The sequence below is a fragment of the Hydrogenophaga sp. YM1 genome (genome assembly GCF_016903055.1).
Classification (GTDB): domain Bacteria; phylum Pseudomonadota; class Gammaproteobacteria; order Burkholderiales; family Burkholderiaceae_C; genus Hydrogenophaga; species Hydrogenophaga borbori.
Map to the genome: position 1 here is coordinate 4238156 of NZ_CP070223.1, position 54881 is coordinate 4293036.

Genomic DNA, 54881 nt, shown 5'->3' on the forward strand with positions numbered 1-54881 from the left:
CCGCCCCCGCCGGCGAGGCGCCGCGCAGGCGCGGCGCGAGCGCGCGGTCCAGCGAGAGCTGCTCGCCGAGCTGCGCGAACACCTCGGCCGCCAGGCTTTGCGAGGTCTCGCGCATCACCTTGGCGCGGTTGGGTGGCATCACGTCACCGCGCGCCGACAGCAGCTTGGTGTCGTTGCCCGCGCCCTGGGCCGAGAACGCGGCCTTGATCTCGTAAGTCCGCGTGTCGATGAGCGAGAAGTCGGCCAGCAGGTCCAGGCCGTACTGGTGCGTGGCGCTGCTGGTGCCCTGCAGCGGCGAGAACGCGTCGCGGAACTCGATGCTGGAGAGCTGCCCGAACAGCACGTAGTCGGCGCCGGCGAATTCGCCCTTGCGGATGCGCGCGATGATGTCGTTCACGTCGGGCTGGCGCACCGGCTTGGCGATCTTGCCGGTCTTGACCTGCTGCAGGGCGCGCTCGGCCGCCGTGGGCTGCGGGTCGCCGGCGTCGAAGCCCTTGCCCTGCACCAGGCGAAAGGACGTGCCCTTGAGCAGGGCGCCGCGGATGTCGTTGCTGAAAGCGCGCAGCTCGCGGTGCTCCATGTAGGAATGCGTGCCGGCCACGTAGGTCATGCTGGCGCTGCCGCTCGCGCTGAGCGAGGTCGGCGTGGCCTTCATGGCGCTTTGCTGGCTGGCCGTGGCGGCCTCGAAGTACTCGGCCACGCGCTGGGTGTAGCCCAGGTCGGTGACCGCGATCCGCGGCGCGGCCTGCGCGAAGGCGGCGCCGGCGAACAGGGCGGCACCGGCCGCGAGCGTGGCGGCGAAGGCGCGGCGGGAAGGTTTGAGGGGGGTCATGGTGTGCCTCCGGATCAGCGCTTGCTGGTCTTGCGGATTTCCTTCTCGTCGGCCCATTCGAGCGAGCCCTCCTCGTTGTCGAACAGGTTGAGCGTGAACTTGTAGTACACGTCCTTGGTGGAGCTGTTCTGCTTCACGATGCTGGTCAGTTCGCCCTCGAAGCGGTACTTGGCCGCCGTCATCTTGCCGAGCTTGGCCGTGGTGTTGGTCTTGTAGAGCCCGCTCTGGTTCTGGCGGTTGAGCTCGTCGACCTGGTTCTGCATCTCGTTGATGTTGGCGACGAAGCGCACCTTGCCCGACTTGGTCAGCGCGGTGCGGATCGAGTTCATCACGTTGGTGGTGTCGATGTACTCGCTGGTCTTGTTGCGCACGGTGGCGATGGTCACCGTGGGGCGGCCCTGCAGCACCTCGGTCTCGAGCAGGCTGCCGACCATGGACTCGGCGATCAGCTGCAGGTCGGAGGAGCCGAACTCATTGGTCACGAGCTCCACGGCCTTGGCGTCGCCGTAGTTGACCTGGCGGTCGAAGCGCACCACCGGCTGGCTGCGCTTGGTGGCGCAGCCGGCAAGCACGCCGACGAGCACCAGGGCAAGGAGGATTCGGGTTTTCATGGGAAGAAGGTCCGTTGGTCGTGAAAGGGGATCAGGGCGTCTCGAAGCTGAGTTCGAGCCGGAAGTCGGCCACGCTCAGGTGCGGGGCCGTGCCCTTGAGGGTCTGCTGCGCCTTGGCGAACAGGTTCAGCTGTTTCCAGGCGTCGCCGTCGCCGACCTGGTTGCCGTGCTGGTCGAGCCAGCGGTAGCGGTAGTACAGGGCCTGGTCCTTCTCGCCGCCGTTGCGCAGGTCGGACTGCACGGAGAGAAAGCCGCCCTTGCGCGCGACACGGATCTCGGGCACGGCCATGTCGGGCGCTTCGCCGCGCCAGGCCAGCTTGGCCGCCACGGCGGGCGACACCGAGGCCGGCACGGCGTCGGCGAGCGCCAGCGGCGCCGCCAGCAGACAAGCGCCGGCCAGCGAGGCCCGGGCGCACCAGTTCAGGATAGGGTTCATGCTTGGATGGGGTTGGGGTTCACAGGGCGGCGGCCGCGGCCTTGGCGGACGTCGTCGGGCGGGGCTTGCGGGCCGGCTTGGCCGCGGGTTTCACGGCCACGGGCTTGGCGGCCGGCGCCACGGCCGGCGTGGCCACCGCCTCCACCAGGGGCAGCTGGCCGAACTGGCCGACCGCGCCCGCCAGCGGGCGACCTTCGTACAGGCGCAGCGGCACCACGGCGTACTGGCCGTCAACGCGGGCCTTGCCGAAGCTCACGCCGTGCAAGCTGATGTCGTGCTCGCCGGGCGGCAGGTGCGCGCGCGCCAGGTAGACACGCCCGGGCAGCATGCGCCACATGCGGTCGTCGGCCTGTTCGGTGGCGGCCGACGCCACGATGCCGATCAGGCCGCCCAGCAGGCCGCCCTGCTTCTGCAGCTGGTCCTGCACCACGCCCTTGGCGATGGCGCGCGAGAAGCCGCGCATCACCATGCCCGGCATCTCGTCGCGCAGGGCGCGGCGCGCCATCACGTTGAGGTCGACCACCTTGCTCAGGGGCAGCGCGCGCTCGCCGACCTGCAGGCTCTCCAGCGGGGCGTCGCGCGAGGGATCGATCACCGGGTAGGAGATGCTCACCGTGCGGATGCTGGAGCCCACCGGCACCGGCAGCGTGAAGGCCTTGGGCACGCGCGCCGGGGCCACCCCGGCCTCGACGACGAACAGCACGTCGGTCATGCGCTGCTTGCGCTTCCAGGTGAAGCCGGTGCGCTCGTCCAGGCCGCGCAGGCCCTCTTCCAGCGCGGGCGCGCCCGGGCGCAGCTCGATGGCCTTGCGGTAGCCCGGCGCGGCCAGGCCCGGCTCGTTGAGCGATTCGTAGACGAAGCCCGCCAGGTAGTGGCTCAGCGCGTTCTGGTAGCCGTTCTGCAGCGCCAGCACCTCGGGGTCGTCCAGCAGTTCGACCGGGTAGCCGTTGATCTCGCGGCCTTGGGCCTGCACGCCGCGGCCCTTGGCCTCGTCGACCGTGCTCTGCGTTTCCTTGCTGCGGAACTCGGCGATCACGGCCTCGCGCTCATGGGTGCGCTTGATGTCCACGCGCGCCTCGTCGATGCGGCCCTGACCCAGCCGGTTGAGGGCGAGGCGGGTGGTGAGCCAGACCTTCTCATAGTCCTGGCCCTCGTACACCTTGAGGCGCTCGCTCACCAGCGCCGCGCCCACGGTGCCCATGAGCTTCTGCGGGTCGGTCTTGGCCGCCTGCTCCCATTCCTGCACCTTGGCGTCGGCGGCCAGGAAGGCCTCGGTGCTGGGCTCGATCTGGCCGTCCAGGCGCAGCAGCTCGCCCTTCTCCAGGTTGTAGAGCAGTTCCTTGCGCGCCTCGGGCGAGGCGTGGCGCTCGTCCAGGCGCGTCAGTGCGGTCTTGAAGTCCCCTTGTTGTCCTGCCGCCTGCATCTGCGTGGCGGTCTCGTGGTGGCTTTGCATGCTGGCGCAACCCGCCAGCCACACCGTGGCCAGCACCGCCAGCCAGGTCACCCCTCTTTTTGCTTTCATCTCACTCCTCCGATTGAGTTGGTCCTCTGGGCCCGCCCAATCTCGACAGATGTGAACAAAAGTTAAGGGGCGACCAACGGCAAGGCGTGGGAAAGTGCACAGGTGAGTGCACGGCCGACGCCGCGCGGTGGCTTCAGCGCGCCGAACGGGCGCGACGGCCGGGGGCAGCGGCGACGCGCTCGACCAGCCAGGCCAGGCCCGGGTCCTCGCCCGCGCGCCGGCTCATGGCGAGCTGGTGGCGAAACGGCTCCAGGGCAAACGGCAGGGCGCGCCGCACCAGGCCGCGGGCCGCGGCGTCCGGCGCCAGGTCGTCGGGCACCGTCAGCACCAGCTCGCTGCGCGGCAGCAAGCCCAAGGCGGCGCCGAAGTGGGCGGCCACCAAGCGGATGTCGCGCGCATGCCCCAGGCGCGCCAGCGTCTGGTCGATGCCGCCGAAAGCGCCCGGCTGCACCAGCACCTGCAGGTGCTGGGCCGAGAGGTAGCGCGCCAACGTCAAGCGCCCGGTGGCCAGCGGGTGGCCGGCGCGCATCAGGCACACATAGGGCGACTCGCGCACCGTGCGCACGGCGATGGTGTCGTCGGCGCTGTTGAACACGCCCAGGGCCAGGTCCAGCGCGCCGGCGCGGATCATGTCGGCGGCGTTGCTGCGGCCCGCGTGCAGCAGCTGCAGGCGCACGCCGGGCGCGTCGCGCAGCAGGTCCTCGAGCACCGGCCCCAGCAGGGCCTGGGCCGCGTGATCCGAGCAGCCGAGGTGGAACTGGCGCTGCGACTGGCGCGGATCGAAGGCACTGGACAGCGAGAACACGCGCTGCGCGCGCGCCAGCAGGGCGCGCACCTCCGGGTGCAGGGCCACGGCCCGCGGCGTGGGCACCATGCCATGTCCCTGGCGCACCACGATGGGATCGCCGCAGGCCGCGCGCAGGCGCGACAGCGCGTGGCTGACCGCCGGCTGCGTGAGCGCCAGCCGCTCGGCCGCGCGCGTGACGCTGCGCTCGCTGAGCACGGCGTCGAACACCACCAGCAGGTTCAGGTCGAGGCGGCGAAAGTCCATGTCCCATTATCAATCTGCTTCATGAACGGGAATGGAAACAAATCATTTGATGCCAACGGGACCCTTTCCTAGAGTGCGAAGCGGAGCGCATGAACCCCTTGCATCCAGAACAACGACCGGAGACACGCCATGCCCTTTTCTTTCCACCCCGTCCGCTGGCTGCGCGCCGGCGGACTCGCCCTGCTGGCCGCGCTGCTCGCGCCCGCCCACGCCCAGTCCCCCGCCTGGCCAGACCGTCCGCTGCGCATCGTCGTGCCCTTCGGCGCCGGTGGCAGCACCGACGCCCTGGCGCGCATCGTGGGCGAGAAGCTCTCGGCCGCGCTCAAGCAGCCGGTGGTGATCGACAACCGCGCGGGTGCGGCGGGCGCCATCGGCGCCCAGGCCGTGGCCAAGGCCGCGCCCGACGGCTACACCTTCCTGCTGGCCACCAGCAGCACGCACGCGGTGCTGCCGCACCTGCGCCCCCTGCCCTACGACGCCCAGCGCGACTTCACGCCCATCGCGCGCCTGGCCACGGCGCCCAACGTGCTGGTGGTGAGCCCGGCGCTGAAGGTCGCCACGGTGGCGGAGTTCCTGCAGGCGGCGCGCGCGCGTTCGGGCACGCTGAACTACTCGTCCAGCGGCAATGGCTCGGTCACGCACCTCATCGGCGCCGACTTCGCGCAGCGCGCCAAGCTGCCCACCACGCACGTCCCATACAAGACCGGCATCCAGGCCCTGCCCGACCTGAACGGCGGCCAGATCGACTTCGCTTTCGACAGCATCGTGTGGACGCTGCCCCAGGCGCAGGCCGGCAAGGTGAAAGCCCTGGCCATCGGCAGCGCCCAGCGCTCGCCGCTGGCGCCGGACCTGCCCACGCTGCGCGAGGCCGGCTTCGAGGGCTTCGACGGCACCACCTGGTTCGCCCTAATGGGCCCCGCCGGGCTGGACCCCAAGGTGGTGAGCGAGCTCAACCGCCACGTCAACACCGTGCTGCGCGACCCCGACCTGCGCGCGCAGTTTCAGCGCCAGGGCGCCGAGCCCCTGGGCGGCAGCCCGCGCGAGCTGGAGCGGCTCGTTCAGGAGGACGGCCAGCGCTGGGCCGCGGTCATCAAGGCAGGCAACATCAAGATCGATCAGTGAGTCCCATGTCCCAAGACCCGACGGCGTCAGCGCCCCACCCCCACTTCCGCGAGCTCGTCGCCAGCGAGCGCCCGCTGGTGTTGCCCGGCGCGCACGACGCCATCTCCGCCCTGCTCATCCAGCAGGCCGGCTTCAAGGCCTATTTCATCGGCGGCTTTCCGGTGGTGGGCGCGCGCCACGGCCTGCCCGACATCGGCTTGGCGACGCTGGGCGAGCTCAGCGCGGCCTACCGCGACATCATGGCCGTGTCCGACCTGCCCGTGCTGGTGGACGTGGACAACGGCTACGGCGACGTGAAGAACGTGGTGCACGCGGTGCACACCTATGAACGGATGGGCGCGCAAGCCCTGTTCTTCGAGGACCAGGTCTCGCCCAAGCGCTGCGGCCACATCAAGGGCAAGGAACTGCTGCCCTGCGAGGAGATGGAGCGGCGCATCCGCGCCGCGGCCGAGCAGCGGCGCGACCCGCGCACCTTCATCATCGCGCGCACCGACGCGCGCGAGGTGGTCGGCATGGACGAGGCGCTGCGGCGCGGCGAACGCTACGCGCGCGCGGGCGCCGACGGCCTCTTCATCGAGGCGCCCGAATCGGTGGCCGAGCTGGAGCAGGTGGGCCGCGCGCTCCAGGGCGTGCCGCTGATGGCCAACATGCTGGAAGGCGGGCGCACGCCCATCCTCAAGCCCGCCGAGCTGGAGGACCTGGGCTTTCGCATCGTCATCTACGGCATCTCGCTGCTGATGCGTTCGGTGAAGACCATGATGGCCAGCCTGGAGGACCTGCGCAGCGGCGAGCTGCGCCTGGTGGGCTCCGGCGTGGGCTTCGAGGACTACAAGCGCATCGTGGGCTTCGATCGCTGGGCCGCGCTGGAGCGCCGCTACGGCGGCTGATCAGCCCGCCAGCCGCGCGCGCACCTCGTCCGCGCGCGGGATCGGCGCCACCGCGCCATAGCCTTGCGTGGACAAGGCGGCCACCGCCGCCGCGTAGCGGCCGGCTTCCAGCAGGCCGTCGCCGGCCAGGCGGCGCGCGACGAAGGCGCCGCCGAAGGCATCGCCCGCGCCGGTGGCGTCCACCGGCTGGCAGGGAAAAGGCTCGATGCGGTGGCGCTCATTCGCGTCCGCCACCAGCGCGCCCTTCTCGCCGAGCTTGAGCGCCACCACCTTCGCGCCCAGGCGCAGGCAGTGGTCCACCAGGGCGTCGGGCTCGCTCAGGCCGGTGATGGCCACCACATCGTCGTAGCTGGGCAGGCAAATGTCGCAGCGCGCGATCACGTCGCTCATGACGGCGCGCGCGCGGTCCACCGGCCATAGCTTCAGGCGCAGGTTGGTGTCGAAGGACACCAGCGTGCCGGCCTCGCGCGCCATGGCCATGGCCGCGTAGGCGGTGTCGCAGGCCGTCGGCGAGATGGCCAGCGAGATGCCCGAGAGGTGCAGCACCCTCGCGGCGGCGATGCGCTCGCGCGGCAGCTGCGCCGCCGTGTAGCGGCTCGCGGCCGAGCCGGTGCGAAAGAAGCTGAAGTGGTGGCCGCGCTCGTCGTGCGTGACGAAATAGATCGCGGTGAAGGCCTCGGGATCGGCCCGCACGCTCGCGTGGTCCACGCCCTCCTCGTCCCACAGGCGGCGCAGCATCGCGCCGTACGGGTCGTCGCCGAGCGCGCCGAGGTAGCCCACGCGCGCGCCCTGGCGGGCGGCGGCCACGGCGAAGTTGGAGGTGTCGCCGCCAAAGCCCTGCAGGTACAGGCGGCCCTGGCCCTCGCCGGTCTGGTTGAACTCGACCATGGCCTCGCCCAAGGCGAGGATGTCGAGTGCTTCTCCCGCCACGACTGCTCCCTTCGCCATCTCAGATCCGGCCGTACTTCGCCAGGCCCTTGCGCAGCGATTTCTCCGCGATGATGAGCTTGGCCTGCTCCAGCTCGCGCTCGTCGATCTCGCGCGCCACCTTCAGCACCTCTTCGGCCTGGGCGCGCGGCACCACCACCACGCCGTCCACGTCGCCCACCAGGATGTCGCCCGGGTGCACCAGGACGTCGCCCACGCGCACCGGCACCTGAGAGGCCACCGTGCGGTAGCGGCCCAGCGTGGTGCCGGGGCTCACGTCGCGCGCATAAACCGGGAAGCCGTAGTCGCGGCGGATCTCGGTGAGGTCGCGCACGCCGCCGTCCAGCACGGCGCCCACGTGGCCATTGGCCACGGCGCCCGCGGTCATCAGGCCGCCCCACACCGCCACGTCGGGCTCGCCGCCCTCGATGCTGATGACGATGACGCTGCCCGCCGGGGCCTCGTCGATCAGGTCCAGCGCATGCTGCGGCGGCACGAATTCGTCGGTGGCCGCCTCCAGCACGGTGGCGGCGGGGCCGCAGATGCGCTTGTCGTTGATGCGCGGCTTGATGCAGGCGGCCATGTAGCCGCGCTTGCCGCAGACCTTGTCCACCGCGTCGGCCACGGAGGCCACGGCAACCTGGTTGAATCCGTCGATCAGTTCTTTCATGTCCTGCTTTCTTGCAATGTTTGCTGGTGTCGTTGGTGGTGTCGTTGGTGGCCTCACCACCGGTTGAGCCAATTCAGGGGCGCCTCGCCGCGCAGCACGCGCGCGGCCTCTTCGGCTGTCTTGCGCTGCAGGTCGCGCATCGCTTCCTCGCTGTACCAGCCCATGTGGTTGCTCACCACCACGTTGTCCAGGCTGAACAGCTTGTGGATGCCGGGCGGCTCCTGCTCGAACACGTCGAGCCCGGCGCCCAGGATGCGGCGCGCGGCCAGGGCCTCGTGCAGCGCATCGGTGTGCACCAGGCCGCCGCGCGCGGTGTTCACCAGGATGGCCGTCGGCCGCATGCGCGCGATGCGCTCGGCGTTGATCAGGTGCCGCGTCTGCTCGTTCAGCGGCGCGTGCAGCGAGATCACGTCGGACTCGGCGCACAGGGTGTCGATGTCGGCGCGCTCCACGCCATCGGGCAGCTCGGCGCGCGGGTCGTTCACCAGCACGCGGGCAAAGCCGAAGCCGGCGAACTTCTCCAGCGTCATGCGCGCGATGCGGCCAAAGCCCACCAGGCCCAGGGTGCGCCCGCGCAGGCGGAACATGGGCTGCAGCACGCCCGTGGACCAGCGGCCCTCGCGCACCTCGCGGTCGTGCAGCCACAGGCGGCGCGACACCGCCAGGGCCAGGGCCACGGCCTGCGAGCTCACCTCGTCGGTGCCGTAGTCGGGCACGTTGGCCACCGCGATGCGGCGTTCGCTGGCCGCCACCTGGTCGATGTTGTCCACGCCGATGCCGTAGCGAACGATGGCCTTGCATTTCGCCAGGCCCTGGATCACCTCGCGTGGCAGCGGCGACTCGCGCACCAGCACCACGTCGGCCTCGCGCGCGGCGTCCAGCGCGCGCTTCGGGTCGCGCCGGCAGGGGCGGACCTCGAAACGCGCCCCCTCGGCGCCCAGCAGGGCCTCTTCCTGGTCGTAGCTCGCGTACCCGTCGTCGATGGCGACGACGAGCCGCTCGAGCCCGCCTCCCTGGTTCAGTCCATTCACTTGCGGGTTGCCTCCACGGCCTTGAACAGCGCATCGACGTAGTTCTTGCCGATCTCACCCTCGGCCCACTGGCGCACCGGCGGCTGGGCCAGCTTGCGGAACTCGGCGATCTGCGCGGCGGTGGGTTCATAGACCTGCATGCCCACGCCTTCGAGGATCTTCTTGGCGTTCTTGTCCTGCTCGGCGGTCATCTTGCGGTGGATGGCCATCGCCTTCTTCACACCCTCGTCCACGGCCTTGCGCTCGACGTCGGTGAGCCGGGTGTAGAAGCGGTCGTTGACGAGGTAGCCGTGCACCGACCACACGTGGCCGTCCAGCGTGGCGTACTTCTGGTGCTGGTACAGGCTGGCGGCCAGGATGTTGGTCACACCGTTTTCCTGGCCGTCCACCACCTTCTGCTGCAGCGCGGTGGGCAGCTCGCCCCAGGGGATGGCCGAGGCCGAGGCGCCCAGCGACTCGACCAGGGCCTTGAACACCGGCGAGGGCTGGATGCGGATCTTCATGCCCTTCATGTCGGCCGGCGTCTGGATCGGGCGCAGGCTGTTGGTGAAGTGGCGCACGCCGTTGTCGGCGAAGCCCAGCGCGCGGATGCCGGTCTTCTTGACCATGTCGTCCGAGAAGCCCTTGAGCCACTCGGAGTCGTACACGCGCCAGGCGTGCTCATGGTTGTCGTACAGGAAGGGAATGCCCAGAACGCCGATGGGCTTGTGCACGGTGCCGATGGCGCCGTCGTGCGCCACGGCCATCTCCAGCGTGCCCAGGCGAAGCGCTTCCATGGTGGGCTGGTCCTTGCCGAACTGGCCGGCCGGGAAGATCTCGACCTTGATCGAGCCGTTGGTGGCTTTCTCCACGTGCTCCTTGAAGGCCAGGGCCGCCACGTGCTTGGGCTGGTCGTCCTTGGCGGGCTGGAAGTGCGCGTACTTCAGCGTCTTCTGCGCGTGCGCGGCCAGGGGCAGCGCGAGGGCCAGGCCCATCACGGCGACGAGGGTCTTGAACTTCATGGCGGGTGTCTCCTTGTGGTTGGGGAACGGAAGAGCAGGGGCTCAGCGCGCGTAGCCGAACAGGCCGGGCACGAAGGTGCTGAGCGAGGGGATGAGCACCACCGCCAGCAGCACCACCAGCAGGGCGGCGAGCAGCGGCAGGATGGCGCGCGTGAGCTCTTCGAGCCGCAGGCGCGCGACCGAGCTCATGACGAACAGCACCCCGCCCACGGGTGGCGTGGCCAGGCCGATGGTGAGGTTGAGCACGATGGCCATGGCGAAGTGCAGCGGGTGGATGCCGAACTGGTCCGACAGCGGCGCCAGTACGGGCACCAGGATGATCACGGCCGGCAGGGTGTCGATGAACAGGCCGCAGATCAGCACGAAGACCATCACGATCAGCATGATGGCCACCGGGTCGGTGGTCATGCCGCCGATGGCCGCGCCGATGGCCTGCGGGATCTGCAGCAGCGTGAGCAGCCAGGCGAACAGCGAGGCCATGGACACGATGATGAGCGCCGCCGAGGTGACCAGGCCGCTTTGCAGCAGCACGCGGCAGATCAGGCGCGCGTTGAGCGTGCGCGTGACGAACAGGCCGATGAAGAGCGCGTAGAACACCGCCACGGCCGAGGCCTCGGTGGGTGTGAACAGGCCGGTGAGGATGCCCGCGATGATGATGGCCGGCATCAGCAGCACCGGCGTGGCCCTCCACAGCGCGCGCAGGCGAACGCCCCAGCCGGGCGCCGTGCCCACCGTGCCATAGCCCCGCTTGACCGAGAGGTAGTGGTTCATGGCCATCAGCGCCAGGCCCATCAGCAGGCCCGGCACCACGCCGGCCAGGAACAGGCCGGCCACGGTGACGCGGCTATCGGTCAGCGCGTAGATCACCATCACGATGGACGGCGGAATGATGGGGCCGATGACCGAGGTGGCCGCCGACAGTGCCGCGGAGTAGGCCTTGTCGTAGCCGCTCTTGGCCATCATGCGGGTCTCGATCGCGCCCGGGCCGGCCGCGTCGGCCAGGGCCGATCCGCTGATGCCCGCGAACATCACCGAGGTGACCACGTTCACATGCCCCATGCCGCCGCGCACGTGGCCCACCATGGCGCCGGCGAAGCGCAGCAGCGCGGTGGTGATGCCGCTGGCCGTCATCAGGTCGGCCGCCAGGATGAAGAAGGGCACGGCCATCAGCGGGAAGCTGTTGATGCCGTCGAAGAAGCGCTGCGGCACCGACAGCAGCGAGAGGTTGCCGTCGATGGCCAGGGCCAGCAGGCCCGCGCCGCCCATGGCCAGGGCGATGGGCACGCCGATGGCCAGGCCGACCACGAAGACGATGAAGAGGACCGCGCTCATTCGGCAACCTCCGCGCGGTGCATTGCGTTGCGAGCCCCTTCGGGCGGCCGTGCGGGGCTCATGCGTGCGCCTCCTCGGCGTGGTCGTCGCCGATCTCTTCCACCTGCACGAAGTCGCGCGCGATGAACTGGCGCCAGAACAGCAGCAGGTGCAGCAGCATGGCCGCCGCGCCCAGCGGAATGCCCAGGTAGGGCAGGCCGGCGGGCAGGCCCATGGCCGGTGTTTCCTGGTTCCAGGTGAACTCGGCGATCTGCACGCCCAGCACCAACAGGGTCAGCAGGAACAGCGCCATGGCCAGGGCGATGAACCAGCGGAGGGCGTGGCGCAGGCGCGCGGGCAGCACGTCCTGCAGCATGTCCACGGCCACGTGGCGGCCTTCGCGCAGCGCCAGGCCGGCACCCAGGTAGGCGACCCAGATCATCTGGATCTGGGTGAACTCCTCGACCCAGAAGATGGACTGGTTGAACACGTAGCGCATGACCACGTTGGCGAACACGAGGATCGCCATCGAGGCCATGAGCAGCACGATAAGGGCCTGGTTGAGGCGCACGAAACCGTGCTCCAGGCGGCCCGCGAGCGAGGGGCGGGCCGGTGATTCGCTGAACGCCATGGGTGCGCTGTCTCCGGTGGTTCGACTCAGGGTTTTGCCGCAATCGTATCTGATATCTCAGATATAGGATTTGGGGAAAGCCCTTACACTGCCCACCCACGATCCGAAACCACCATGACCCGACAACTTGAGCTTGAACGCCCTCGCCTGCTCACCGACGTGGTGGGCGAGCGCATTCGCGAGGCCATCGTCAGCGGCGACCTGAAGCTGGGCGAGCAGGTGTCGGAGGCGCAGCTGGCGGCCCTGATGGGCGTGAGCAAGACACCGGTGCGCGAGGCGTTGGTGCGCCTGCAGTCGCAGGGCCTGGTGCAGGTGCACCCGCAGCGCGGCACCTTCGTCTTTCGGCTCACGCCCGAGCAGGTGGGCCAGCTCTGCCGCTTCCGCGCGCTGGTGGAGACCGAGGCCCTGCGCGAGGCCATGGCGGCCAACCGCGCCGCGCTGCTCAAGGGCATGAAGCAGTGCGTGAAGGAGATGAAGGCGGCCGAGGCCGCGCGCGACCTGCCCGCGCTGGCGCGCATCGACATGGCGTTCCACTGGCAGCTCTTCGAGCACTGCCCCAGTCCCTACGTGCGCGCCGGCTACGAGGTGCTGCGCTCGCAGCTCACCGCGCTGCGGCACCGCTCGCCCATCGACAACGCGGTCAGCAGCCACCAGGTGCTGGTGGACGCCGTGGGCGACGGCGACGTGGACGCGGCCGGCGCGCTGCTGCGAGAGCACGTGCTGGACAACGAGCCGCGCTACCGGGCGGCCTGCGGCGGGGCTTGAGCGCCCCCGGCCACGGGCGCTCAGACCTCGTGCCCGATCACCTCGAAGAACGCCCGCACCATCCGCGTGTCGCGCCGCTCGGCCAGGCATGCCACGTGCGCGTAGGTGCGCACCTGCGCGTCGCTGATGCGCACCGCGTGCAGGCCCGGGCCGGGTACGAACTCCACGTCGGACACCGCGGCCACGCCCACGCCCTGGGCCACGGCCTCGCGGATGATTTCGCGGCTGGCCACCTCCATCACCACCTCGGGCTGCACGCGCGCGGCGCGCAGCGCGGATTCGATGGCCTTGCGCGTGGTCGAGCCCTCCTCGCGCAGGATCAGCTTCTCGCCCTGCAGCTCGGCGGTGCGGATGCTGCGCCGGCGCGCGAAGGGGTGGGCCGCGTTGCAGAAGATCACCACCGGGTGCTCGCTGTAGGGCACCGAGACGAAGCGCTTGTCCAGCGAGACCTGCGCCAGCACCCCCACGTCGGCGCTGTAGTCGGCCAGCCGGTCCAGCACCTCCTGTGAGTTGCCCGTGGCGACCGAGATCTTCACGCCCGGGTAGCGCTGGTTGAAGGCCACCAGCATCCGGGTGGCGTGCGAGGGCCCCACCGCGGCCACGCGCAGGTGGCCCGAGCGCAGCTCGCCGGTTTCGCGCAGCAGCTGCACCGCCTCGGCCTCCAGGTCGAACATCTGGCGCGACAGCTGCAGCAGCCGTTCGCCGATCTCGGTGGGCCGCACGCGCCGGCCCGAGCGGTGGAACAGCTCCACCTTGTAGAGCGCCTCCAGCTGGCCCACCTGCGTGGTGACGGTGGGCTGGCTCACGTGCAGCCGTTCGGCCGCGCGCGTGAAGCTGCCCGTGGTGGCCACCGCGTGGAAGGAACGCAGCTGTGTCAGTCGCATGGAAGGGTCTCCGTGTTATCCCTGCTCAACTATAGATTCTCTCAATACATCGGTGTAAAAACTTGAATTGGATGAATGTCGTCCTCGCACCGACAGTGCGACACAGCGTCACGGATCGGACATGTGACGCCCAAAAACTGACGGACAGCTTCAAGTACCGCAACCGGAGACACCCCATGCCGCTTTCCCGCCGTTCCCTTCTTGCCAGTGCGCCGGCCCTGCTCGGCGCGCCCCTGCTCGGCCTGTCGCCGAGCGCCCGCGCCAATAGCGTGCTCACCGTCGGGCTGATCCCGTCGGAGGACTCGCGCGCCATGATCGCCAACAGCCAGGCCATGATGGACATGCTGTCCAAGGCCTTGGGCATGCCGGTCAAGCCCTTCGTGGCGGCCGACTACAACGGCGTCATCGAGGCGCTGCGCTCCAAGCGGCTCGACGTCGCCTACCTCGGCCCCTTCTCGTATGTGCTGGGCACCACGGTGGCCGACATCGAGGCCTTCGCCGTGGCCGAGACCAAGAAGGCCGGGCGCACCTTCTACCACTCGCTGGTCGTCGCGCGCAAAGACAGCGGCATCCAGACCGTGGCCGACCTCAAGGGCAAGACCTTCGCCTTCGTGGACCCCAGCTCCACCTCGGGCCACCTGTTCCCGAAAGCCGGCCTGATCAAGGCCGGCTTCAACCCCGACAAGGACTTCGGCCGCGTCATCTTCTCGGGCTCGCACGATTCGAACGCGGTCGCGGTGCAGAACGGCAAGGTCGACGCGGTGGCCATCGCCGACCGCATCCTCGACGCCGCCATCAACAAGGGCCTGGCCAAGCGCGAGGACCTGGTGACGGTGTGGAAGTCCGACCCCATCCCCGAGTCGCCCACGGTCTGGCGCAAGGACCTCGACCCCGAGCTGAAGAAGCGCGTGCAGGCCGCCTTCCTGCAGGTCAAGAACATCCCCTGGTCCGACCAGGGCGAGCTCAACGGCTTTCACCCCACCAACGACGCGGCCTACAACATCATCCGGGACACGGCCAAGGCCCTCAACCTCGACCTGAGGAAGATGAAGTGATCAAGATCCGCGGCCTGACCAAGCGCTACGGCGACTTCGACGCCCTCAAGGGCATCGACCTCGACGTGGCCCCCGGCGAGTTCCTCGTCGTGCTCGGCCCCTCGGGCGCCGGCAAATCCACCCTGCTGCGTTGCATCAACCGCCTGTGCGAACCCACGCAGGGCGACATCCACGTCGACGGCCAGCGGGTCACCGCCGAGCGCGCCAGCCTGCGCCGCGCGCGGCGCCAGGTGGCGATGATTTTCCAGCACTACAACGTGGTGCCGCGCCTGTCGGTGCTCAAGAACGTGCTCACCGGCCGGCTCGGCGCCATGCCCTCGGTGGCCTCGTGGCTGCAGCTTTTCCCGCGCCGCGACATCGAGATCGCCCGCGAGTGCCTGCGCCGCGTGGAGCTCGAAGAGAAGGCCGAGCTGCGCACCGACACCCTGTCGGGCGGGCAGAAGCAGCGCGTGGGCATCGCGCGCGCCCTGGCCCAGCAGCCCAAGATCATCCTGGCCGACGAGCCGGTCGCCAGCCTGGACCCCAAGACCTCGCGCACGGTGCTGCAGTACCTCAAGCAGGCCAGCCGCGAGCTGGGCATCTCGGTGGTGTGCAACCTGCACCAGATCGAATACGCACGCGAGTTCGGCGAGCGCATCGTGGGCGTGTCGGCCGGCCGCATCGTGTTCGAAGGCGGGCCCGACCAGCTCACCGACGAGGTGCTGCACCGCATCTACCCGGGCCTGGACGACGGCAGCGCGAGAGCCGCCAGTCCCGCGCGCGCCGCCCAGGCCGCGCCGCGGCCCAATCTGGCCCTGGAGGAGGCGTGATGAACATCGGTTCCTACTCCCTGCTCGTCGCACGCCCCACCGGTTCGGCCGGCTGGTGGCCGCGCCTGGGCCTCGGCGCGCTGGCGCTGGTGACGCTCTGGTGGGCCGCGCGCGGCGCCCAGGTCAGCTTCGGCGAGCTCGGCAAGGGCCTGCCCTGGATCGGCGACTTCCTGGCGCGCATGGTGCCGCCCAACTGGGCCTTCCTCGACAAGCTCTGGGTGCCCGCCATCGAGACCGTGCAGATCGCCCTGTGGGGCACGCTGCTCGCGGTCGTCATGGCCGTGCCGGTGTGCTTCTTCGCGGCGCGCAACCTCACGCCCAACCTGGCGGTGTTCCACTTCACGCGCCAGGTGTTCAACGTCACGCGCGGCATCAACGAGATCATCCTCGCGCTGGTGTTCGTGGCGGCGGTGGGCCTGGGACCCTTCCCCGGCGTGCTGGCCCTGGCCGTGCACGGCGCGGGCATGCTGGGCAAGTTCTTCTCCGAGTCGATCGAGGAGATCGACCAGGGCCCCATCGAGGCTCTGCGCGCCACTGGCGCGGGCCCGGTGCAGACCGTCATCTTCGGTGTCATCCCGCAGGTCATCACCGCGTGGATCGCCGTCGTTCTCTACCGCTTCGAGACCAATCTGCGCCAGGCCACGGTGCTGGGCATGGTGGGCGCGGGCGGCATCGGCTTCGAGCTGGTCGGCAGCATGAAGCTCTTTCAATACCAGGACACCGCCACCTGCATCGTGGTGATCATCGTGATGGTGATGGCGGCCGACTACGTGTCCACCAGGCTGCGCGCCTGGATCCAGAAGGGAGCGCGTTGATGGACGCCCGCGTCGATTCGGTGACGGTGAATGGCCGTCGGTATGCCCGGCCGCTGCAGCCGGTGGTGGTGGTCTGCGTGGACGGCTGCGAGCCCGACTACGTGACCCAGGCCATCCAGGCCGGCGTGGCGCCCTACCTCAAGCGCATGGTCGAGAAGGGCGCGTCGGTGGTCGGGGACTGCGTGGTGCCCAGCTTCACCAACCCCAACAACGTGTCCATCGTGACCGGCGTGCCGCCCTCGGTGCACGGCATCTGCGGCAACTACTTCTACGACGTGGACAGTGGCCGCGAGGTCATGATGAACGACCCGGCCTGGCTGCGCGTGCCCACGCTGCTGGCGGCCTTCGCCGACAGCGGCGCCAAGGTGGCCGCCGTCACCGCCAAGGACAAGCTGCGCACGCTGCTGGGCCACGGCCTGCAGGGCATCTGCTTCTCGGCCGAGAAGGCCGACAAGGCGACGGTGGCCGAGTGCGGCATCGACGGCGTGCTGGACCTCGTGGGCAAGCCCGTGCCCTCGGTCTACAGCGCCGAGCTCAGCGAGTTCGTCTTCGCCGCCGGTGTGCGCCTGCTGGAGACGCGGCCGCTGGACCTGATGTACCTGTCGACCACCGACTACGTGCAGCACAAGTGCGCGCCCGGCACGCCCGAGGCCAACGCCTTCTACCGGATGATGGACGGCTACCTGGCCAGGCTCGACGCCCTGGGCGCCGTGATCGGCCTCACCGCCGACCACGGCATGAGCGCCAAGACCGATGCCGCCGGCCGCCCGCGCGTGCTCTACCTGCAGCAGGTGCTCGACGGCCTGCTCGGCGAAGGCCAGGCGCGCGTGATCCTGCCCATCACCGACCCCTACGTGGTGCACCACGGCGCGCTGGGCTCCTACGCCACCGTGCACCTGCCCGGCGGCGAGGCCATCGCGCGCGCGCGCGCCGCCATCGAGGCCCTGCCGGGCATCGAGGTGGTGCTCAGCCGCGAGCAGGCCGCCAGCCGCTTCGAACTGCCGCCTGAGCGCATCGGCGACCTGGTCATCGTGAGCGACCACCTCACGGTGCTGGGCACCAGCGAGCACAAGCACGACCTCTCCGGCCTCACGGTGCCGCTGCGCTCGCACGGCGGCATCTCCGAGCAGAAGGTGCCGCTGCTGTTCAACCGCCCGCTGCAGGGCGTGCCCGCCACCCGCCGGCTGCGCAACTTCGACGTCTTCGACCTCGCGCTCAACCACGTGGCCGTCAACCGCTAGAGGTCCCCATGCCGCATGACTACTACAACCCCGTGCGCAGCGTCTACGGGGCCGGGGCCCTGTGTGCCCTGCCCGGGCTGCTCGCCGGCCGCAAGGCCCTGCTGGTGACCTTTCCGGAGGCGCGCGCGCTGGGCCTGGTGGCCCGGGTCGAGGCCCTGCTCGGCGATGGCCTGGTGGGCGTCGTCGAGGACGTGCGCCCCAATCCCGACGTGGCCGAGCTCGCCGCGCCCTACGAGGCCTTCTGGCGCGACGACCGCGGCGCCGAGGCCATCGTCGCGCTCGGCGGCGGCAGTGCCATCGACACCGCCAAGGCGTTGATGGTGGGCACGCCCGACGGCGCCTTCGCCACCCTGGTGGCCGCGCTGGCCTCGGGCCAGCCGTTCGCGCCGTCCGGCGTGAAGGCGCTCATCGCCGTGCCCACCACCGCCGGCACCGGCAGCGAAGTCACGCCCTGGGCCACCATCTGGGACCGTGGCCGCCAGGTGAAGCACTCGCTGCACCTGAAGGAGACCTGGCCCACGGCCGCGATCATCGACCCCGAGCTGATGCTCTCGCTGCCCGCGTCGGTGACGCTGCAGAGCGGGCTGGACGCGCTGTCGCACGCGCTGGAGTCGATCTGGAACGTCAACGCCAACCCGGTGTCGGACACCTTCGCCGTGGCGGCGGTGCACGACATCCTGGACGCCCTGCCGCGACTGATGCACCGCCTGGACGACCGCGAGCTGCGCGCGCGCATGGCGCTGGCCGCGCTCAAGGCCGGCATGGCCTTCTCGAACACGCGCACCGCGCTGGCGCACTCCATTTCCTACGAGATGACGCTGCGCTACGGCCTGCCGCACGGCATCGCCTGCTCCTTCCCGCTGCCCCTGGTGCTGGCGCGCGCCATCGGCCGCCGGGCCGACCGCGACGCCGTGCTGGCCCAGGCCCTGGGCGACCTGGACGAGGCGCCCGGGCGCCTCACCGCCTTCATCGAACGCCTGGGCGTGCGCACGCGCTTCGCCGACTACGGCGTGAGCGACGAACAGGCCGAACAAATGGTGGCGCACGCCCTGACCGGCGCGCGCGGCCGCAATTTCATCGGCAGCGCCGAAAAGGAAATGGCATGAGCGAGGTGATGGAAAGCCACGGCTTCCGGGAAGAAGCGCTGCGCATCGGCGGCGAACAGGTGCACACGGGCCGCCGCTTCGACGTGCTCAACCCCTACAACGGCGAGCGCGTGGGCAGCGTGGCCATGGCCAGCGTGGAGGACGTGCGCCGCGCCATGGACATCGCCCAGGCCTACCAGCCCCGGCTCAGCCGCTACGAGCGCTCGGCCATCCTCAACCGCGCGGCGGCGCTGCTGCGCGAGCGCACCGAGGCCGGCTCCGACCTGATCACCGCCGAGTCCGGCCTGAGCAAGAAGGACAGCGTGTACGAGATCGGCCGCGTGGCCGACGTGCTGAACTTCGGCGCCAACGAGGCCCTGCGCGACGACGGCCAGGTGTTCTCCTGCGACCTCACGCCGCACGGCAAGCGCCGCAAGGTGATCACCACGCGCGAGCCGCTGCTGGGCGTGATCACGGCCATCACGCCTTTCAACCACCCCATGAACCAGGTGGCGCACAAGGTGGTGCCCAGCGTGGCCACCAACAACCGCATGGTGCTCAAGCCCTCGGAGAAGGTGCCGCTGTCGGCCTACTGGTTCGCCGACCTGCTGTACGAGGCCGGCCTGCCACCGGAGATGCTGCAGGTGGTGAGCGGCGACCCGCGCGAGATCGCCGACGAGCTGATCACGAACCCGCACGTGGACCTGATCACCTTCACCGGCGGCGTGGCCATCGGCAAGTACATCGCCGCCAAGGCGGGCTACAAGCGCCTGGTGCTGGAGCTGGGCGGCAACGACCCCCTGATCGTGATGGACGACGCCGACCTCGACAAGGCCAGCGAGCTCGCGGTGCAAGGCTCGTACAAGAACTCGGGCCAGCGCTGCACCGCCGTCAAGCGCATGCTGGTGCACCAGAAGGTGCTGGCCGACTTCACCGAGCGCGTGGTGGCCAAGACCCGCGCCTGGACCTACGGCGACCCGATGGACCGCCGCAACGAGATGGGCACGGTGATCGACGCGGCCGCGGCGGCGCATTTCCAGCGCGTGGTGGACGACGCCGTGGTGCAGGGCGCCCGCCTGCTGGTGGGCAACCGGCGCGACGGCGCGCTCTACTCGCCCACGGTGCTCGACCGCGTGCGGCCCGAGATGACGGTGGTGCGCGAAGAGACCTTCGGCCCGGTCTCGCCCATCATCGGCTTCAAGGACATCGACGAAGCGATCCGACTGTCCAACGGCACGGCCTTCGGCCTGTCCTCGGGCATCTGCACCAACCGCTTCGACGACGCCGCGCGTTTCGCGCGCGAGCTGAAGGTGGGCTCGGTGAACCTGTGGGAGGTGCCGGGCTACCGCATCGAGCTCACGCCCTTCGGCGGCATCAAGGACTCGGGCCTGGGCTACAAGGAAGGCGTGCAGGAGGCGATCAAGTCCTTCACCAACTGCAAGACCTTCTCCATGCCCTGGTGACGGCAGCGGGCAAGGCCCGCTGGGCGACTTAAGGTCGTGACGACCGGCGCGGGCCGGCGCCGACCTGTAGATCAAAGGCCCGCATTTCAGCACCAGAACCCACCCCCCTGGCAACCAAAGTGGCAAGGCGCCGGCCGGCTGTCGCGCCACATGAAATCCCCGCGCGGCGCGTGTCGATATCCGGAAGGCGGAACCCCCATCGGGACCGCATACCCCACCGGTAGCCACACGTTCACCAAGGAAGGGAGCCAGGGTCATGGGTATCGATCGTCTGTCCGTCAAAGCCCGGCTGATGGCCGGCTTCATGCTGCTCGCGGTCATCGTGCTCGCGGTGGCCACGCTGTCGATGCGCTCGCTCGGGCACGAGCACGACAGCTTCAATCAGTACGTGGGCGAGACCTCGCACCGCGTGATGCTGGCCAACAACGTGCTGGACGCGGCCAATGCGCGCGCCATCGGCGTGCGCAACCTCGTGCTCGTCGGCACGCCCGGGGCCCGGGAACAGGAAAAGAACGCCACCACCGTCGCCCACGGCCAGGTGGTCGAGGGTTTCAAGGCGCTGCGCCAGGCACTGGACAGCGACGAGCACACCAGCCCGCAGGAGCGCCGCCTGTTCGACGAACTCGTGGCCGTGGAAGCGAAGTACGGCCCGGTGGCGCTGGACATCCTGGACCGCGCCGTGAAGGGCGATCGCGAAGGCGCCGTGCAGCGCATGGAGACCGACTGCCGGCCGCTGCTCGAGGCCCTGGTCAAGGCCGGTCACGCCTACCTGGACTTTGCCGCCGAGCAGGCCGCGGATGAGGTCCAGGCCTCGAACGCCAGCTATGCCCGCAACCGCAACCTGATGCTCGGCGCCAGCGCCGTGGCCGTGGTGGCCGCGCTGATGCTGGCCCTGCTGATGACGCGCTCCATCGTCGGCCCCATCCAGGAAGCGGTGAGCGTGGCGCAGACCGTGGCCTCGGGCGATCTGCGCTCCAGCATCGCCGTGACGCGCCGCGACGAGCTGGGCGAACTGCAGGCCGCGCTCAAGGCCATGAACGAAAGCCTGGTGCGCATCGTGGGTGACGTGCGCCAGGGCAGCGACAGCATCGCCACCGGCAGCGCCCAGATCGCCTCGGGCAACGCCGACCTCTCGACCCGCACCGAGCAGCAGGCCAGCAACCTGCAGCAGACCGCCGCCTCGATGGAGCAGATGAACGCCACCGTGCGCAACAGCGCCGACACCGCGCGCCAGGCCACGCAACTGGCCACCTCGGCCAGTTCGGCCGCCGTGAAGGGCGGCGAGGTGGTGGGCCAGGTGGTGGCCACCATGCAGGACATCCAGTCCAGCAGCCAGAAGATCGGCGACATCATCGGCGTCATCGACGGCATCGCCTTCCAGACCAACATCCTGGCGCTCAACGCCGCCGTGGAAGCGGCGCGCGCCGGCGAGCAGGGCCGCGGCTTCGCCGTGGTGGCCGGTGAGGTGCGCAGCCTGGCCCAGCGCAGCGCCGAGGCGGCGAAAGAGATCAAGGCCCTGATCGGCGCCAGCGTGGGCAAGGTCGAATCGGGCTCGCGCCTGGTGGGCGACGCGCGCGCGGCGATGGACGACATCGTCGGCCAGGTGCGCCGCGTGACGGACCTGATCTCGGAGATCGGCGCCGCCACCGGCGAGCAGACCGAGGGCATCGGCCAGGTCAACAGCGCCATCGCGCAGCTCGACCAGGCCACGCAGCAGAACGCCGCGCTGGTGGAAGAAAGCGCCGCCGCGGCCGACAGCCTGCGCACGCAGGCGGCGCGGCTGGCCGAGGTGGTGGGCTTCTTCCGCTTGCTGGACGCGGGCGGCGCCAGCGGCCCGGCCCGCGCCTGAGCGCCGCTCAGGCCTTGGCTTGGCGCAGGGCCCAGGCGCGCTGCGCCGCCGGTCGGGCCAGGCAGCGTTGGTGCCAGGCCCGGGTGTGGGGCAGCTCACCGCGTCCCAGGGCGTCGAGCCGCTGCAGCACGGCGGCCAGGTTCAGATCGGCGACGCTGAAGCGCTCGCCCACCAGCCACTCGCGCCCGGCCAGGTGGCGCTCGAGCACCGCCAGGCGCGCCTGCAGCTTGTCGAGGGCGGCCGTGGCCAGCGATTCGATGCGCTGCTCGGGCGGCAGGAAGCTGGTGTGGTGGAACCACTGGCGCGCCAGCGGTTCGATCTCGGTCGCGGCCCACAGCGTCCACTGGTACACGCCGGCGACGCCCTCGGGCGTGTCGCTCCACAGGCCGCCCGCCGGGCGCGTCTGCGCCAGGTGCAGCGTGATGGCCAGCGACTCGAACAACAGCAGGCCGCCGTCATCGATGGCGGGCACGGTGCCGTTGGGGTTGATCGCCAGGTAGGCCGGCTCGCGGGTCTCGGGGCCGTTGTAGTGCCAGGGCACGTGCCGGTAGGGCAGGCCCAGTTCCTCGGCGGCCCAGAGCGGGCGGATCGCGCGCGACGCGGCGATGCCATAGATCGTCAATGCCATGGGGGTCCTTTGCGGGGGTCGGTGAAAAGGCGGGTTCAGCGGGTGGCGGCCTCGCAGGCCAGGGCCATGCCGTCCTTGCGCGGATCGGAGCCGCCGAGCAGCTGGCCATCGGGCGCGCGCAGCACCATCTGCGCGCCGCCGAAGTCGCTGCGCCCGCCCAGCTCGCCCTGTCCGGTGGGCTCGGCGTAGCCGGCCGCGCGCAGCGCGCGCACCACGGGCTCGGGTGTGCCGGCCTCGATCGCGAGGGCGCGCTCGCCCTCCAGGCGCCAGCGCGGCGCGGCGATGGCCTGTTGCAACTCCTGCCCCCAGGCGGCCAGGCGCACCAGGAGCTGCACCTGGCCCTGCGGCTGCATGGCACCGCCCACCACGCCGAAGCCGGCGTGAAAGACGCCGCCACGCAGCGCGGCCCCGGGCACCACCGTGTGGTAGGGGCGCTTGCCCGGCGCGGCGCCGTTGAGCTGGCCGGGTGGGGCGAAGCCGAAACCGCGGTTCTGCAAGGCGAAACCCGCGCCCGGCACGCCGATGCCGCTGCCGAAGCGCTTGAACACGCTGCTCATCAGCGTGACCGCGAAACCCTCGGCGTCGACCACCACCGTGCACACGGTATTGCCCGCCGGGTCGGCGACCACGCGCTTGGCGTGGGCCATGGCCTCGCCCATGCAACGGACCATGTCCAGCGCGCTGCGCGGGTCCTCGGGGTCCAGGGGCAGCGCATCCAGGGCTTGCAGGGCGTGCAGCACGGCCAGGCCGTGGGTATTGGGCGGGCACTGCAGCACCTCCAGGCCCCGGAAGCGCCCGCGCAGGGGCGTGCAGAACCCGCCGCTGTGGGCCGCGAAGTCGCTGGCGGCCAGCACGCCGCCGCGCGCGCGGCTGGCCTGCTCGGCCGCGGCGGCGGGCGCGCCCCGGTAGAAGGCGTCGGGGCCGCCGTGGGCAATGGCCTCCAGGGTGGCCGCCAGTTCGGGGTTGTGGAAAGCCTCGCCCGCGCGTGGCGGGGCGTCGGCGCGGTACAGGCGCGCGCTCACCGGGTCGCTGGCGATCACCGGCTGGAACAGCGCCCACTCGCGCGCCGCGACGGCGCCGACGGCAAAGCCGTCGCGCGCGGCGGCGATCGCCGGCGCGAACAGCCCACGCCAGGGCAACCGCCCATGCCGCTGATGCAGGTCGTGCCAGCCGCGCACCGCGCCCGGTACGGTGAGGGTGTGCACGTGGCGCTCGGGCAACCGGGCGCCGGGAAACGGCGCCAGCAGCCCGGCCTCGAAAGCCATCGGCGAGCGGCCCGAGCCGTTGTAGCTCTGGGGTTCGGCGCCCGGCGGCACCAGCATGGCCAGCAGATCGCCGCCGATGCCGGTGGCCATGGGCTCCACCACGCCCATCACGGCGTCCGCCGCAATGGCCGCGTCCACCGCGCTGCCGCCCTGGGCCAGCGCGCCCGCCGCGGCCTGCGCCGCCAAGGGGTGGCCGGTCGCCACCATGGCCGTCTCGCCGCGAACCGCGCAGGGAAGGGGGCTGTTGTGCATAGGTCGTCCGCTCAAAAGAATACAGTATACAAACACATGGGGGCAGCGACAAACCCCCGGGCAACGCCTGTCCAAGCCCTTCGCTTTCCGGGCAAGCCCTTTCCTTGGGGGTGGGCACAAGGCCTGGCACGAAGCCTGCATTCCGTGGCCGCATCTGATGTATACGGTATTCACAGATGCCCTCACTCCAGCCCAAACACCCCAAAACCACCCCTGAGACGGGCAAAAACGCACCACTCTGGGCCGATACAGGCCCCGTTGTGGCGCGGGAAAACCCTGAAACGCTAAAACAGTATTCTGTATACGATCTCGCCCGCCACCGAAGCACCTGCGCCTGAACACAGGACAGCCAAGCACAGAACCCCGCCGGCAGAAACAAGAGGGAAGGCCGCCGGCCAACCACCCCACGGTGCCGCCCGCACCGGTCGCAGCCCACCAACCACCGCCTGACCCTGCAGGCACCACACCCACGGACAAACCCATGGATTCCAACGTAACCCTGACAGCGGCGCACTGGATGTACCTGCTCGGCGTGATCAGCATCATCGTGACGATGGTGTTCCGCGCGAACGTGCTCGTGCCCTCGATCGCCGCCACCTTTCTCGTCGGCCTGGCCTGGACGGGCAACCCCCTCGCTGGCGTGGGCAGCGTCTACAGCGCCAGCCTGGTGGCCGCCAAGGAGCTGTTCAACATCTTCCTGGTGATCGCGCTGATGACGTCGCTGCTCAACGCCCTCAAGGCCTTGAAGTCCGACATCCTGATGGTGCGGCCCTTCCGCCTGCTGATGAAGAACGGGCCGGTGTCGTACCTGCTGCTGGCGGCCATCACCTACTTCATCTCGCTGTTCTTCTGGCCCACGCCCGCCGTGCCGCTGGTGTGCGCGGTGCTGCTGCCCGCCGCCATCGCGGCCGGCCTGCCGCCCATCGTGGGCGCGGCCGCCATCGCCGTGGCCGGCCAGGGCATGGCGCTGTCGTCCGACTACGTGATCGGCGTGGCCCCCGGCATCAGTGCCAAGGCCGCGGGCGCGGCGGCGGCGGTGATCGCCGACCGCGCGCTGGCGCTGTCCATCATCACCGGCGTGGTCGCGCTGGTGCTGATCTTCATCTTCCACCGCCGCAAATTCCAGCCCGCCAGCCCACTGCACCTGGAGCGCTGGCAGGAACTGGCCGTCAAGGGCGAACTGGCGCACGAGCACGAAGGCACGACCCACAAGGCCGAGATCGCCCAGGGCACCAGCCGCGAGCACCAGCCGGTGACCAGCCAGGACCTCAAGCGCGAGCTGCAGAGCGTGCCGGCCGAAGAATTCAAGTGGTCCAAGCTGTTCGCCATCGTCACGCCGCTGGTGTTCCTGACGGTGATCGTGCTGATGGTGCTGCCCAAGCTGGGCGTGCCGCTGGGCGACTTCAAGGGCGGCGCGGGCGCGTCGCTGGTGGGCGGCGCCGCCGCGCTGCTGATGATCTTCGCCACGCTGGCCATGAAGGGCGCGCGTCAGATGCTGGAAGCCAGCGCCGACCACATCACCGAGGGCTTCGTGTTCGCCTTCCGCGCCATGGGCTCGGTGCTGCCGATCGCCGGTTTCTTCTTCCTGGGCGCCAGTGAAACCGCGGCCGCCATCTTCGGTGGCGACGCATCACAAACCCCCAGCCTGCTGTTCGACCTGGTGCGCAGCGCGCAGGACTGGATCCCGCACAACCCGCTGTTCGTGGCCTTCGGCCTGCTGATCGTGGGCATGGTCACCGGCATCGACGGCTCGGGCTTCTCCGGCCTGCCGCTGACCGGCGCGCTGGCCGGCGCCCTGGGCCCGGTCTCCAACATCGACGCCACCACGCTCGCCGCGATCGGCCAGATGGGCGCGATCTGGACCGGCGGCGGCACGCTGATCGCCTGGTCCTCGCTGATCGCCGTGGCCGGCTTCGCGCGGGTCCCGGTCACCGACCTGGTGCGCGTGCTCGCACTGCCGGTGCTCATCGGCCTGGCGGCGTCCACCGTGCTGGCCGTCGTGCTGTTCTGAATCCCCTCCCCCACCACCCCCAAACCTGCGGTATTCCCATGAAAAAAAGCATCCTGCTGATCTCCGCCACGCTGGCCACCGGCGCGGCCATGGCGCAATCCAGCGTCACCCTGTACGGCCTGGCCGACATGTACCTGTCGAGCCAGAAGAACCCCGCCACCGGCCTGCGCATGAGCAAGCTCGACAGCAGCGGCGTCTATGAAAGCCGCTTCGGCTTCAAGGGCAGCGAAGACCTGGGCGGCGGCTACAAGGCCAACTTCCAGCTCGAGTCGGGTTTCGCGATGGACAGCGGCGGCGCCCCCGCCCTGTCGTTCACGCGCCAGTCCTGGGTCGGCATCTCGGGCGGCTTCGGTGACCTGCGCTTCGGCAAGGCCTGGAGCGCGTTCGACGACATCAGCGGCACGGCGCTGGCGGCCAAGAACTCGGTGCTCGCGCCCAACCAGGGCGCGTGGCTGAGCACCTCGTACAAGGACGCGCCGAACAACGGCGTCTACTACGCCTCGCCCAACTTCGGCGGCTTCAGCGGCGTGGTGAGCTACGGCACCGGCGAGAACAAGACCGCCGCCGATGGCGCCGGCTCGATCACCAGCGTGCACGTCAAGTACGCGGGCGGCCCGGTGTTCGCCGGCGTCGCTTTCCAGAACGAGAAGGCCACGAGCAATTCCACGGCGATCAAGTTCACGCGCGTCAACGGCTCGTACGACTTCGGCCCCGCCAAGCTGCTGGCCAGCTACGGCCGCGTGGCCTACGGCGCGGACGACACCAAGGAATGGACCATCGCCGCCGACGTGCCCCTGGCCGGTGGCTGGCTGCTGTCGGGCGGTATCGCGCAGTCCAAGGGCTCGGTCACGGGCTTCGTGGGCGACCCCAACTACACGGGCAAGCTGGTCACCACGGTGGCGCCCGGCGCGCCGGACGTCAAGCGCACGGGCTGGAGCGTGGCGGCCTTCTACAGCCTGAGCAAGCGCACCACGCTGTACGGCGGCTACCGCGCCAACACCATCAAGACGCCGGGCGCCGCCGACCAGGACGGCAGCGTGCTGGGCGTGGGCATGTACCACCTGTTCTGACGCAGACGCGCGGGGGGCCGTGTTCCCCCCGCTGTTCATCCGTCGAGTTTTCCTTTGGAGCCCTTCACGTCAGGGCATTCGCCGCGGCTTCGGGCCGCGGTCTTTTTTGGGCGCTCGAATAGAATCGGCCGGCTTCGGACCCAGCCCCGGCCCCGCCCGACGCCCCGCCGAACACAGAGCCACGCCCACACCATGAACCTGCCACGCAAGGAAGCCTCGCTGGGGGCGAGCCATTCGCCCCTGACCACGCTGGTGGTCGAGGCCCTGCGCGAACGCATCATGGGTGGCGCCATCTCGCCGGGCGAGCGCCTGGTGGAGAGCCGCCTGTCCGACGAACTCGGCGTCTCGCGCATGCCCGTGCGCGAGGCCCTGCGCCAACTGGCCGCCGAAGGCCTGGTCACCATCGAGCCGCGCCGCGGCGCCTCGGTCACCGCCTTCTCGCCCGAGCAGGTGCGCGAACTGGTCGAGGTGCGCGCCACGCTCGAAGGCCTCAACGCCAAGCTCGCCGCGCAGCGGCACGACGAGAAGCAGATCGCCGCGATGGAAAGCATCCTGGCCGAGGGCACGCGCATGGCCACCAGCGACGACCAGGCCGCGCTGCTGGAGATGAACCAGCGCTTCCACGACGCCTTGGGCAGCATCGCCGCCAATTCGGTGCTGCAGGAGCTGATGCGCTCGCTGCGCGACCGCACCGCGCTGATCTTCGCCCCGCTCAACCGCACGCGCGGCCAACAGAACTGGGACGAGCACGCCGCGATCCTGCGCGCGGTGATCAAGGGCGACGCGGAACTCGCCTCGCTGCTCGCCATGCGCCACGTGTACAACGCGGCGCAGATGGAACCCTGAACAGGAACACCCCCGCCGCGCTGCGCGCGACCCCCTCAAGGGGGTGACACCAGCGGCCCGGCAAAGCCGCTTCCGCGGTATCTCTGGCCTTGGGGCTGTCTCAGTTCGCCGCGCCTTGAAGGCGCTGCCACACCAAACCGGCCAGCGCCACGTCTTCCAGGCCCACGCCCACCGACTTGTAGAGCGTCACCGCCTGCGCGTCCTGCCGGCCGGGTTTGAGGCCCGCAACCAGCTCGCCCAACTCGACGATGCGCGCGGGGTCCAGCGCGCCGGGCGTGGCCAGCACCAGGTCGCCCGCTTCCTGCAGGGTCTGCGGCTTCCACTCCACGGCGATGGTCGCGGCCCGGCGCAGGGCCGCGTCGTCGAGCTCGCGCGTGTGCGGCAGGCTGGAGCCGATGGCGGCGACGAAGCTGCCCGGTGCCAGCTGCTCGCCTCGAAACAGCGGTGTGGTGGACCGCGAGGCGGTGACCACGATGTCGGCGCCCTCCACCGCGGCCTCCGGCGCGCACAGGCGCACCGGTACGCCGCAGGCGGCCTGCAGCTCCCCGGCCAGCGTGGGCGGCGCGTAGGGGTCGCTCACGCGGATCTCCCCCAGGGAGAAGGCGCGCGCCATCTGCACCGCGTGCATGCGGCCTTGCACGCCGGCGCCGTACAGGGCCATCACCCGCGCGTCGGCGCGCGCCAGGTGGCGCGCCGCGATCACCGAGCAGGCGGCGGTGCGCAGGCGCGTGATGGCGCCGGCGTCGAACGAGGCCAGCGCGCGGCCGTCGTCGGCGGCGAACAGCAGGATGACGAAGGTGAACTGCCCCTGGATGGTGGTGTAGACCTTGGCGCCGACCACGCCCTGGCCCGGCACCACCGCGCCCAGGGTGGAGAGCTTGACGCCGCCCGCCTCGGTGCGCACGCGCGCCTGCATCGCGGCCTCGCCGCGGCCGAAGCGCGCAAAGGCATCGTCCAGCACGGCCTGCGCGTCCTCGGGGCTGATGGTGGCGTCGACGACGGCGTCGGTGATGTGTTGCATGGTGGTGAAGGGTTCAGGCCGCGGACAGCGTGCGCAGCAGGACGACGATGGCGCCGATCGCCGCCATGGCGAGCAGCATCTTGCGCACCAGCGGCGCGGGCACGAAGCGCTTGATCGGGTTGGAAGCGAAGAAGCCGGCGAACATCCACGGCATCAGCAGAGCGCTCAGCAGGTATTCGTGGGCGCCCATGCGGCCCACCACGGTGAGCACCGTGATCGACACCGCCGAGCCGATGAAGAAGATGGCGCCGAAGGTGCCACGCAGCTGGGCCGCACCCATGTTCTGCATGGCGATGGCGAACGGCGGCGCGCCGGCCGAGGTGATGGTGCCCATCATCCCCGAGGCCACGCCGGCCACGGCCATGTTGCGCCGCGAGGGCATCACCCGCCAGCCGGTCAGGCTCAGGCTCACGCCGGTGAGGATGAGCAGCGCAAACATCAGCGACAGCGTCTTCACCGGCAGCAGCACCAGGCAGGCCGCGGCCAGCACGGTGCCGCCGAGGCGGCCGGCCACGGCCACGCTGGCCAGGTTCCACTGGATGTCCGCGCGGTCGCGCAGGCCGCCCATCAACGCGAGCGGGCAGCTCAGCACCAGCAGCGGGCCCGGCACCAGCTCGGGGAACCACATCGCGGCCAGGGGCGCGGCGAACATGGCGAAGCCCAGGCCGCTGACGCCCTGCAGGCAGGCACCGACCAGCACCAGCACGCCGGCCGCGAGGTAGTGCAGGCCGCTGACGCCCTGCACGAGGTCGGTGGACAGCCAGTCCATGGCGCTCACCAGGACACGGCGATGTCGCCCTTCACGAACGTCTGGCAGGCCATGCGGAAGCCCGCGGCCAGGTCCTCGTCGCTGAGGTGCTTGCGCTCCTTGGCCTTCACTTCGTCGGTGTTGTCCAGGCCCTGCTCGATGCGGCACTTGCAGGTGCCGCACAGGCCGCCGCCGCACTTGAAGGGAATGCCGCCCTTCTCGCGCAGTGAGACGCGCAGCAGGTTGCTGTTGTCCGGCGCGCTGACGAGCTTGTTGTCGTTGCTGATGAAGGTGATGTTGACGGTCATGGCGTGTTGAAGGCGGCGGGATCGCGGGGGCGCAGCTCGGCCTGGGTGCTGCCGTAACTGCACAGATTGCGCAGCTCCCGGCGGGCCGATTCGAGGTCCGCAAAGGATTCAAGGAACTTGGAAGGCACCGAGTTGACGGTGTCCTGGCCGCTTTCATCGATCACCCGCACGCGCGTGGGCGCGGGCAGCTCGGCCACGAGGAAGCGGGCGCGCACGCGGCCGTCGCAGTGGTAGTCCCAGGCCTCGACCGGCACCAGGCCGTCGCTCGGCTCGGTGCGGAACTGGCCGGGCTTGCTGGTCAGGATCACGTAGGTGGTCATGGGGCGGTCCTTCGCGGGCGCGGGGGGTCAGTCCTGCTGGAGTTCGATGTCGTGCTCGATCCAGAGCTGGCAGGTCAGGCGCCAGCCCTGGTCCAGGCGCTCGCCGAGCTGCTTCTTCTCTTTCCAGTTGGGCGGCGGCAGGTGCTCGGCACCGGACAGCACGCGGGTGGCGCAGGTGGCGCACTTGCCCATGCCGCACTGGTACTGCAGGTGCGGGTAGGGATAGGCCTTGATGCCCGCGCGCACCACCAGGTTGCTCTTGGGCGCCACCTCGTCGCGGTAGGTCTGGCCGTTCTTGTGGAAGGTGACGATGGGCATATCGGCAGGGCTGGACTGGTCTTGGATTCGGAGAAAGTATACAGTATACTTTTAACGACGGCGCTCATTTGCCCGTTGATTCGGTCGGTTTTTGCCTTGGAATCGACCGATATGTATACTGTATACGCCAATCGGTCGCGAGAGACCGCCCCGATGCCGGTGTCCACCCATCACCCACCAGGAGAGCCCCATGTCCCAACTGCTCAGCCGAGACGAATTCCGCACCGCCCTCGAAAACGCCATCAAGGGCAAGAGCGCCAACCAGTCCCCCTTCAGCCTGGCCTGGGCCGGCGGCACGCTCTCGCGCGAGCACCTCGCGCGCTGGGCCGAGAACCACTACCACTACGTCGGCCCCTTCGCCGACTACCTGGGCTACCTGTACGCGCGCACGCCCGACCACATGACCGAGGCCAAGGACTTCCTGCTGGCCAACATGTATGAAGAGGAAATCGGCGGCGACCGCCACACCGACCTGCTGATCCGCTTCGGCGAGGCCTGCGGCACCACGCGCGAGCGCATCGTCGACGCCGACAACATGAGCCCCACCACGCGCGCCCTGCAAAGCTGGTGCTACGCCGTGGCCATGCGCGAAGACCCCGTGGTCGCCGTGGCCGGCCTGGTGGTGGGCCTGGAGTCGCAGGTGCCGTCCATTTACCGCAAGCAGACGCCCACGCTGCGCGAGAAGTACGGCTTCACCGACGAGGAAGTCGAGTTCTTCGACCTGCACATCGTGTCCGACGAGATCCACGGCGAGCGCGGCTACCAGATCGTGCTGGAGCACGCCAACACGCCCGAGCTGCAGAAGCGCTGCCTGCGCATCTGCGAGATCGGCGCCGAGATGCGCCTGCTCTACACCACCGCGCTCTACAACGACTACGTGGCCCCGGCCCAGCAGAAGCCGGTGCTGGCCAAGGCCGCCTGAGCCTCCGCGGCGGGCCGCGGCGCGGCCCGCCCCACCCGGCCCCTCCTTCCGATATGAACCACCACCGGCTGACCCTGGACGAGGTCGAGCTCCTGGTCGGCAGCGCCGGCCAGGGCGAGACCCTGGTTTTCGTGCACGGCTCCTGGGACGACCACAGCGCCTGGGACGCCGTGGCCGCGCTGCTGTCGCCGCGCTGGCGCGTCGTGGCCTACGACCGCCGTGGCCATGGCGGCAGCACCGAACCCGGTGGACAGGGACACATCAGCCAGGACGTGGCCGACCTGCACGGCGTGATCGAGGCCATCGGCCAGGGCCCCGTGCACCTGGTGGGCCATTCCTACGGCGCCTGCGTGGCGCTGCTGTACGCCGCGCGGCACCCCGAGCGGCTGCGCAGCCTGTGCCTGCACGAGCCGCCGCTGTTCGGCGTGCTGGGCGAATCGCCCGCGCACGCGCCGCTGGCGCAAGCCACCAAGGTGGCCATGGCGCGCGCGGCGGCGCTCATCGACAACGGCGAGGCCGCGCTCGGCGCGCGGGTCTTCGCGGAACAGGTCGCGCTCACCGGCCAGCCCTGGGAAGAGGTCATGGACGCGCGCATGCGCGCCACCTGGGTGGCCAACGCCGCCACCTGGCTCGACCAGTCGCGCGACCCCGAGCGGCTGGCGCTGTCTCCCGAACTGCTGGCCCACAGCCCGCTGCCCGTGCTGCTCACGCAGGGCGACCGCAGCCCCGAGGCCTTCGGCCCCGGCGTGGACCGCCTGGCCGCCGCCACCCCCCATGCCACGCGCCGCACCCTGGCGGGCGCGGGCCATTTCCCCCAGCTGACGCACCCGCAGGCCTTCGCGCACTGCCTGGGCGATTTCCTGACACCGCTTTCCTCCTCCACCGGAACACCCGCACCATGAGCACGACAGCCGAAGCCTTCCTCACCGAAATCAGCGCCCCGGGCCGGCCGGTCGAGGAGTTCCTGAACTACATCGACGGCCAATGGGTCAAGTGCCGCAGCGCGCGCACCTTCGACAACAGCAACCCGGCCCACACCGACGAGCTGATCGGCCGCTTCCAGGCCTCCACCGCGCTGGACGCGGAGGACGCGGTCAACGCCGCCACCGCCGCCTTCGAGGACTGGCGCAAGACCGCGCCGAGCCAGCGCGCCAAGATCCTGAACAAGGCCGCCGACTACCTGGAGGCCAACGCCCAGCGCTTCGGCGAGGAGCTCAGCCGCGAGGAAGGCAAGTCGGTCGCGCTCGGCAAGGACGAATTCCTGCGCGCGGCCCAGACCTTCCGCTTCTACGCCATCGAGGGCCAGACCTTCGGCGGCGAGACCTACCCGCAGGACGACGCCAACATGATGGTCTACAGCCAGCGCGAGCCGCTGGGCGTGGTCTCCGTCATCTCGCCCTGGAACTTCCCGGCCTCCATCCCGGCGCGCAAGATCGCGCCCGCGCTGATCACCGGCAACACCATCGTCTTCAAGCCCTCGTCGGACGCGCCGCTGAGCGGCCTGCGCCTGGTCGAGGCCCTGGTCGAGGCCGGCATCCCCAAGGGCGTCATCAACTACATCACCGGCCGCGCCGGCGACGTGGGCCCCATCATCACCACCTCGAAATCGATCCGCGCGATCTCCTTCACCGGCTCCACGCAGGCCGGCATGCACATCCACCGCACCGTGCACCTGACCACGCGGCTGCAGATGGAGCTGGGCGGCAAGAACCCGCTGATCGTGATGGAAGACGCCGACCTGGACCAGGCCGTGGAACTCGCCATCAAAGGCGGCTTCTCGCTCACCGGCCAGGCCTGCACCGGCACCAGCCGCGTGATCGTGATGAAGGCCGTGAAAGAGGCCTTCACCAAGAAGCTGGTCGAGCGCGTGAAGACGCTCAAGATCGGCCCCGGCCACCAGCCCGGCATGGACCTGGGCCCGCTGGCCACGGCCAAGCAGCTCGAGACCGTGCTGCACTACCTGGACATCGGCCGCCAGGAGGCGCGGCTGCTGTGCGGCGGCGAGCGCCTCAGCGGCGCGCCCTACGACAAGGGCTACTACGTGACGCCGGCCGTGTTCGACAAGGTCACGCAGTCCATGCGCATCGCGCGCGAAGAAATCTTCGGCCCGGTGATCGCCGTGCTCGAGGCCGACAGCTTCGCCAGCGCCATGGCCATGGCCAACGACAGCGAGTACGGCCTGTCGGCCGCCATCGCCACGCGCAACCCGCGCTACATGCACGACTTCGCCAACAACATTCAGTCGGGCACGGTGAAGATCAACCGCACCACCACCGGCAACCTGGTGAACGCGCCCTTCGGCGGCATGAAGAACTCCAGCACCTCCACCTTCCGCGAGTCCGGCCGCGTGGGCCTGGAATTCTTCACGCAGACCAAGGTCGTCTACCGCGGCCTCTGAACCCGCCCCGCTCTTACAAGGACAAGACCCACATGAAATCCGCTCTCAAGCTGCAACTGCCCGAAGCGCGCCGCATGGCCGCCGCCGCCCTCGACAAAGCCCAGGCCCTGGGCGTGCCCGAGACCGTCTGCATCACCGACGAAGGCGGCTTCCCGCTGGTGCTGGAGCGCATGGACGGCGCGCGGGTCACCGGCCCGCAGATCGCCTGGAACAAGGCCTTCACGGCCGCCGGCCACAAGCGCTCCACCCACCTGTTCAACACGCCGCCCAACGGCCCCGCCCTGCCCGGCAACGAGGCCTTCGGCATCCAGTGGAGCTTCGACGGCAAGTTCGCCGTCTTCGTCGGCGGCTTCCCCATCGTGGTCAATGGCGAGGTGGTGGGCGGCGTGGGCCTGAGCGGCGGCAACGGCGAGCAGGACACCGCCTGCGGCCTGGCCGCGCTGCAGGCCCTCAAGGACCTGCTGGCCGGGCAAGGCCTGGACGTGGTCGTCAAGGCCGACCTGAAGTACTGATGGTCCCGTCGCCGGAGCGCGCCATGGCCCACCGCATCACCTGGCTGGAAACCGGCCATTGCTTCGACGCCGGCGCCGACGAGGCCGTGCTGAGCGCGGCGCGCCGCCACGACGTGCCCTTCGCCTACGACTGCCGCAACGGCGCCTGCGGCACCTGCCGCGTGCGCGTGGTGGAGGGCCAGGTGCGCTACGAAGACGAGCTGCCCATGGGCCTGAGCGAAGAAGAGGCCGCCGCCGGCCAGGCCCTGCTCTGCCAGGCGCGCGCCTGCGGCGACCTGGTGGTGAGCGTCGAGCCCGACCTGGGCCCGCCGCCGCAGCGCCTGCTGGCGCGCGTGGACAGCGTCGAGGCCCTGTGCGGCGACGTCACGCGCCTGTGCCTGGAACTGCCGGTGGAACCCGACTTCCGCTTCCACCCCGGCCAGTACATGAACGTGCACCTGCCCGACGGCAGCCACCGCAGCTTCTCCATGGCCTCCTGCCCGGCCGGCGCGCGCGTGGACTTCCACATCCGCCGCATCCCGGGCGGCCGCTTCACCGACGGCGAGCTCACGCAGCTGCAGCCCGGCGACGCGCTGGAGGTGGAGCTGCCCCTGGGCAGCTTCCGACTGCACCCGCAGGACTACCGCCCCATCGTGATGCTGGCCACCGGCACCGGCCTGGCCCCGCTCAAGAGCATGCTGGAATCGCTCAAGGGCGACGAGGACTGCCCGCCCGTGCACCTCTACTGGGGCGCGCGCACCGAGGCCGACCTCTACCTCGACGCCGAGATCCGCGCCTGGGGCGAAGGCCTCTACGAGTTCCGCTACGTGCCCGTGCTCTCGCGCGCGGGCGAGGCCTGGAGCGGCCGGCGCGGGCACGTGCAGCAGGCGGTGATCGAAGACCTGGGCGCCGAACTCGGCGAGTGCGCCTTCTATATGTGCGGCTCGCCCGCCATGATCGCCAGCGCCAAGGCCGAGCTCGCGGCGCAGGGGGCCGACCCGGCCTTCTTCTACTCCGACAGCTTCCTGTTCCAGAGCGAACTGGTGGCGGGCTGAGGGGCGCCGCCCCCTCAGCCTGCGAACGCCTTCATGCGCGCGTGCAGCACCTGCACCAGCTGGCGCGCCGCCGGTGACAGCGAGCGGCCTTCCTTGACCAGCACGTAGATGTCGCGCGAGACGCGTGGCCCGCTCAGGGGCCGCGCCACCAGGTCCGGGTCGCGCGAGTAGCGCAGATAGGCGGCCGGCATGATGGACGGCCCCATGCCGCAGGACGTCATCCACAGCGCGGTGGACAGCAGGGACACCTCGCGCGCCACGTTGAGCCGGATGCCCGCCTGCGCGGCGGAATGGTCGATCAGCGGGCGCACGCCGAAACCGGGCCGCACGGTGGCCACGGGCACGCCGTCCAGGTCCTTCCAGCGCACCGACTTGCGCGCCGCCATCGGGTCGTCCTTGTGCAGCACCACGCTCAGGTGGTCGCCCATGAGGCGCTGCATCTGCACGCCGTCGTCCGCGCGGTCGGGCGTGCCGATGCCGAAGTCGGCGCGTTCGCCGATCAGGCGCGCGATGAACTGGTCGGGCGCGCAGTCGTCCACGTTGACCTGGATGTCCGGGTGCCGCTCGCGGAACGCGCGGATCACCGGCGGCAGCAGGACCTCCGCCAGGGTCGGCGTGCAGGCCACCGTGACACGGCCGCGCCGCAGCGAGGACAGGTCGTCCAGGCCGGCGCTCAGCGAGTCGATGTCGCGCAGCACGCGCTGCGCGGTCTCGATCACGTCGTGCGCCGCCGGCGTGGGCTGCAGCGAACGCGTCGTGCGGTCGAACAGGCGCATCCCCAGCACCTCTTCCATCTGGCGGATCAGCACGCTCACGGCCGACTGCGTGACGTAGAGCTGGGCGGCCGCCGTGCTCAGGCGCCGCAGCTTGTAGACCGCGACGAAGGCGCGCAGCTGCTTCAGGGTGAGGCCGGTGACGCGGGACGTATTCATGAAGTCATTTTATGGATGCTTGAATAACTATCGATTTACGAATGAACGGATCTGGACTTCAATCGCGGCCTTCCCCCCGCCGACCGATGCCCCCCAGGGACACCCCGTGCGCCGCAACGACCGCCCCGATCACCCCCCGCCTTCGCCCGCGACCGACGCCCCGCCCGAGCGCGTGGCGCTGCGCCTGGGCGAGGCCCGGCTGCTGGGCCTGCGGCGGCGGGGCGTGTCGCGCTTTGGCGGGCTGCGCTACGCGCTGGCACCGGTGGGCGCGCGGCGCTTCGCCCCGCCCGCGCCCCTGCCCCTGCGCGGCGAGGTCGACGCCACCGGCACCGGCCCGATCGCGCCCCAGCTGCCCTCGGCGCTCGCCCCGGTGCTGGGCGCCTGCGAGGCGCCGCAGTCCGAGGACTGCCTGCACCTGACGGTCTGGACACCCGGGGCCGACGCGGCGCGCCGCCCCGTGCTGGTGTGGTGCCACGGCGGCGCCTGGCAAAGCGGCGGCGTGCTCGACTGGTACAGCGGCGAGGCCCTGGCGCGCCGCGGCGATGTGGTCGTGGTGGGCCTCAACGCGCGCCTGGGTCCCCTGGGCTGGCTGCTGGCCGACGGCGGCGTGGCCAACCTCGGCCTGCTGGACCTGGAGCTGGCCTTCCAATGGGTGGCGACCCACATCGCGGCCTTCGGCGGCGACCCGGCGCGGATCACCGCCATGGGGCAGTCCGCGGGCGGCGTCAACGTCGCGGCCCTGGGCATGCGCGGCGCCTCGGGCTTCCAGCGCGCGATCCTTCAGAGCGCGCCCCTGGGCCGCGGCGCCCGCTCGGCCGAGGCCGCGCGGTTCATCGGCCGCACGCTGCTGCGCGCGGCGGGCGCGGCCGACCTGCGCCAGGCCCGCGACCTGCCGGTGGAGCGCCTGCTGCGCGCGCAGCTCGCGCCCGAGGTGGTGGCCGCCACGCGCGCGGCGGCCGACGGCCACGGCCTCTTCGGCCCGGTGCTCGACGGCGACACGCTGCCGCCCCTGTCGGCGCCGCTGACCGCCCACGCGGCTGGCCGGGTCGACGTGCTCGCCGGCTGGAACCGCGACGAGATGCGCGCCTTCGCCGCCCCCGGCGCAGCGGTGAACGAGGCCGAGACGGAGCGCCGCTTCGCCACGCCCGCGCGCCAGTGGGCCGCGCAGTCGGCGCGCGCCGGCGCCCAGGCCTGGCTCTACCGCTTCGACGGCCCGCCCGGCCTGCCCTTGGGCGCCTGCCACTGCGCCGAACTGCCCTTCGTGTTCGGCACGCACGGCGCCTTCGCCTCGGCGCCCCTGCTCGCCGGGCTGCATCCCGCCGATGGCCAGCGCCTCACGCAGCAGATGCAGGCCGCCTGGCTGGACTTCGTGCACGGCCGGCCCCTGCCCTGGGCACCGGGCCCGCAGCCCCAGGTGTTCGCGTGAACGCCGCCCCCGTTTCCCTTCCTACCCGAGAGCCCAAGCAAGCACCATGCGATTGACCGAAGGGGACCTGCCCCCGACCCTTGACGACGACACCCTGGCCGCCTTCGACCGCGTCCAGCCCATCGCGGCCTCCGACGCCGAGATCGAGGCCGCCGTGCGCGACGCCGACCTGCCCGCCCTGCTCGCGGCCCTGGCCATGCTGACCCAGGACCCGGCCCTGCTGGCGGACGATCTCAAGCCGCCCTCGCCGTCGATGACGGCGCGCATCGCGCCACAGGGCGGCCTGTCGGCCGAGGCCCAGGCCAAGGCCCGCGCCCTGGCCACGCAGGCCCTCATCCGCTACCGCGACGCCGGCTGTCCCGAGGCGCCCACGCCCTCGCCCGAGTGGCTGGACCGCATCGTGCAGTTCCTCATCCGCGACGGCCACGAGGACCTGATGGACCTGCTGCGCCACGAGGTCAACGTGCCCGACGACCGCGGCGCGCCCGGCTGGCACGTGAGTGACTTCCCGCAGGCCGCCGGCACCAAGGTGGCGGTGATCGGCTCCGGCTTCGCCGGCATCACCGCCGCCTACCGGCTCAAGCAGGCCGGCCTGGACTTCACGGTGTTCGAGAAGAACCGCGAGATCGGCGGCGTGTGGTGGGAGAACACCTACCCCGGCTGCCGCCTGGACACGCCCAACTTCGCCTACAGCCTGTCCTTCGCGCAGAAGCAGGACTGGACGCAGCAGTTCTCGCAGCAGCCCGAGATCCTGCGCTACCTGCTCGACGTGGTGCGCCGCACGGGCATCCGGCCCCACATCCGCGTGAACACCGAGGTCGAGGCGCTCGAATTCGACGAAGACAAAGCCGCCTGGAAAGTGACGGCGCGCCACGCCGACGGCAGCGCGCACGTGGAGCACTTCCACTTCGTCATCACCGCCATGGGGCTGCTCAACCGGCCGCACATCCCCGACTTCCCGGGCCTGGCGTCCTTCAAGGGCGAGGTGGTGCACTCCGCCGCCTGGCGCCCCGACGTGAGCGTGCAAGGCAAGCGCGTCGCGCTCATCGGCACCGGCGCCAGCGCGTTCCAGATCGGCCCCGAGATCTATGCCCAGGTGAGCCGCCTGAGCGTGTTCCAGCGCAACCCGCCCTGGATGCTGCCCACGCCCACCTACCACGACGACCTCAAGCCCGGCATCCGCTGGCTGCTGGGCCACGTGCCCAGCTACGGCCGCTGGGTGCGCTTCTGGCAGTTCTGGATCGGCGTGGAAGGCCGCCTGCACCTGGTGGAACTGGACCCGGCGTGGCAACACCCGGTGTCCATCAGCGCCGGCAACGAGGCCCTGCGCCAGGAATGCCTGGCCATGCTGCAGCAGCAGTTCGCCGACCGGCCCGACCTGCTGGCCCACGCCACGCCCGACTACCCGCCGGGCGCCAAGCGCATGCTGCGCGACAACGGCACCTGGCCGCAGATGCTCAAGGCCGGCAACGTGGACCTGGTGACGCAGGGCATCTCGCACCTGAGCGAGAACGCCATCCACACCACCGACGGCCAGCGCCACGAGGTGGACCTCATCATCTGCGCCACCGGCTTCAAGGCCGCCGACTTTCTCTACCCGCTGAAGGTGACCGGCCGCGCCGGCCAGGACCTGCACCGCCACTGGGACGGCGACTGCCGCGCCTACCTGGGCATCTCCGTGCCGGGCTTTCCCAACCTGTTCATGACCAGCGGCCCCAACACAGGCGTGGTGGTGAACGGCAGCGCCATCTTCTCGTCCGAGTGCCAGGTGGAGTACACCCTGCGCGCGCTGCGCCACGTGCTCAGCCAGGGCCACAGGACCGTGGACTGCCGGCCCGAGCCCTACGCGCAATACAACGCCTGGATCGACCAGGGCAACCAGACCAAGGCCTGGGCCGTGGCCAAGACCAGCAGTTGGTACAAAAACAAGAGCGGCCGCGCCGCGCAGACCTGGCCCTTCGGCATGCTGGAGTACTGGAACCTCACCGCCCGCTTCAGGCCCGAGGACCACGTGCTCGCCTGAGCACGGGCCCGCCCCTCCCCTTTCTTTCACCGACACACACCACAAGGAGACACATGTTCACGTCCGCCCTTCGCTCCCTCATCGCCCTGGGCCTTGGCGCCCTCATCGCCACGCTGGCCGCCGCGCAGGACTACCCGGCGGACAAGCCGGTGAAGTTCGTGCTGCCCTTCCCGCCCGGCGGCTCGGCCGACGCCGTCACCCGCGAGCTGGCCGACAAGCTGCAGAGCCAGGGCCACGGCATCTTCATCATCGAGAACAAGCCCGGCGCCGCCGGCAACCTGGCCACCGGGCAGGTGGTGCGCGCCGCGCCCGACGGCCACACCATCCTGGTGGGCGTGACCGGCGCGCTGGTCATCAACCCCGAGCTCTACCCCAACCTGGGCTACCGCCCCGAGACCGACCTGACGCCGATCTCCATGCTGGCGCAGGCGCCGGTGGTGATCGTGGCCAGCCGCGAATCGGGCCTGACGTCGCTCAAGGACCTGGTGCAGCGCGCCAAGGCCAAGCCCGGCGAGCTGTCCTACGCCACCAACGGCACCGGCACCAGCCACCACCTGGCGGGTGAGCTGTTCAAACAGAAGACCGGCATCTTCATGGTGAACATCCCCTACAACGGCACGCCCGGCGCGCTGCAGGACATCGGCGGCGGCCGCGTGGACCTCGGCTTCCTGGACCTCACGGCCGCGCTGCCCATGATCCAGTCGGGCCGCATCGTGGCCCTGGCCACCACCGGCAGCGCGCGCCCCTCTGCCCTGCCCAACGTGCCCACCGTGGCCGAGGCCGGCTACCCCGGCTACGAGGCCATGACCTGGATCTCGCTCGTGGCGCCCAAGGGCATGAAGCGCGAGAACATCGCCAAGCTCAGCGGCCTGGTCAACGCCGTGCTGGCGGACGAGGCCTTCAAGAAAAGCACCGCGGCCAAGGGCATGGAAGCGGTGGGCTCGACGCCGGAGGCGATGCAGCGGTTTCTGGCGGGGGAGACGGAGAAATGGCGCGGGGTGATTCGGGGGGCCAACATCCGCCTGAACTGAGCGCGGCATGGCCGACGGGCTCCGTGGCAGGCCTGCGTGAAAGCCGAATCCCACAGGCCTGCGCCTTCGACCAGCGGCTCAGCGCGTCGCATCGCATCTGCGATACATTCGCCGGATGAGATCCGCTTCCCTTCCCCCGATTCGAGTCGAACCCGAGTTTCGCCAGCAGCTCGAAGAGGTGCTGGCCGAGGGCGAAACCCTGAGTTCGCTCGTCGAGCATGCGGTGCGCCAGGAGTTGATGCGCCGCATGGCCGACGCCGAATTCCACCAGCGCGGCTTCGCCTCGCTGGCACGCGCCAAGGAGACGGGGAACTACCTTGATGCGGATGAGGTCCTGTCTCGGCTCGACGACCGGCTTCGGGCCGCCAAAGCGTCGTCCGCCCGGTGAGGCTGCTGCGCTTCACGCCCGAGGCCAGGGACGACCTCGATCGCCTCTTTGATTTCATCGTCGAGCGCGAGCTCAAGAGTTCCACGCCCAACTGGGCGCTTCCCGAGCAAGCGCTGAACACCATTCGACTGGCCTTGCAGCTGCTGCCGTCGAACCCGTTCATGGGGCGCAAGGTCGGTTCGCCATTCGAGCGGGAGTTGCTCATATCGTTTGGCAGAACGGGCTCAGTCGCGCTGTACGAGGTGGAAGCGCACGCCATCACCATCGCGGCGATCCGGCACCAGCGCGAAAACGACTACCACTGAACAGAGCGGCGCGCCGCCCCCTCACCTGATTCACCACCAAGCCCAGCAACACCGCCACCATCCCCAGCCACTGCAGCCCCACCACCGGCACCAGCAGTGAAAACGGCATGACCCGCGTGGCCGCGTGGCGTTGCAACAGACGTGTCCACAGGCTGTAGGCCAGCAGCGTGGCGGCCAGCGCCAGGTACACCACGGCGAACCAGGCGCCGGGACCCATGCCTTCCAGTTGCCGCTGCACGCTGGCGGGGCCGTCGGTGGCCAGGACGATCAGCGCGAGAAGCGCCAGAAGTCGTCGCAATGAAGATGCACCTTGGGCGAGCCTGACGTCTCTGCCAACGCTTTGGCTGTGGTCGTTTTTCCTGCACCAGGAGTACCGGTAAGGATGCGGATTTCATTCGCCTGATTCATTGCAGACTGAATTCTTGTAAGGCGTCGTGGCCAGGAGCTGACAACTGCTTTGGGCCCGGTCCCGTCTCGGCTAGCATGGTGCTTTCGGCCATGAGCGGACATTTGAAGGCCCTATCGCGCGTGTACTGAAATGGAAAGATCCGAGGTCTATCGACGCTTTCGTATGGTGTTCCAGATCATTGCAATTGCGAGTTGCGGTCTCCTCCTTGCCCTCGCGAACTTCGATTACTTCCACTCGCCGTACCTGCTGCGCATCCTGGTTCCGTTGATGCTGGTCGCTGGCGTCTCCGTTGTCCTGAGAATAGTTTGCGTCTTCAAGGAGCTCTCCGCCAAGCGGGCTGATCTCCGAAATCCGCGTCCAGATCCTGACCGACCATGGCAAGCGCTGAACAGAGACCGCTGAGGGCCCATAGCGGGCCTTGAGCCTCATTGCTGATAGACGAAGAGCAGGTACGCGATGACTGCAGCGACGGCGGCGAGCACGCCCCAGTAGAACACTCGCTGTCCTTTGGTCAGCGCCCGATACTTTTCGTCCGACATGGTTGGCCCAGCCATCTTGACTCCCCTTCTAGGCCTCAATCTGGTCGGTGAGGTACGACTGCTTCTGGCCGATTGCGGCAGTCTAGCCATGGCTGCGCAGCCTGCAAGCTATCGACCGGTCTCGCAAAGGCCTGAACGCCCGCAACGTGGCATAGAACGGACGCTCGGCGCGCGAGCCCAGCCGGCCGCCATCGCTGCAAATCCGACTTCATGAGCCGGCGCGGTACCCACCCAATCGCCCCAGCCCGAGCTACTTGCTCAACAGCGCTTCAAGCGACAAATCCAGCGAAGCGGCCAGCCTCGCCAGCGTGTGAAGCGAGGGGTTGCGCGCCTGACGTTCGATGTGCGCAATGACGGCTCTGCTGACACCGGATTGCTGAGCCAGCGTTTCCTGGGTCAGGTTCAACCGCTTTCTCGCCGAGACGAGGTTCGTTGCCAGAACCTGCTCGATCAAGACGGCACCGTCCTGCCGGGCCTGGGGCCTTTTCCCGAGCAGTGAACCCGTTGTGACGCCGAGGGCCCGCGCCAACTTGTCCACGGCGCCCAATGAGACGTTGACGCCCCCCTGCTCCAGCAGTTGAAGCATTCGCCGACTGATGTGCGCTTGCTCCGCCAGCGCGCTGGAAGTCCAGTTGCCCTTTGCTCGAAGCGCGCGGAGGTTCGCCGCCAACTGGGCAAGAAGGAGCGGGGTTTCAGGGGCTTGTTCGGACACCAAAAAAGGTTGGCACCGAACACAGGCGGATTGCTAGTTTGGGGCACAATTTGCGGTCGGTTTTTTGGGGAGCCCCACCGTGTTCATCACCGCCCCCGGCCTCGTCCAGCACCTCCACCCCGCCCAGGTCGCCCCGCGCCAGACGCACTGGCCGGCCATCACGCTCGCGCTGGAGCGGCCCTGGTACCTGCTGGTCCACGACGTGTCCTTCAACGGTCAGATGGTTTCGCAGACCTCGCTGGTGGCCTGGGACACGACGCTGCTGGACCTGCTGGCCCACATTCCCGTCGCAGACCTCAGCGGCATTGCGCGCCTGGAGCGGCACCGCGGTGCGGGCCCGAGCTGGGCGCTGGAGTGGATCAGCGCGCTGTGGGCGCCCGCGCCGGGCGAGCCTCTAGCCCTCGGCCCCTTGCTGTTCACGCTGGGCACCGACCCGCAGCTGCGCAACACCGACCTGCTGCCCGTGGGCGAGGCTGCGGGCCGGCGCCTGCTGTATGAAGCGGTTCGCGCGCGCCCTGCAGGACCAGGATCAGCCGATCACCCCGCCCGCCGCCCCCCCACCTGATTCACCACCAAGCCCAGCAGCACCGCCCCCGTCCCCAGCCACTGCAGCCCCAGCGGCGCCTCGCCGTACGCCACCCAGGCGGCCCACAGCCCCACCACCGGCACCAGCAGAGAAAACGGCGTGACCCGCGTGGCCGCGTGGCGTTGCAAGAGTCGCGTCCACAGGCTGTAGGCCAGCAGCGTGGCGGCCAGCGCCAGGTACACCACCGCAAACCAGGCGCCGGCACCCATGCCTTGCAGTTGCCGCTGCACGCTGGCCGGGCCGTCGGTGGCCAGGGCGATCAGCGCGAACGGCACGATGGGGAACAGGCTGCTCCACACCACGAAGGGAAAGGGCTCGTAGCGCGCGATCTGGCTGGCGCGGCGCGCCACGATGTTCGACAAGGCCCACATGGCCGCGGCCGACAGCGTGAGCACGAAGCCCGCCAGCGTCATCTGGCCCGGGCCTTCGCCGTGGGCCGAGGCGATGAGCAGCAGGCCCGCCAGCGCCACGCCCAGGCCCAGCCACTGGTGGGCGCGCACGCGCTCGCCCAGCAGCGGCACGGCCAGCAGCAAGGTAAAGAAGGCCTGGGTCTGCATCACCACCGAGGCCATGCCGGCCGTCATGCCCAGCTGCAGGCCCAGGAACAGGAAGCCGAACTGGCCCAGGCCCTGCACCAAGCCGTAGCCGGCAACGAAGCGCCAGGGCAGCGGCGGCGGTTTCACGAACAGCAGAAAGGGCAGCGAGGCCGCCGCGAAGCGCAGCGCGCCCAGCAGCATGGGGCTGATGGCCTGCAGGCCCAGCTTCATCACCACGAAGTTCAGGCCCCAGATCACGACCACGGCCAGGGCGCGCAGCGCATCGCCACGCGAGAACGGAAGGGGGGCGCTCACAGCGGGCGCCCTTGCGCCCGCCGCGCCGCGACGAAGGCCTCGAAGGCCTGGGCGCTGGTCTTCTTCGGCACGTAGCCAAAGCGCTCCTTCAGGGCCGTGTTGAGCAGCACCGGGCGGTAGCGCAGGAAGTCGATCTGCTCGGGCCCGTAGCGCGACACGCCGAGCGCGCGGCCCACGGCCAGGGCCGCGCGCAGCAGGCCGGCCGGGAACACGCGCGCGCGCTTGCCCAGGCGCGCGGCGATCTCATGGATGCCGAGCGCGCCGTCGCCCGCGAGGTTGAAGCAGCCCGGTGGTGCGTCGCCGCTCAGCGCGTGCAGCAGCGCGCCCACCACGTCGTCGTCCCAGACGAAGACGAAGGGGCTGTCGCTGCCGGCGATGGCGATGGGGCGCGGCTTCTGAAACAGGGCGGTGATCTGGTTGTCCACGCGCTCGCCCAGGATGGTGCCGATGCGCAGCACGGTCTGCGCCAGCCCGGGGTGCTGGCGGCGCGCCTCGGCCAGCATCTCTTCCACCAGGCGCTTGTGGTGCGCGTAGGCAAAGGCCTCGTGGCCGCGCAGCGGGTGGTCCTCGGTGATCCAGGCGGGGTTGTCGGCGTGGTAGCCATAGGCCGCGCCGCTGGAGGACACGATCAGGTGCTGCACGCCCTGCGCCAGGCAGGCCGTGAGCACATTGCGCGTGCCGCCCACGTCCACCGCGTACTCCAGCTCGCGCGTGGAGCCCTTGCCGGGCGTGACGATGGAGGCCAGGTGCACCACGGTGTCGACGCGGTGCTCGGCCAGCAGCGCGCCCAGCCCGTCGTCGCGCACGTCGACGCGGCGGTAGGTGATGCCGGGCAGGCGCCGCGCGGGCTCGACCTCGCGCACGTCGGTGGCCACCACCGTGTCGGTGCCGCCGCGCCGCGCCAGCGCGGCCACCAGGCCGCGGCCCAGGAAGCCGTCGGCGCCGGTGATGAGGATGCTCTTCGCTTTCATGCGGACCTCATGCGCGGGCCTGCCCCGGCACGCCGCCCCGCAACGGGCGCCTGCCCCACCAGCCCGCCAGCAGCATGCCGGCGATGATGTCCCAGAAGCCCCAGACGCCGGCCACCACGGCCATGCCGCCCAGGCCGCCGAAGAAGCTGAAGATCAGCACCAGGCCCAGGCCCGCGTTGCGGATGCCGACCTCGATGGACAGGGCGCGGCGGTCGTAGTCGGGCAGGCCCACGGCGCGCGCACTGAGCCAGCCGATGCCGAAGGCCAGCGCGTCGTGGATGGCCACGGCCACGATGACCAGGCCCACGTAGTCGAGGAAGTAGCGCCAGTTGCCCGCGATGGCGCCGACGATGAAGCCGATGAGCGCGAGGAAGCTGACGATGCGCACCGGCTTCTTGAAGCGCGCCGTGGCCCGGGGGAAGCGGTGCGCCACCCACAGCCCCAGCGCGAAGGGGATGCCGATGATGAGCAGGATGTGCCCCACCATCTGCACCGGGTCCAGCGCGATGGTCTTGAGCAGGGTCGAGGCCGTGGGGTGCAGGCCGCCCCAGAAGGCAAAGTTCAGCGGCATGGCCACGATGGCGATGGCGTTGGACACCGCCGTCATGGACACGCTCAGGGCCACGTTGCCGTTGGCGCGGTGGGTGAGGATGTTGCTCACGTTGCCCGGCGGGCAGCAGGCCACCAGGATCATGCCCAGCGCGATGCTGGGCGCCACGCCCAGCAGCAGCGTGAGCCCGAAGGTGATGGCGGGCAGGAACAGGAACTGCGCCACGATGCCCACGGTGAAGGCCAGCGGCAAACGCAGCACGCGCTTGAAGTCCTCGATGCGCGTGTCCAGCGAGATGCCGAACATCAGGAAGGCCAGCACCGCGTTCAGCACGGCGAGCGAGGCGGGGTTGAAGTTCAGGCGGATCTCGTCGACGGGCAGCATGGGCGGTGTCTCCTCATCCTCATTGCGAGAAGGCGTTGGCGGCCTCGCGCACGGCCTTGCGGTAGGTGCCCTTGTGCACGTAGTAGGCCATGCGCTCGAGCTTGAGGTAGCGGTAGCCGCCCGACAGGTCCGGCGGCGGGCCGGCCTTGGCGGCCTTGAGCGCGGCGGCCTGCGGCGCGCCCGCGTCCAGGGCCTTGAGGTAGCGCGCCACCAGCTCGGCCTGTTCGTAGCGGCCCTGCCAGCCCAGGCCGCTGGCCTCCACCATGCCCAGCACGGCCAGGCGGTCGAAGCGCGGCGCGAAGATGTTGAGGTAGAGCTGCGGCGCCATGCCCTGCCAGTTCAGCAGCGCGTGGTCCAGGAAGGGGTAGTGCAGCTTGTAGCCGGTGGCCGTGAGGATGAGGTCATAGTCCTGCGCGCTGCCGTCCTTGAAGTGCACGGTGGGGCCGTCCAGGCGCGCGATGTCGGGGCGCACGGCCACGTCGCCGTGGCCGATGTGGTACAGGATGAGCGAGTTCACCACCGGGTGCGACTCGTACATGAGGTAGTCGGGCTTGGGGAAGCCGAAGCGCACCGGGTCGCCGGTGAACCACTGCAGGATGGTGCTGTCGATGCGCTGCTTGAGCCAGGGCGGCAGCGAGATCTTGCCGCCCACCGAATCGGCCGGTTTGCCGAACACGTACTTGGGCACGAAGTAGTAGCCGCGCCGCACCGAGATGTCGATGCTTCTGGCGTGGTGCACGGCGTCGACGGCGATGTCGCAGCCCGAGTTGCCCGCGCCGACGATGAGCACGCGCTTGCCCGCGAGTTGCGTGGCCGACTTGTACTGCGCGGTGTGCCAGATCTCGCCGCTGAACGAGCCCTCGAAGCGCGGGATGTTGGGCTCGGCCAGGGTGCCGTTGGCCACCACCAGGCCCTTGTAGAGCGCGGTCTGTGGCGCGGCCTCGCCGGTCTGCGTGGTCAGGCGCCACAGGGTGTCGGGCGCGTCGGACACGGGCTCGGCCTTGAGCACCCGGGTGTGGAAGCGGTAGTGCTGGCGCAGGCCGAAGTGGTCGGCGAAGGCGCGGAAGTAGTCCAGCAGCTCGCGGTGGCTGGGGTAGTCGGCCACGCCCTCTGCCATGGGGAATTCCAGGAACTCCGTCATGCGCTTGCTGGAGATCAGGTGCGCCGATTCGTAGACGGTGGAGCGCGGGTTGTGGATGTTCCACAGCCCGCCCACGTCGCCGTGCGCCTCGAAGCCCTGGAAGGGCACGCCGAGTTTCTGCAGGCAGCGCGCGCCGGCCAGGCCGGACGGGCCGGCGCCGATGAGGGCGATCTGTTGTTCGGTGGGAGCGGTCATGGGAATCAGCGGGTTTGACCCAGGGACACCGCCGGGCAGGCTTGGCCAGACGGCTGGTGTCGCCCCCTTGAGGGGGTCGCGCGAAGCTCGGCAGGGGTGGTCGTCATTTCAGTCCGGGGATGTCGGTGGCGCCGGGTTCGCCGGCGCGCGGCTTGCGCGGCTGGCCCAGCAGGATCTTGTCGTGCAGCTTGTCGGGCAGCAGGTCGAGCAGGCGCGAGAGCCAGCCGATGCGCCGCGGCAGCACGATGTGTTCGGTGCCGCGCGCCACGCCCGCGAGCAGGCGGCGCGCGGCCTCGTCGGGCTCCAGCAGGCCGGGCATGGCGAAGCGGTTGCCGGCGGTGAGCGCGGTGCGCAGGTAGCCCGGGCTCACGGTGTGCACGGTGAGGGCCGTGGGCCGCAGCTCGGCGCGCAGGCTTTGCAGGTAGGCGATGACGCCGGCCTTGCTGGCGCAGTAGGCGCCGTTGCCCGGCATGCCGCGCCAGCCGGCGATGCTGGCCACGCCCACCAGCGCGGCCGCTCGGCCGGCGTCCTTCATGGCGCCCAGGAAGGGCGAGAAGCTGGTGGCCACGCCCAGCAGGTTGATCTCCAGCATGCGGCGCATCACGCGCAGGTCGTCGGGGCGGGCGGTGTCGAAGCCGCCGGCCACGCCGGCGTTGGCGATCACGAGGTCGGGCGCACCGAAGCGGGCGAGCCAGTCGGCGCCCACGGCGGCCATGGCGGCGGCGTCGCTCACGTCGGGCGTGTAGACGGCGCAGCGCTCGGGCGCGAGCGCGGCGAGTTCGTCCAGCGCGGCGCGGTTCAGGCCGATCAGGGCCACCCGGGCGCCCTGCGCGATGAGCTGGCGCGCCAGCGCCTGGCCAAAGCCGCCGCAGGCGCCGGTGAGCACGGCGTTGTGGAATCGCAAGGCGCGGGCCTCCTCTGTGGGTTGTTGCCGGCGACTGTAGGGGGCGCCTACACTGTGTCTCGAAAACTTTTATTGATTTGTCTCGGAATTCGAGACATGGAAGAACCCGCCTCCCCCACCAGTCCGGGCCTGCGCCTGATGGACCTGATCGAGCACCTGGTGCGCGAGGGCCGGCCCCTGGCCCTGCCCGAGGTGGTGGCCGGCACCGGCTGGCCCAAGCCCACGGTGCACCGCATGCTGCAGCAGTTGGAGATGGGCGGCTGGCTGCAGCGCGAACCGGACGGCCGGCGCTACGCGCTGGCGCCGCGCCTGCTGCGCCTGAGCGAAGACGCGCTGGGCGCGAGCACGCAGCACGGCGTGCGCCACGCGGTGCTGCGCCAGCTGGTGGCCGAGCTGGGCGAGAGTTGCAACCTCACGGCCCTGTCGGGCGCCGAGGTGGTTTACCTGGACCGGGTGGAGTCGGCGTTTCCGCTGCGGCTGGAGCTGCGCCCGGGCACGCGCGTGCCGCTGCACTGCTCGGCCAGCGGCAAGCTGTTCCTGGCGCACCTGGATCCGGCGCGGCGCCGGGCCCTGCTCGATGGCCTGAGCCTCACGCACCACACGGCCACCACGCTGGTGCGGCGCGACGCGCTGGAGGCCGAGCTGGCGACCATCCGCCGCCAGGGCCACGCCTTCGACGCCGAGGAGTTCGTCGACGGCCTGGTCTGCATCGCGGTGCCGGTGCGGGCCAGCGGCGAGCGCGGCCTGCGCTGCGCGCTGGCGCTGCAGGCGCCGTCGGCGCGCGTGCCGCTGGCGCGGCTGCCCGCGTTCCTGCCGCGCCTGGCGGAGGCGGCGCAGGCGCTGGCGCGCACGCTGTGAGGCCTCAGGCGGGGCGGGCCAGGCAGGCCACCAGCAGCCCCAGCGCGGCGGCGCCGATCAGCACGTCCAGCACCAGCCGCGCCTGGCGCCGCGCGTCTGTGCGCTCGAAGGCGCGGCCGCCCACGCGCATGCCCGCCAGCAGGGGCACCCACAGCAACAGCAGCCAGCCCAGGGCCTGCGCGCCGAACAACGGCGAGCGGCCCACGAAGGACAGCGCCGCGCCCCAGAGCAAGGCGTAGGCGCTGATCCACATCAGCAGGTTAATCATGGTGGCGCGCAGCGTGGTCGCCGGCATGCCCGTGGCCGCCATCAGCAGCGCCGCCACGATGCCACCCGAGGCCGCGAAGCCGTTCAGCAGGCCCGAGGACGCGGCCGCCGTGGCGCGCAGCGAGACCGTGGCCTGTAGCCGGCGACCGATCACCAGGCGCACGCCGAGCGCACCGGCCAGCAGCAGGGCCGCCACCACGACGCGCACCACGCCCGGGTCCAGCCAGGCCAGGCCGGCCATGCCCAGCGGCACGAACAGCAGGTTGCCGCCCAGCAGGGCGTCGCGCCAGCCCCGGTCCATCAAAGGCCCGGCCTGGCGCAGCACGCGCAGCGAGGCCAGCACCTCGAGCACCAGCACCGCCACCACCACCGGCCCCGGTGGCACGAAGGGCGACAAGGCCGCCACCACCAGCGCCGAGTAGCCGAAGCCGGCGAAGCCGCGCACCACGCCGGCCACGAAGGACACCAGCACCGCCAGGAGCAGCAGCCAGGGCGCGTGGGGCCAGGCGAGCGGCGCCAGCTCGGACAGCCCCGGCGGCACTCAGCGCCCCAGGACCAGGTCGGCCCCCTTCTCGCCCACCATGATGGACGCCGCGTTGGTGTTCGACGAAGGCATCGTCGGCATCACGGACGAATCGATCACGCGCAAGCCGTCGACGCCGCGCACGCGCAGCGCGGCGTCGACCACGGCCTGCTCGTCGGCGCCCATGCGGCAGGTGCCCACGGGGTGGAAGGAGGTCGCGGCGGACTTCTTCACGTAGGCCAGCAGCTCGTCATCGCTGCGCGCCTGCTCGCTCGGGCGCGTCTCGCGCACGATGAAGCCGGCCAGCGCCGGCTGCGACGCGACCTGGCGCGCCAGGCGGACCGAGGCCACCACGTCCGCGCAATCGTCCTCGTGCGTGAGGTAGCGCGGGTCAATGACGGGATCGGCCATCGCGTCCGCGCTGGCCACGTGCACCTGGCCGCGCGAGCGCGGGCGCAGCTGGAAGCAGCCGATGGAGAAGCCCGGGTAGTCGTCCAGCATGGCGCCCGGCGTGCCACCAGTGGTCATCTCGAAGCGGGCGTTGCCGCTCAGCTGGGCGAGCTGGATCTTCACGCTGGGACGGGTGCGGCCCAGCTGCCGATCGCGGGCGGTGCGCGCCAGCGCGTGGATGGTGAAGGCGGGCGTGGCCATCAGGCCCTTGCGCGTGGTGAGGTAACGCAGGCCCATCAGCGTCTGGCGGATGGGGTGTCCCACCACCTGGTTCAGCCCGACGCGCCGGTTGGCCTCGTAGGTCACGCGCGTCTGCACGTGGTCGATGAGGTTCTCACCGACGCCGGCGAGGTGATGGACCACGCCGATGCCCAACTCGCGCAGGCGCTCGGCCTGGCCAATGCCCGAGAGCTCCAGCAACTGCGGCGACTTGATCGGGCCGGCCGACAGGATCACCTCGCGCGCCGCCCGCGCCTGGCGGCGCTCGCCGCCCTGCAGGTACTCGATGCCCACCGCGCGGCGGCCATCGAACAGCACGCGCGTGACCGTGGCCTCGGTGACCACGTGCAGGTGCTCGGCGCGCCGCCCGTTCAGGTAGGCCGTGGCCGTGTCGCAGCGCTGGCCGTGGCGGGTATTGAGCTGCAGGTAGCCCACGCCCTCGTAGCGCTCGCCGTTGTAGTCGGGGTTGGCGGGAATGCCGGCGCTCACGCAGGCGGCGTGGAAGGCATCGGACAAGGGATCGCGCATGTCGCCCAGCGTGCTGACGTGCACCGGGCCTTCGCGCCCGCGGTAGGCCGCGTCGCCCACGGCCGTGGTCTCCAGCCGGCGGAAGTACGGCAGCAGGTCGGCGTAGCCCCAGCCCTCGCAGCCCAGCTCGCGCCAATGGTCGAACTCGTCCGCTTCGCCGCGCACGTAGATGGTGCCGTTGACGCCGCTGCTGCCACCCAGCATGCGCCCGCGCGGCCAGTACACGTTCTGCCCCACCAGGGCGTTCTGCGCTTCGGTGCGGAAGGTCCACACATAGCGCGGATCGCCCACCACCCGCGCGATACCGATGGGCGCGCGGATCCAGAAGTCGCGCTCGCGCGAGGCACCGGCCTCCACGAGCAGCACCCGGCCGCGCTGCCGTTCGGCCAGGCGCGAGGCGAGCGTGGCGCCGGCCGAACCCGCGCCGACAACGATGAAGTCATAGCCCTGGTCGCTCATGCCCGGCCCCCGTCAATCGAACGCGATGACGGCGCCCGGCGCCGGCGTGAAGCCCAGGTCGCCGCGTTCGATGACCGCCTCGCGGCCACCGTTCTGCGCCAGCAGCTCGGCCTGGCGCGCCTTGGCGCGGCGGTCCACCTCGTCGGGATCGCACACGCGCAGCAGGCGTTGGTGGCATTCGTCGAGCACGGCCGCGTAACGCCCGTTGGAGGCCAGGTCGTTCAGCTCCTCGGGGTCGGTTTCGAGGTCGAACAGCTGCGCCGGATAGCCGATGTAGTGCACGTACTTGTAGCGGCCGTGGCGGATCATGAAGGCGCCGGTGGTGGAGCCCATGCCGTGGTACTCGACCAGCACGTTGCGGTCGGGCACCGCGCCAGCGGCGGTGTCGAACAGGGAGACGCCGGGGTAGCCCTCGCGCAGCGAGGGATCGGTGTGGCCCACGGCGTCGAGGATGAAGGGGTAGGCGTCCACGTGGCTGACCGGCGTGTCCACCGTGTGCCCGCGCGGGATGCCTTCGCCCGCCATGATCAGCGGCACGCCGGCGGTCTCCTCGAACATGGTGGACTTGCCCCACAGGCCGCGCGTGCCCATGTTGTCGCCGTGGTCCGAGGTGTACATCACCCGCGTGCTGTCGGCCAGTCCGGTCTCTTCCAGCGTGCGCAGGATCTTGCCGATGTTCTCGTCGAGGAAGGAGCACAGGCCGTAGTAGCCGGCCACCGCGCGCTTGACGGTTTCGCGGTCGAAGTAGTCGTCGTAGTTGAAGCTGCGCGCGTAGTCGACCAGGTAGGGGTGCGTGGGCCGCTCGCCCTTCTCGTAGAGCTTGGGCATGGGCAGGTTCTGTTCGTAGTAGTGGTAGTAGTGCTCGGGCGGCGCGGTGAGCGGGAAGTGCGGCGCCACCAGCGACACGAACAGAACCCAGGGCTTGTCGGACTCGCGGCGCACCGCCTCGCGCAGCCACACCTGGGCGCGCGCGGTGATCTCGCGGTCGTAGAAGGTGTACTGGCTCTCGCCAGGGCCGGCATAGCGTGCCATCTTGTAAGCGCCCTTGCGCACCGGCAGTTCGCTGCGCACCAGGCCCATCAGGTCGCCCTTGCCCTCGATGATGTGCATGGGGATGATCTCGTCGCTGAAGCCGTGGTCTTCGCCGGTCTTGCGAAAGTGGAGCTTGCCGATCGAGACCACGTCGTGCCCGCGCTCGCGCAGGTGGTGGTGCCAGCTCGGGATGGCGCCGTCGTAGGCGTCGGCGTTGTCCCAGTAGCCCACCTGGTGGATGTACTTGCCGACGGCGAACGAGGCGCGCGCGGGAATGCACACCGGGCTGCTGCAGTACGCGGCCGAGAAGCGCGTGCCGCGCGCAGCCAGCGCGTCCAGGTTCGGCGTGCGCACGATCTCGCTGCCGTAGCAGCCGAGGGCCTTGGGCGAATGCTCGTCGGACATGATGACGATCAGGTTGCGGGCGGGGGTTTTCATGGCGGTCTTGCCTCGGGAAAGGGGGTCGGTCGGGTCAGAACGGCGAGACGGTGGTCTCGGGAAATTGCAGCGATCGCCCGTTGGGCGCGATCGAAAATTCCTGGAAGTAGACGCAGCGCTCGCGGCCGGCGTAGGCGCTCGCGTACATGTAGAGGCCGCTGGTGCCGGCGGGCATGGCGATGCGCTCACAGGCCTCGTCATCGAACGTTCGCGTGCTCACGCAGTGCGTGATCTCGGTGATGGGCAGCTGGCACTGGCGCACGATCACCTTCTTGAAGTTGGCGCCGTGCAGCTCCTCCATGGGCATCTCCCACAGGTGGCGCAGCACGCGGCGGTCGCCATAGAAGCGGCTGAAGATGCGGAATTCGTCGTTGACGATGATCACGCGGTCCAGGCGCATGACCTCGGCCTCCACGCCGAGGTGGCGCGTCCAGGGCCCCTGCCCCTGCACCGCGACGCGGGCCACCGCCTGCGAAAAGATGGGCAGCAGGGTTTCGCCGTCGTCGCCGACGAAGCGGCAGTGCCAGGGGTCCTGCAGCTCGCGCGGCGGGTCAGCCACGAAGCTGCCCAGGCCGTGCTGGCGGATCACCAGGCCCTGCTCCGACAGGTCGCGCAGGGCGCGCTGCACCGTGCCCAGGCTGAACGGCGTGAGTTGGGTCAGCTCCTCCTCGGGCGGCAGGCGGTCACCGGGTCGCCAGAGGCCCTGGCGGATCGCGTCCACGAGCGTGTCGGCCAGGCGCTGGTACTTGGGTCGGCCGCTGCGGTCGGGCAGTTGCAGGACCTGGAAGAATTCTTCAACGGTGCTCATGGCGCGCCCCTCCCTTCTTGGTGGCGTGTGCCCGGGCCCCATGCCCGGGTGCGGATCGTGTGTGGAAAGCCGTGCGGATCATGCCGGTGCTCAGATGTCCAGGCTGAAGGGTTCGCGGGCGCGGGCGCAGCACACCAGCACCTGCGAGGCGCGTTCTTCTTCGCTCAGGATGAGGTCGTTGTGCTCGGGCGTGCCGTCGCGGTAGGCCACCTGGCAGGTGCCGCAGACACCGGCTTCGCAGGAGCTGGCGCAATCGACCCCGGCCTCGCGCAAGGCCTGCAGCAGCGTTTGCGCCGGCCGC

The 54881-nt window shown here is 70.3% G+C and carries 58 protein-coding genes (2 of these 58 running past the window's edge); 25 read left to right on the top strand and 33 right to left on the bottom strand.

Annotated elements, in window-relative coordinates; genetic code table 11:
* The 5 genes from JNX00_RS19905 to JNX00_RS19925 all read right to left on the bottom strand — a co-directional run.
* Positions 1–832, bottom strand: the 5' portion of a protein-coding gene (locus tag JNX00_RS19905) for a hypothetical protein (protein WP_204743420.1). Its footprint begins 56 nt before the window's first position; 832 of the gene's 888 nt are visible here — the first part of the coding sequence; its start codon is at positions 830–832; its stop codon lies off the left edge, out of view.
* A gap of 14 nt (positions 833–846) precedes the next feature.
* The gene (gene lpoB / locus JNX00_RS19910; RefSeq protein ID WP_070399362.1) at positions 847–1443 is read right to left on the bottom strand and encodes a penicillin-binding protein activator LpoB; all 597 of its coding nucleotides are present in this window, start codon (positions 1441–1443) and stop codon (positions 847–849) included.
* Positions 1444–1474: 31 nt separating this feature from the next.
* Positions 1475–1879, bottom strand: coding sequence for a YcfL family protein (locus tag JNX00_RS19915; protein ID WP_070399361.1), 405 nt, complete (start codon positions 1877–1879; stop codon positions 1475–1477).
* 19 nt (positions 1880–1898) lie between these two features.
* Positions 1899–3401 (bottom strand): hypothetical protein, encoded by a 1503-nt coding sequence (locus JNX00_RS19920; protein ID WP_070399360.1) that lies wholly within the window; start codon positions 3399–3401, stop codon positions 1899–1901.
* Between the two features lie 133 nt (positions 3402–3534).
* Positions 3535–4452: a LysR family transcriptional regulator gene (locus JNX00_RS19925; protein ID WP_204743422.1), complete on the bottom strand. Its 918-nt coding sequence runs from the start codon at positions 4450–4452 to the stop codon at positions 3535–3537.
* A 129-nt stretch (positions 4453–4581) separates the two neighbouring features.
* Between JNX00_RS19925 and JNX00_RS19930 the strand changes: the two genes are divergently transcribed.
* Together JNX00_RS19930 and JNX00_RS19935 are read left to right on the top strand one after the other, a co-directional pair.
* A complete protein-coding gene (locus tag JNX00_RS19930; protein WP_204743424.1) occupies positions 4582–5574 on the top strand; it encodes a tripartite tricarboxylate transporter substrate binding protein in 993 nt (330 codons plus the stop codon).
* Between the two features lie 5 nt (positions 5575–5579).
* A complete protein-coding gene (locus tag JNX00_RS19935; protein ID WP_070399357.1) occupies positions 5580–6461 on the top strand; it encodes an isocitrate lyase/PEP mutase family protein in 882 nt (293 codons plus the stop codon).
* On the opposite strand, the gene JNX00_RS19940 is transcribed toward JNX00_RS19935, so the two are convergent.
* From JNX00_RS19940 to JNX00_RS19965, 6 genes are read right to left on the bottom strand one after another with little or no spacing between them, the layout of a single operon-like run.
* A complete protein-coding gene (locus JNX00_RS19940) occupies positions 6462–7409 on the bottom strand; it encodes a sugar kinase (RefSeq protein ID WP_070399356.1) in 948 nt (315 codons plus the stop codon).
* A gap of 1 nt (position 7410) precedes the next feature.
* Entirely contained in the window at positions 7411–8058 is a 648-nt protein-coding gene (locus JNX00_RS19945) for an RraA family protein (protein WP_070399355.1), read from the bottom strand.
* 53 nt (positions 8059–8111) lie between these two features.
* Positions 8112–9089 (bottom strand): C-terminal binding protein, encoded by a 978-nt coding sequence (locus tag JNX00_RS19950; RefSeq protein ID WP_239478189.1) that lies wholly within the window; start codon positions 9087–9089, stop codon positions 8112–8114.
* Complete coding sequence (locus JNX00_RS19955) at positions 9086–10090, bottom strand: DctP family TRAP transporter solute-binding subunit (protein WP_070399354.1); 1005 nt, start codon at positions 10088–10090, stop codon at positions 9086–9088. Before JNX00_RS19955 ends, JNX00_RS19950 begins: the two co-directional genes overlap by 4 nt.
* Positions 10091–10132: 42 nt before the next feature.
* On the bottom strand, positions 10133–11422 hold the full coding sequence (locus JNX00_RS19960; protein ID WP_204743426.1) for a TRAP transporter large permease: 1290 nt from the start codon (positions 11420–11422) through the stop codon (positions 10133–10135).
* 58 nt (positions 11423–11480) lie between these two features.
* A complete protein-coding gene (locus tag JNX00_RS19965; RefSeq protein ID WP_070399352.1) occupies positions 11481–12032 on the bottom strand; it encodes a TRAP transporter small permease in 552 nt (183 codons plus the stop codon).
* Between the two features lie 114 nt (positions 12033–12146).
* Here JNX00_RS19965 and JNX00_RS19970 point away from each other — a divergent pair, with 114 nt between their 5' ends.
* Complete coding sequence (locus JNX00_RS19970) at positions 12147–12797, top strand: GntR family transcriptional regulator (protein ID WP_204743428.1); 651 nt, start codon at positions 12147–12149, stop codon at positions 12795–12797.
* A 20-nt stretch (positions 12798–12817) separates the two neighbouring features.
* Here JNX00_RS19970 and JNX00_RS19975 read toward each other — a convergent pair whose 3' ends face one another.
* Positions 12818–13681 (bottom strand): LysR substrate-binding domain-containing protein, encoded by an 864-nt coding sequence (locus tag JNX00_RS19975; RefSeq protein WP_070399350.1) that lies wholly within the window; start codon positions 13679–13681, stop codon positions 12818–12820.
* Between the two features lie 176 nt (positions 13682–13857).
* On the opposite strand from JNX00_RS19975, the gene phnD reads away from it, so the two are divergent.
* The 7 genes from phnD (at position 13858) to JNX00_RS22535 (ending at position 21998) form a co-directional block, all read left to right on the top strand.
* Positions 13858–14736 (top strand): phosphonate ABC transporter substrate-binding protein, encoded by an 879-nt coding sequence (gene phnD, locus JNX00_RS19980; protein ID WP_204743430.1) that lies wholly within the window; start codon positions 13858–13860, stop codon positions 14734–14736.
* Positions 14733–15545 (top strand): phosphonate ABC transporter ATP-binding protein, encoded by an 813-nt coding sequence (phnC, locus tag JNX00_RS19985; protein ID WP_204743432.1) that lies wholly within the window; start codon positions 14733–14735, stop codon positions 15543–15545. Before phnD ends, phnC begins: the two co-directional genes overlap by 4 nt.
* Entirely contained in the window at positions 15545–16360 is an 816-nt protein-coding gene (gene phnE / locus JNX00_RS19990; protein ID WP_070399347.1) for a phosphonate ABC transporter, permease protein PhnE, read from the top strand. The genes phnC and phnE overlap by 1 nt, the downstream gene beginning before the upstream one ends.
* On the top strand, positions 16360–17601 hold the full coding sequence (gene phnA, locus JNX00_RS19995; protein ID WP_204743434.1) for a phosphonoacetate hydrolase: 1242 nt from the start codon (positions 16360–16362) through the stop codon (positions 17599–17601). Before phnE ends, phnA begins: the two co-directional genes overlap by 1 nt.
* An 8-nt stretch (positions 17602–17609) precedes the next feature.
* Complete coding sequence (gene psrA, locus JNX00_RS20000) at positions 17610–18707, top strand: iron-containing alcohol dehydrogenase PsrA (protein ID WP_204743436.1); 1098 nt, start codon at positions 17610–17612, stop codon at positions 18705–18707.
* Positions 18704–20149, top strand: a complete 1446-nt coding sequence (gene phnY, locus JNX00_RS20005; RefSeq protein ID WP_204743439.1) for a phosphonoacetaldehyde dehydrogenase — start codon at positions 18704–18706, stop codon at positions 20147–20149. The genes psrA and phnY overlap by 4 nt, the downstream gene beginning before the upstream one ends.
* A 256-nt stretch (positions 20150–20405) precedes the next feature.
* Positions 20406–21998 (top strand): methyl-accepting chemotaxis protein, encoded by a 1593-nt coding sequence (locus JNX00_RS22535; protein ID WP_204743441.1) that lies wholly within the window; start codon positions 20406–20408, stop codon positions 21996–21998.
* A 7-nt stretch (positions 21999–22005) separates the two neighbouring features.
* Here the strand turns inward: JNX00_RS22535 and JNX00_RS20015 are convergent, their stop codons facing one another.
* Positions 22006–22626 carry a glutathione S-transferase family protein gene (locus JNX00_RS20015; RefSeq protein ID WP_083293178.1) on the bottom strand — a complete coding sequence of 207 codons (621 nt, stop codon included), beginning with the start codon at positions 22624–22626 and terminating at the stop codon, positions 22006–22008.
* A 35-nt stretch (positions 22627–22661) separates the two neighbouring features.
* Positions 22662–24143, bottom strand: coding sequence for a gamma-glutamyltransferase (locus JNX00_RS20020; RefSeq protein ID WP_204743443.1), 1482 nt, complete (start codon positions 24141–24143; stop codon positions 22662–22664).
* A gap of 481 nt (positions 24144–24624) precedes the next feature.
* Between JNX00_RS20020 and JNX00_RS20025 the strand changes: the two genes are divergently transcribed.
* The 3 genes from JNX00_RS20025 to JNX00_RS20035 all read left to right on the top strand — a co-directional run bounded on the left by JNX00_RS20025 (position 24625) and on the right by JNX00_RS20035 (position 28070).
* The gene (locus JNX00_RS20025) at positions 24625–26154 is read left to right on the top strand and encodes a hypothetical protein (RefSeq protein ID WP_070399340.1); all 1530 of its coding nucleotides are present in this window, start codon (positions 24625–24627) and stop codon (positions 26152–26154) included.
* A gap of 38 nt (positions 26155–26192) precedes the next feature.
* Positions 26193–27224 carry a porin gene (locus JNX00_RS20030; protein WP_070399339.1) on the top strand — a complete coding sequence of 344 codons (1032 nt, stop codon included), beginning with the start codon at positions 26193–26195 and terminating at the stop codon, positions 27222–27224.
* 192 nt (positions 27225–27416) lie between these two features.
* Positions 27417–28070, top strand: coding sequence for a GntR family transcriptional regulator (locus JNX00_RS20035; RefSeq protein ID WP_070399338.1), 654 nt, complete (start codon positions 27417–27419; stop codon positions 28068–28070).
* 100 nt (positions 28071–28170) lie between these two features.
* Here JNX00_RS20035 and JNX00_RS20040 read toward each other — a convergent pair whose 3' ends face one another.
* The 5 genes from JNX00_RS20040 to JNX00_RS20060 are packed head-to-tail and all read right to left on the bottom strand — an operon-like array spanning position 28171 to position 30785.
* Entirely contained in the window at positions 28171–29091 is a 921-nt protein-coding gene (locus JNX00_RS20040) for an ornithine cyclodeaminase family protein (protein WP_204743445.1), read from the bottom strand.
* Between the two features lie 13 nt (positions 29092–29104).
* Positions 29105–29860: a sulfite exporter TauE/SafE family protein gene (locus tag JNX00_RS20045; protein WP_070399336.1), complete on the bottom strand. Its 756-nt coding sequence runs from the start codon at positions 29858–29860 to the stop codon at positions 29105–29107.
* Between the two features lie 5 nt (positions 29861–29865).
* Positions 29866–30147 (bottom strand): 2Fe-2S iron-sulfur cluster binding domain-containing protein, encoded by a 282-nt coding sequence (locus JNX00_RS20050; protein ID WP_070399335.1) that lies wholly within the window; start codon positions 30145–30147, stop codon positions 29866–29868.
* Positions 30144–30467 carry a hypothetical protein gene (locus JNX00_RS20055; protein ID WP_070399334.1) on the bottom strand — a complete coding sequence of 108 codons (324 nt, stop codon included), beginning with the start codon at positions 30465–30467 and terminating at the stop codon, positions 30144–30146. The genes JNX00_RS20050 and JNX00_RS20055 overlap by 4 nt, the downstream gene beginning before the upstream one ends.
* A 27-nt stretch (positions 30468–30494) precedes the next feature.
* Positions 30495–30785, bottom strand: coding sequence for a 2Fe-2S iron-sulfur cluster-binding protein (locus JNX00_RS20060; protein ID WP_070399333.1), 291 nt, complete (start codon positions 30783–30785; stop codon positions 30495–30497).
* Between the two features lie 190 nt (positions 30786–30975).
* Here JNX00_RS20060 and JNX00_RS20065 point away from each other — a divergent pair, with 190 nt between their 5' ends.
* The 5 genes from JNX00_RS20065 to JNX00_RS20085 are packed head-to-tail and all read left to right on the top strand — an operon-like array spanning position 30976 to position 35651.
* Entirely contained in the window at positions 30976–31707 is a 732-nt protein-coding gene (locus JNX00_RS20065) for an iron-containing redox enzyme family protein (protein WP_070399332.1), read from the top strand.
* Between the two features lie 53 nt (positions 31708–31760).
* On the top strand, positions 31761–32609 hold the full coding sequence (locus JNX00_RS20070; RefSeq protein WP_070399331.1) for an alpha/beta hydrolase: 849 nt from the start codon (positions 31761–31763) through the stop codon (positions 32607–32609).
* Positions 32606–34105, top strand: coding sequence for an aldehyde dehydrogenase family protein (locus JNX00_RS20075; protein WP_204743447.1), 1500 nt, complete (start codon positions 32606–32608; stop codon positions 34103–34105). Before JNX00_RS20070 ends, JNX00_RS20075 begins: the two co-directional genes overlap by 4 nt.
* A 32-nt stretch (positions 34106–34137) precedes the next feature.
* On the top strand, positions 34138–34617 hold the full coding sequence (locus JNX00_RS20080; RefSeq protein ID WP_070399330.1) for a heme-binding protein: 480 nt from the start codon (positions 34138–34140) through the stop codon (positions 34615–34617).
* Between the two features lie 23 nt (positions 34618–34640).
* On the top strand, positions 34641–35651 hold the full coding sequence (locus tag JNX00_RS20085) for a 2Fe-2S iron-sulfur cluster-binding protein (protein WP_070399540.1): 1011 nt from the start codon (positions 34641–34643) through the stop codon (positions 35649–35651).
* 14 nt (positions 35652–35665) lie between these two features.
* Here JNX00_RS20085 and JNX00_RS20090 read toward each other — a convergent pair whose 3' ends face one another.
* The gene (locus JNX00_RS20090) at positions 35666–36583 is read right to left on the bottom strand and encodes a LysR family transcriptional regulator (RefSeq protein ID WP_070399329.1); all 918 of its coding nucleotides are present in this window, start codon (positions 36581–36583) and stop codon (positions 35666–35668) included.
* A 106-nt stretch (positions 36584–36689) separates the two neighbouring features.
* On the opposite strand from JNX00_RS20090, the gene JNX00_RS20095 reads away from it, so the two are divergent.
* From JNX00_RS20095 to JNX00_RS20115, 5 genes are all read left to right on the top strand, one after another.
* Positions 36690–38009 carry a carboxylesterase family protein gene (locus JNX00_RS20095; protein ID WP_239478190.1) on the top strand — a complete coding sequence of 440 codons (1320 nt, stop codon included), beginning with the start codon at positions 36690–36692 and terminating at the stop codon, positions 38007–38009.
* 46 nt (positions 38010–38055) lie between these two features.
* Positions 38056–40032 carry an NAD(P)/FAD-dependent oxidoreductase gene (locus JNX00_RS20100; protein WP_204743451.1) on the top strand — a complete coding sequence of 659 codons (1977 nt, stop codon included), beginning with the start codon at positions 38056–38058 and terminating at the stop codon, positions 40030–40032.
* Positions 40033–40085: 53 nt separating this feature from the next.
* Positions 40086–41063 carry a tripartite tricarboxylate transporter substrate binding protein gene (locus tag JNX00_RS20105; protein WP_204743453.1) on the top strand — a complete coding sequence of 326 codons (978 nt, stop codon included), beginning with the start codon at positions 40086–40088 and terminating at the stop codon, positions 41061–41063.
* A 115-nt stretch (positions 41064–41178) separates the two neighbouring features.
* The gene (locus JNX00_RS20110) at positions 41179–41451 is read left to right on the top strand and encodes a YlcI/YnfO family protein (RefSeq protein ID WP_204743455.1); all 273 of its coding nucleotides are present in this window, start codon (positions 41179–41181) and stop codon (positions 41449–41451) included.
* Positions 41448–41756, top strand: a complete 309-nt coding sequence (locus JNX00_RS20115) for a type II toxin-antitoxin system RelE/ParE family toxin (RefSeq protein WP_239478191.1) — start codon at positions 41448–41450, stop codon at positions 41754–41756. Before JNX00_RS20110 ends, JNX00_RS20115 begins: the two co-directional genes overlap by 4 nt.
* On the opposite strand, the gene JNX00_RS22430 is transcribed toward JNX00_RS20115, so the two are convergent.
* The 3 genes from JNX00_RS22430 to JNX00_RS20130 all read right to left on the bottom strand — a co-directional run bounded on the left by JNX00_RS22430 (position 41710) and on the right by JNX00_RS20130 (position 43416).
* Positions 41710–42054, bottom strand: a complete 345-nt coding sequence (locus JNX00_RS22430) for an EamA family transporter (RefSeq protein WP_239478192.1) — start codon at positions 42052–42054, stop codon at positions 41710–41712. The genes JNX00_RS20115 and JNX00_RS22430 overlap by 47 nt on opposite strands.
* Positions 42024–42266, bottom strand: coding sequence for an AAA family ATPase (locus JNX00_RS22580; RefSeq protein ID WP_345774091.1), 243 nt, complete (start codon positions 42264–42266; stop codon positions 42024–42026). The genes JNX00_RS22430 and JNX00_RS22580 overlap by 31 nt, the downstream gene beginning before the upstream one ends.
* Before the next feature lie 688 nt (positions 42267–42954).
* A complete protein-coding gene (locus JNX00_RS20130) occupies positions 42955–43416 on the bottom strand; it encodes a helix-turn-helix transcriptional regulator (protein ID WP_239478193.1) in 462 nt (153 codons plus the stop codon).
* A gap of 79 nt (positions 43417–43495) precedes the next feature.
* Between JNX00_RS20130 and JNX00_RS20135 the strand changes: the two genes are divergently transcribed.
* Positions 43496–43981: a hypothetical protein gene (locus tag JNX00_RS20135; protein ID WP_204743459.1), complete on the top strand. Its 486-nt coding sequence runs from the start codon at positions 43496–43498 to the stop codon at positions 43979–43981.
* Here the strand turns inward: JNX00_RS20135 and JNX00_RS20140 are convergent.
* From JNX00_RS20140 to JNX00_RS20160, 5 genes are all read right to left on the bottom strand, one after another.
* Entirely contained in the window at positions 43954–44853 is a 900-nt protein-coding gene (locus JNX00_RS20140; protein ID WP_070399324.1) for an EamA family transporter, read from the bottom strand. The two genes, JNX00_RS20135 and JNX00_RS20140, sit on opposite strands and share 28 nt — an antisense overlap.
* Positions 44850–45824, bottom strand: coding sequence for an SDR family oxidoreductase (locus JNX00_RS20145; protein WP_204743461.1), 975 nt, complete (start codon positions 45822–45824; stop codon positions 44850–44852). The genes JNX00_RS20140 and JNX00_RS20145 overlap by 4 nt, the downstream gene beginning before the upstream one ends.
* A gap of 7 nt (positions 45825–45831) precedes the next feature.
* Entirely contained in the window at positions 45832–46758 is a 927-nt protein-coding gene (locus JNX00_RS20150) for a bile acid:sodium symporter family protein (RefSeq protein WP_204743463.1), read from the bottom strand.
* A 19-nt stretch (positions 46759–46777) separates the two neighbouring features.
* Positions 46778–48094: an NAD(P)-binding domain-containing protein gene (locus tag JNX00_RS20155; protein WP_204743466.1), complete on the bottom strand. Its 1317-nt coding sequence runs from the start codon at positions 48092–48094 to the stop codon at positions 46778–46780.
* 103 nt (positions 48095–48197) lie between these two features.
* Positions 48198–48998, bottom strand: a complete 801-nt coding sequence (locus JNX00_RS20160; protein ID WP_204743468.1) for an SDR family oxidoreductase — start codon at positions 48996–48998, stop codon at positions 48198–48200.
* A gap of 96 nt (positions 48999–49094) precedes the next feature.
* Here JNX00_RS20160 and JNX00_RS20165 point away from each other — a divergent pair, with 96 nt between their 5' ends.
* Entirely contained in the window at positions 49095–49856 is a 762-nt protein-coding gene (locus JNX00_RS20165; protein ID WP_204743470.1) for an IclR family transcriptional regulator, read from the top strand.
* A gap of 4 nt (positions 49857–49860) precedes the next feature.
* On the opposite strand, the gene JNX00_RS20170 is transcribed toward JNX00_RS20165, so the two are convergent.
* From JNX00_RS20170 to JNX00_RS20190, 5 genes are all read right to left on the bottom strand, one after another.
* The gene (locus JNX00_RS20170; RefSeq protein ID WP_204743472.1) at positions 49861–50664 is read right to left on the bottom strand and encodes a TSUP family transporter; all 804 of its coding nucleotides are present in this window, start codon (positions 50662–50664) and stop codon (positions 49861–49863) included.
* Complete coding sequence (locus JNX00_RS20175; RefSeq protein ID WP_204743474.1) at positions 50665–52302, bottom strand: GMC family oxidoreductase N-terminal domain-containing protein; 1638 nt, start codon at positions 52300–52302, stop codon at positions 50665–50667.
* 12 nt (positions 52303–52314) lie between these two features.
* Complete coding sequence (locus JNX00_RS20180) at positions 52315–53772, bottom strand: sulfatase-like hydrolase/transferase (RefSeq protein ID WP_204743476.1); 1458 nt, start codon at positions 53770–53772, stop codon at positions 52315–52317.
* Positions 53773–53806: 34 nt separating this feature from the next.
* On the bottom strand, positions 53807–54580 hold the full coding sequence (locus JNX00_RS20185; RefSeq protein ID WP_070399317.1) for a GntR family transcriptional regulator: 774 nt from the start codon (positions 54578–54580) through the stop codon (positions 53807–53809).
* Between the two features lie 90 nt (positions 54581–54670).
* Positions 54671–54881 carry the end of a PDR/VanB family oxidoreductase gene (locus tag JNX00_RS20190; protein ID WP_083293173.1) on the bottom strand. 752 nt of this gene lie beyond the right edge of the window, so 211 of the gene's 963 nt are visible here — the last part of the coding sequence; its start codon lies off the right edge, out of view — the gene reads right to left on this strand; its stop codon occupies positions 54671–54673.

Coding starts and splice junctions, on each gene's coding strand:
- JNX00_RS20065 (WP_070399332.1), top strand. CDS start 30,976: ATGTCCCAACTGCTCAGCCGAGACGAATTCCGCACCGCCCTCGAAAAC.
- JNX00_RS20100 (WP_204743451.1), top strand. CDS start 38,056: ATGCGATTGACCGAAGGGGACCTGCCCCCGACCCTTGACGACGACACC.
- JNX00_RS19965 (WP_070399352.1), bottom strand. CDS start 12,032: ATGGCGTTCAGCGAATCACCGGCCCGCCCCTCGCTCGCGGGCCGCCTG.
- JNX00_RS20110 (WP_204743455.1), top strand. CDS start 41,179: ATGAGATCCGCTTCCCTTCCCCCGATTCGAGTCGAACCCGAGTTTCGC.
- JNX00_RS20075 (WP_204743447.1), top strand. CDS start 32,606: ATGAGCACGACAGCCGAAGCCTTCCTCACCGAAATCAGCGCCCCGGGC.
- JNX00_RS20045 (WP_070399336.1), bottom strand. CDS start 29,860: ATGGACTGGCTGTCCACCGACCTCGTGCAGGGCGTCAGCGGCCTGCAC.
- JNX00_RS19975 (WP_070399350.1), bottom strand. CDS start 13,681: ATGCGACTGACACAGCTGCGTTCCTTCCACGCGGTGGCCACCACGGGC.
- JNX00_RS20070 (WP_070399331.1), top strand. CDS start 31,761: ATGAACCACCACCGGCTGACCCTGGACGAGGTCGAGCTCCTGGTCGGC.
- JNX00_RS20085 (WP_070399540.1), top strand. CDS start 34,641: ATGGCCCACCGCATCACCTGGCTGGAAACCGGCCATTGCTTCGACGCC.
- JNX00_RS19960 (WP_204743426.1), bottom strand. CDS start 11,422: ATGAGCGCGGTCCTCTTCATCGTCTTCGTGGTCGGCCTGGCCATCGGC.
- lpoB (WP_070399362.1), bottom strand. CDS start 1,443: ATGAAAACCCGAATCCTCCTTGCCCTGGTGCTCGTCGGCGTGCTTGCC.
- JNX00_RS22580 (WP_345774091.1), bottom strand. CDS start 42,266: ATGTCCGCTCATGGCCGAAAGCACCATGCTAGCCGAGACGGGACCGGG.
- JNX00_RS20030 (WP_070399339.1), top strand. CDS start 26,193: ATGAAAAAAAGCATCCTGCTGATCTCCGCCACGCTGGCCACCGGCGCG.
- JNX00_RS20090 (WP_070399329.1), bottom strand. CDS start 36,583: ATGAATACGTCCCGCGTCACCGGCCTCACCCTGAAGCAGCTGCGCGCC.
- phnA (WP_204743434.1), top strand. CDS start 16,360: ATGGACGCCCGCGTCGATTCGGTGACGGTGAATGGCCGTCGGTATGCC.
- JNX00_RS20060 (WP_070399333.1), bottom strand. CDS start 30,785: ATGCCCATCGTCACCTTCCACAAGAACGGCCAGACCTACCGCGACGAG.
- JNX00_RS20035 (WP_070399338.1), top strand. CDS start 27,417: ATGAACCTGCCACGCAAGGAAGCCTCGCTGGGGGCGAGCCATTCGCCC.
- JNX00_RS20175 (WP_204743474.1), bottom strand. CDS start 52,302: ATGAGCGACCAGGGCTATGACTTCATCGTTGTCGGCGCGGGTTCGGCC.
- JNX00_RS19970 (WP_204743428.1), top strand. CDS start 12,147: ATGACCCGACAACTTGAGCTTGAACGCCCTCGCCTGCTCACCGACGTG.
- JNX00_RS20015 (WP_083293178.1), bottom strand. CDS start 22,626: ATGGCATTGACGATCTATGGCATCGCCGCGTCGCGCGCGATCCGCCCG.
- JNX00_RS19925 (WP_204743422.1), bottom strand. CDS start 4,452: ATGGACTTTCGCCGCCTCGACCTGAACCTGCTGGTGGTGTTCGACGCC.
- JNX00_RS19930 (WP_204743424.1), top strand. CDS start 4,582: ATGCCCTTTTCTTTCCACCCCGTCCGCTGGCTGCGCGCCGGCGGACTC.
- JNX00_RS19920 (WP_070399360.1), bottom strand. CDS start 3,401: ATGAAAGCAAAAAGAGGGGTGACCTGGCTGGCGGTGCTGGCCACGGTG.
- phnE (WP_070399347.1), top strand. CDS start 15,545: ATGAACATCGGTTCCTACTCCCTGCTCGTCGCACGCCCCACCGGTTCG.
- JNX00_RS20055 (WP_070399334.1), bottom strand. CDS start 30,467: ATGACCACCTACGTGATCCTGACCAGCAAGCCCGGCCAGTTCCGCACC.
- JNX00_RS20025 (WP_070399340.1), top strand. CDS start 24,625: ATGGATTCCAACGTAACCCTGACAGCGGCGCACTGGATGTACCTGCTC.
- JNX00_RS19935 (WP_070399357.1), top strand. CDS start 5,580: ATGTCCCAAGACCCGACGGCGTCAGCGCCCCACCCCCACTTCCGCGAG.
- phnD (WP_204743430.1), top strand. CDS start 13,858: ATGCCGCTTTCCCGCCGTTCCCTTCTTGCCAGTGCGCCGGCCCTGCTC.
- JNX00_RS20050 (WP_070399335.1), bottom strand. CDS start 30,147: ATGACCGTCAACATCACCTTCATCAGCAACGACAACAAGCTCGTCAGC.
- phnY (WP_204743439.1), top strand. CDS start 18,704: ATGAGCGAGGTGATGGAAAGCCACGGCTTCCGGGAAGAAGCGCTGCGC.
- JNX00_RS20180 (WP_204743476.1), bottom strand. CDS start 53,772: ATGAAAACCCCCGCCCGCAACCTGATCGTCATCATGTCCGACGAGCAT.
- JNX00_RS19940 (WP_070399356.1), bottom strand. CDS start 7,409: ATGGCGAAGGGAGCAGTCGTGGCGGGAGAAGCACTCGACATCCTCGCC.
- JNX00_RS20020 (WP_204743443.1), bottom strand. CDS start 24,143: ATGCACAACAGCCCCCTTCCCTGCGCGGTTCGCGGCGAGACGGCCATG.
- JNX00_RS20040 (WP_204743445.1), bottom strand. CDS start 29,091: ATGCAACACATCACCGACGCCGTCGTCGACGCCACCATCAGCCCCGAG.
- JNX00_RS20165 (WP_204743470.1), top strand. CDS start 49,095: ATGGAAGAACCCGCCTCCCCCACCAGTCCGGGCCTGCGCCTGATGGAC.
- JNX00_RS20150 (WP_204743463.1), bottom strand. CDS start 46,758: ATGCTGCCCGTCGACGAGATCCGCCTGAACTTCAACCCCGCCTCGCTC.
- JNX00_RS20145 (WP_204743461.1), bottom strand. CDS start 45,824: ATGAAAGCGAAGAGCATCCTCATCACCGGCGCCGACGGCTTCCTGGGC.
- JNX00_RS22535 (WP_204743441.1), top strand. CDS start 20,406: ATGGGTATCGATCGTCTGTCCGTCAAAGCCCGGCTGATGGCCGGCTTC.
- JNX00_RS20185 (WP_070399317.1), bottom strand. CDS start 54,580: ATGAGCACCGTTGAAGAATTCTTCCAGGTCCTGCAACTGCCCGACCGC.
- JNX00_RS19915 (WP_070399361.1), bottom strand. CDS start 1,879: ATGAACCCTATCCTGAACTGGTGCGCCCGGGCCTCGCTGGCCGGCGCT.
- JNX00_RS20080 (WP_070399330.1), top strand. CDS start 34,138: ATGAAATCCGCTCTCAAGCTGCAACTGCCCGAAGCGCGCCGCATGGCC.
- JNX00_RS20155 (WP_204743466.1), bottom strand. CDS start 48,094: ATGACCGCTCCCACCGAACAACAGATCGCCCTCATCGGCGCCGGCCCG.
- psrA (WP_204743436.1), top strand. CDS start 17,610: ATGCCGCATGACTACTACAACCCCGTGCGCAGCGTCTACGGGGCCGGG.
- JNX00_RS19955 (WP_070399354.1), bottom strand. CDS start 10,090: ATGAAGTTCAAGACCCTCGTCGCCGTGATGGGCCTGGCCCTCGCGCTG.
- JNX00_RS19945 (WP_070399355.1), bottom strand. CDS start 8,058: ATGAAAGAACTGATCGACGGATTCAACCAGGTTGCCGTGGCCTCCGTG.
- JNX00_RS20105 (WP_204743453.1), top strand. CDS start 40,086: ATGTTCACGTCCGCCCTTCGCTCCCTCATCGCCCTGGGCCTTGGCGCC.